Source organism: Methyloceanibacter sp. (assembly GCF_051306395.1).
GTDB lineage: Bacteria > Pseudomonadota > Alphaproteobacteria > Rhizobiales > Methyloligellaceae > Methyloceanibacter.
In genome coordinates this window covers 1-55,989 of record NZ_JBPPND010000017.1, presented here as the reverse complement: position 1 = coordinate 55,989, position 55,989 = coordinate 1, and the positions used below count along the sequence as shown (strand labels likewise).

Sequence of the window (55,989 nt, the reverse complement as noted above, 5' to 3'; positions counted from 1 at the left end):
GGCGGCAAGATATCGGACTCAAGGTCCGACTCGACGGCTTCGTCTTCCATGTCTTGAACCTGGATCACGAGCGGTCGTGTTTGATCCAGGGCAGGCGGCGAGAAGGCCTTCGCAGGCTGGTTGAGACCGACAAAACCGAGAGCGCACACGCTCGCCACACCAATCTTCAGTATGAGATGACGCATTTCCGTCTCCATCGCCGAGGCGCGAGGCCCGATGCCTTCACCCTGATTCGGCGTGACGCGAATTTTACACGCGCCTCGCCCCGGATGCGACGGAAAGCGCGACCAGCGGCGTCCTTGACCCCGATCCCGCAAGCCTCTAACCGGGCGTCATGACCGCAGCCTCTTCCGCCGTCCCCATCGTCGATTCCGTGCAAGACATCGGCAAAGGCTACCGCGCCTGGTTCGTCGATATCTGGGGCGTTATGCACAATGGGCGAACCGCCTTTCCGGAGGCCGCAGCCGCGACGCGCGCTTTTCGTCAGGCGGGCGGTATCGTCGTGCTGTTGTCCAACTCGCCGCGGCCGAGCCCCGCCGTACAAGAGCAGCTTCGCGAATTCGGCGTGCCGGATGGGGCCTACGATGCCACGGTGACCTCCGGCGATCTGACGCGCTACGAGCTCGGCAAGCATGCCGGCGCGCGGGTCTTCCATCTCGGGCCCGAGCGCGACGGGGCGATCTTCGACGGGCTCGACATCACGCTCACCGGGCCGGAGGAGGCGGAGCTTATCGTGTGCTCGGGCCCGTTCAACGACGACGTCGAGACGCCCGACGACTACACGGGTCTCTTGGGCGCGCTCGCCGCGCGCGGGCTCCTCATGATCTGCGCCAACCCAGATCACATGGTCGAGCGGGGGCATCGGCTCGTCTATTGTGCCGGTGCGCTGGCAGCGGTCTACGAAACGTTGGGCGGCAAGGTGATCTACGCCGGCAAGCCTCATGTGCCGGTCTATGAACTGGCGTTGGAGACCGCGGGGCGGCTCGCGGGCGAGACCCTCGACAGGGACCGGGTGCTGGCCATCGGCGACGGCCTCAAGACGGATATCGCCGGGGCCGGCAGTTTTGGCATCGATGCGGTCTTCGTGGCGAGCGGACTCCATGCGCCGGGGGAAGGCGGCGAGGCGCTCGACGCGGCGCATCTGGCCGAACTGTTCGGGCAGGAGGGCAGGCGGCCGATCGCGGCCACACGCGGGCTTCAATGGTGAGCGGCTAGCTTTTCTCGCTGAACAGCGCGTCGATATGCGCTTGATCCGCCTTGCCGGCGGGCAGCGCCGGACCTTCCAGGGCGATGTCGGAGTGCGGCGCTCGGCTTGGACCCGGCGTGTGATCGTCATTCAGGCGTCCGGCGATCACCTGGTCCAAGGTTTGAGTGATCTTGGTCACCCGCTGACCCACGAGATCGTGGAAGCCGCACGCCGTCATGATCGATAGGATCGCGTCCTCGGCCTTCTTGGCCTCTTCCTTGTCAGCGAGCGCGAGCAAGCCTTCCGCGGAATCGAGGATACGCGCCGCGGCGTCCTCGGCGGTGGCGCGGATGGCCGCGAGTTCACGCAGCGTGTTCACAAGAGCGGTAATCTCTGCCGCGACCGAATGCGACTCGCAACCGCAAGCCTTCTGGCGCGGCGGCGTCCGCTTCGCCTTGGTTCCCCCAACCTTGCTACCCATCGAAAAGGCCCTTTATCGAAAGATGTCTTTTTTGACTGAACGTTCTGATTGGCCTCTTAGGAAGCCGCGCCAAAGATGGCGTCGATCTTCGATTTCAGCGTGGCGGCGTTGAACGGCTTGACGATGTAGTTGTTCACGCCGGCCTTCTTCGCCGCGATCACGTTGTCGGTCTTGGACTCGGCGGTGACCATGATGAAAGGCGTGCGCGACAGGCGGTCGTCGGCGCGCACCTCGCGCAGCAGCTCGTAGCCGGTCATCGGCTCCATGTTCCAATCGGAGATGATGAGCCCGTAGTCTTTCTCGCGCATCATGTTGAGCGCCGAGGTCCCGTCGCTCGCCTCATCCACATTGGCGAAACCGAGCTGCTTCAAAAGATTCCGAATGATCCGGATCATCGTCTTGTAGTCGTCGACGACGAGCACCGGCGTGCTGGGATCGAGTGCCATAACCTTCCTCCGTCTGCCTCAGCCTTCGGCCCCGCTTGCTCTCTTGCGCAAGTCTTCAAAGCACCGAAGGATGCGTTCCCGTCCCGGCCAGCCCGAAACGGGGAGAATTCACCGCAGTAAATTTAAGTGTTAGGCCATGAACGGAGAGTTAAATCCCGGATTTATCGGGTTTTCTGCTCACAGAATTAGGGCCGCCAAGATTATTGCAGTGCAGCAATGGCTTCGCTATTTTGCCCAGCTCATCACACCGACAAACAAGCAGGGAAAACGCAATGACGAGCACCGCGAACGGTCAGACGAGCCTGGGCCACGGCTACTACTTGGAAGATTTGTCTCCCGGCATGGAGGCCAGCGTCTCCAAGACAATAACCGATGAGGACGTGAGGACCTTTGCCGCGCTGTCCGGCGACGTCAATCCGGTCCATCTCGACGATAACTTCGCGGCCAGCACCATCTTCAAGAAGCGCATCGCCCACGGCTTTCTCACGGGCGCGCTGTTCTCCACCGTGCTCGGCACCAAGTTGCCGGGCCCCGGGTGCATCTATCTGTCCCAGACCATGAAGTTCAAGGCGCCGGTCTATATCGGCGACGAAGTGGTGGCGACATGCACCATCAGCGCCGTCGACACGGAGAAGGGCCGGGTCACGCTCGCTTGCGATTGCTCCATCGCCGGCAAGACCGTGCTCGAGGGCGAGGCTCTGATGATGGTCGACCGCAAGCCCACGAGCCAATAGCCGAGGACGCGAAGGATCTCCGATGGACATCGTCCGCTCCTGGCGGGACACACCGCCCGCTCGCAAGGGCGCGGTCTTGGCCATCGGAAACTTCGACGGCATTCACCGCGGCCATCAGGCGGTGCTCAATGAGGTGAAGCGGATCGCTGCCGCGGAAGGCCGCGGCGCCGGCGCCGTCATTTTCGAGCCGCACCCGCGGGAGCTCTTCGCGCCCGACCAGCCGTTTTTCAGGCTGACGCCGTTGCCGGTGAAGCTCGAGCTGCTCGAGGCCCTCGGCCTCGACGTCACCTTCGTGCTCACCTTCGATCACGCGCTGTCCTCCTTGTCGGCGGACACCTTCGCCGGAGAGGTCGTGGGGGAGGGCTTCGGCGCGAGCCACGTGGTGGTCGGCTACGACTTCACCTACGGCAAGGGCCGAACCGGCTCCGTGGAGCATCTGGCGGCGATCGGCAAGACGGAAGGCTTCGGCGTCGACGTGGTCGCGCCGGTGACGCTTGCAGGCGGCGTGACATTTTCATCGAGCACGATCCGCGATCACTTGCGCCAAGGCGAGGTGAGGGAGGCGGCAGAACAGCTCGGCTATTGGTGGCGTGCGCGCGGTCGCGTCAGCCACGGTGCGGGGCGCGGCAAGGAACTCGGCTTCCCGACTCTGAACTTCAAGCTCGCGCCGGGCCAGGACGTGCGGCACGGCATCTACGCCATGCGCGTCCATCACGCCGGCGAGCGCTACGATGCCGCGGGTTATGTGGGCCTCCGCCCCACCTTCGGCGCCGACGAGCCGGTGCTGGAGGCGTTTCTGCTCGACTTCTCCGGCGACCTCTACGGCCACGAGGTCGAGGTCGAGTTCATCGATTTCCTGAGGCCGGACCACGCTTTCGACACACCGGAGGCGCTTGCTGCCCAGATGGCCAAGGACTGCGACACGGCCCGCACCGTGTTGGCGGCGGTCGATGCCGATGATCCCATGCGGCGTTTCACCCTGGGCGCAGTACTCGCCAACCGGGCACTGGATTGTGGTAAGGCCGGTTGCTAGAACGCCTCGCACATCGAATCGAGGCCTCGGGGCGGAAACAGGATCATGGTGAGAAAAACGAAGAGCGGCAAACCGGCCGCCAAGAGCGCGCGCAAAGCTGCCCGCAAGACAAAGCGCGCGGTCAAGCCAAAGACGCTCAAGACCAAGAAGGCTGTCTCCAAGACCAAGAAGGCTGTCTCCAAGAGGAAGACGGCCAAGCGTGAGGCCGCGAAGCGCAAGACGGCTGCCAAGCGGAAGCCCGCGGCCAGGAAGGCTGTCTCCAAGAAAAAGACGGCCAAGAAGGCTCCATCCAAAAAGGTCACGGCCAAAAAGCGTGCCGTGACCAAGAAGAAGGCTGTCAAAACATCTTCGAAGCGGAAGGCGGTCGCCAAACGCAAGACCGTCAAGACGAAAGCGAAGAGGCCTGCCAAAAAGGCCCCGGCCCAGTCGAAGGCCCGCAAGACCGCGAAACCGAAAAAAGCCGCCGCGCCGAAGAAGGGCGTCACGAACCCCAAAAAAGCGGCCGTGAAGAAGGTGGCGCCTGCCAAAAAGGCTGTCGCGCCCAAGACGACCGCGCCCAAGACGACCGTGCTCAAGACGACCGCGCCCAAGACGAGCGCCACGGCGAAGCCGAGAGCCATTCAGCCGCAAGCCGAGCGCGACTGGAGCGAGACGCTGTTCCTGCCCAAGACCGACTTCCCCATGAAGGCCGGTCTGCCGCAGCGCGAGCCGGAGTTGCTGGCGCGTTGGGCCGAGATGCGCCTCTACGATCGCATGCGCGAGGCCGCCATGGGCCGCGAGAAGTTCGTGCTCCATGACGGGCCGCCTTACGCCAACGGTCACCTCCATATCGGGCACGCCCTCAACAAGATCCTCAAGGACGTCATCACCCGGTCTCAGTCCATGATGGGCAAGGACGCCAACTACGTGCCGGGCTGGGACTGCCACGGACTTCCCATCGAGTGGAAGGTCGAGGAGGAGAACTACCGCGCCAAGGGCCGGCCCAAGCCGGACCTCTCCGACGCGGCCGCGCTGATCGCCTTCCGCCGCGAGTGCCGCGACGAGGCCGCGAAATGGCTCGACGTGCAGCGCGAGGAATTCAAGCGGCTCGGCGTCGAGGGCGACTGGGCGCATCCTTACACGACGATGAGTCACGAGGCGGAGGCGACCATCGCCCGCGAGCTCATGAAGTTCGCCATGAACGGCCTGCTCTATCGCGGCTCGAAGCCCGTGATGTGGTCCGTGGTGGAACGCACCGCGCTGGCCGAAGCCGAGGTCGAGTACCAGGAGATCGAGAGCCCGGCGATTTATGTGAAGTTTCCGGTGCTGTTCGCGAGCGAGGACAATCCGAACCCGCAAACCTTGCAGCATGCTTCCGTGGTCATCTGGACGACCACCCCCTGGACCATCCCCGGTAACCGCGCCATCTCCTATTCGCCGTCCATCGCCTATGGGCTCTACGAGGTCACCCAGGCGCCGGACGACAATTGGGCGAGGGTCGGCGAGCGGCTGATCCTGGCTGACTCCCTGGCCGAGACCGTCAAGCAAGCCGCGCGCATCGAAGGCTGGTCGCGGCTCGGTGAGGTCTCGCGCGAGATGTTGCGCCAGTCCATGAGCGCGCATCCTTTGCGCGGCGAGAGCGATTATCGCTTCATGGTGCCGTTGTTGTCCGGCGACCACGTCACGGAGGAGGCCGGCACGGGTTTCGTGCACACAGCCCCCGGCCACGGCGTGGACGACTTCGAAGTGTGGAGCGCCAACGAACGCCTTCTGGCCGAGCGCAATATCGACAAGGCGATCCCCTTCACGGTCGACGAGGCCGGCTTCTTCACCAAGGAGGCGCCGCGCTTCGAGGGTAAGCGCGTGGTCGACGACAAGGGTAAGTTCGGCGATGCCAACGAGGCGGTGATCCGGGCGCTACAGGAGGCGAAAGCACTAATCGCGCGCGCCCGCTACAAGCACGACTATCCACATTCCTGGCGCTCCAAGAAGCCGGTGATCTTCCGCGCCACGCCGCAATGGTTCATCGCCATGGACCGCGAGCTCGACGGTGGGCAGAGTTTGCGCGCCCGCGCGCTGGACGCCATCGACGACACGCGCTTCGTGCCGCCGCAAGGCGAGAAGCGCATCAAGGGGATGGTCGATACAAGGCCGGATTGGGTGGTGTCGCGCCAGCGCGCCTGGGGCGTGCCCATCACCGTGTTCGTGAACAAGGACACCGGAGAGGTCATTCCACGCCAGGATTTCAACGCATCGGCGGAGTTGATCGACAGGATCGTGATGGCCTTCGAGTCCGAGGGGGCCGATGTCTGGTTTAAGGATGGCGCGCAGCAGCGCTTTCTGGATGGGCTGGTCGACAACCCGGAGGCTTGGGAGAAGGTCGACGACATCCTCGATGTGTGGTTCGACTCCGGCTCCACCCATGCTTTCGTGCTGGAGCAGCGGCCGGACTTGAAGTGGCCCGCCTCGCTCTATCTCGAAGGGTCCGACCAGCATCGCGGCTGGTTTCAGTCCTCGCTGCTCGAGGCCTGCGGCACGCGCGGCCGCGCGCCCTTCGAGGAGGTGCTGACCCACGGCTTCGTCAACGACGAGGACGGCCGCAAGATGTCGAAATCGCTCGGTAACGTGGTGTCGCCCCACGACGTCATCCGCCAGTCCGGCGCCGAGATCCTGCGGCTATGGGCCATGAGCTCCGACTATGCCGAGGATTTGCGCATCGGCCCGGACATCATCAAGGCGAATGTCGACTCCTATCGCCGCTTGCGGAACACGCTGCGCTTCCTGCTCGGCAATCTCGCGCATTACCGCGACGATCTCACCGTGCCGTATGAGGACATGCCAGAGCTCGAGCGCTACATGCTGGCGCGGCTCGCCGAGCTCGATGAGCTCGTGCGCGAGGGTTACAGAGACTACGACTTCAAGCGCATCTTCCACGCGTTGCTGAATTTCTGCGTCAACGACATGTCCGCGTTCTATTTGGACATACGCAAGGATGCGCTTTATTGCGACGCCTATGACAGCGTGACGCGCCGCGCCGCGCTCACCGTCATGGACCGGCTGTTCGCCGCGCTCACCGGCTGGCTCGCGCCCATGCTCTGCTTCACCATGGAAGAGGCATGGCTGACCCGGTTCCCCGGCGACAAGGGCTCGGTGCACTTGAGCCGGTTCGCGGAGGTGCCGGGTGAATGGGCCGACGAGGCGCTCTCCAATAAGTGGCGGAAGGTGCGCCAGGTGCGCCGGGCCGTCACCGGCGCGCTCGAGATCGAGCGCAGAGAGGGCCGCATGGGCTCGAGCCTGGAAGCGGCGCCGAAAGTGTATGTCTCGGATCGAGACTTGCGCGAGGCCCTTGGCGGCGTCGATCTCGCCGAGATCGCCATCACCAGCGGCGCTACGCTTGTCCCGGAGGAGGGGCCGCAAGACGCCTTCCGGTTGGAGGACGTGCCGGACGTGGCCGTGGTCTTCGCGCGCGCCAAGGGCAAGAAATGCGCCCGCTCCTGGAAGGTTCTATCCGACGTGGGCGCCGATCCGGAGTTCCCCACGCTTTCGCCCCGCGATGCCGAGGCCGTACGCCAGTACGATCGGCGCGCCGGCCGGACCGGATAGCGCCATGCTCCGTCACTGGCTTTGGGGACCATGTTCGCCGCTCGGGCTCATTGTGGCTCTGCTCACGCTGCTGGCCGACCAGGCCAACAAGGCCTGGATGCTCTATGTCTATGATATCGGCGCCAAGCAGACGGTTACCCTGACACCGTTCTTCGACCTCGTCCTGGTTTGGAACAAGGGCATCAGCTATGGGCTCTTGCCCCAGGACAGCTCCGCGGGCCGCTTAGGGCTGATCGCCTTTGCCGTCCTCGCCAGTGTGGCGCTCATTGTTTGGCTCGCCCGCGTCACTGCGCCTCTGACGGCCATTGCCATCGGGCTGATCATCGGCGGGGCTTTGGGCAATGCGATCGACCGGGCGGTCTATGGCGCGGTGGCCGACTTCTACGCTTTTCACGCCTTCGGCTTCGAATGGTACGTCTTCAATATCGCCGACGTGGCCATAGTTGCCGGGGTTATCGGACTTCTGTATGACTCAATGTTCGGGGGTCACAAAAAGGCCGGAAACCTCTCCAAAATGTAAATAAATCCGGGCCTTGCCGGATTCTAGGGGGAATTTTGGGGCACGTCACCGCCAGAACCGCTGCAGACCGGGCCGTAAAGCTCGCCGCCATGCTTGGCTGCGTGGCGCTTCTTGGCGGCTGCGGCGGCGTCGAGTTCGAAGGCAAGGTCTTCGACTATATGGGCGTCTCCGGCGACCGCCAGGAAGGCGATGTGCGCATGAGCGAGCGTCCGCCGCTTTTGGTGCCGCCGAACCTCCAGAAACTGCCCCAGCCCATAGAGGGCGTCTCCGTGGCTGCGAACCGCCAAGATTGGCCGGACGATCCGGAGAAGGTGCGCAAGCGAATCCTCGAGGACAAGAAGGCCAAGCAGGCCGAGGTTGAGATTGAGGCCGACCCCATCAATCCTTATGCGGGCAAGGAAACGCTGCTCGATAAGTGGCTGGGCCGGGATAAGACGGTCGAAGAGCCCGTCCCGGATGTGCCGGAACCGGACGCCTCAGACCGGGTCCCCGGTACCAGCGTGGCCCAGTCGCGCCCGGCGCCGCATGTTCCCGAGGCGCCCTTGCCTGACCAGAACGACGACGCCTTCAGGCCTGCGGCACCTGACAGCTACAACAGCATCTCGGCCGGCGAGAATCGGAACACCGGATTCTAGGGAAGCCGTTAACCAAGCCTCCGGCACGGAGAGGCCGCTCCGGCGTTTGGCCGCGATCTTGCACCTCCATTTTTCTTGAAAAACTTGGCCCGAGGCCCGACATCTGGCGCATAGGGTAGCGGCTTGTTAAGCTTAGCGTCCCGCGCGCCCGATGCCCGCATCTCCAATCCTCTGGCCTCGCTGAATGGTGGTATGGATGCTAGATCAATGGACCGCTGTGCTCCGTTTCCGGACTGGCCTGGTCGTAGCCTTGATGAGCCTAATAATGTCGGTTGCTGCTGTTGCCGCTGAAAGAGCCCCCTCGGAGAAAGCCTTCGAGTTCACCCTGGCCAATGGCCTGGATGTCGTGGTCATCCCGGACCACCGCGCCCCTGTGGTGACTCAGATGGTCTGGTACAGGGTTGGCGCCGCGGACGAGCCGCCCGGCGTCTCCGGCATCGCCCATTTCCTCGAGCATTTGATGTTCAAGGGCACCGATCAGATTCCCACCGGACAGTTTTCCAAGCTAATCGCCCGGAACGGCGGCGACGATAACGCCTTCACCAATCACGACGTCACCGCCTATTTCCAGCGCGTGGCCAAGGACCGCCTGGCCACTGTGATGGAGATGGAGGCTGACCGCATGGCCAATCTGCGGCTCACCGAAGAGGACGTGCGCACCGAGCGGGATGTCATCCTTGAAGAGCGCCGCTCCCGTGTCGACAACGACCCGGGCAGCATTCTGCAAGAGCAGATGATGGCCGCGCTCTACCGCAACCATCCTTACGGCATCCCCATCATCGGCTGGGAGCACGAGATGAAGGAACTCGACCGCGCCGACGCGTTCGCCTTCTATCGCCGGTTCTATGCGCCCGAGAACGCAATCCTCATCGTCGCCGGCGACGTGCAGCCGGACGAGGTGAAGGCGCTCGCCGAGAAGACCTTCGGTAAGATTCCGCGCCATGGCGCGGCCATCAAGCGCGAGCGTCCGCAGGAACCCAAGCACGATGCGGCGGTCAAGGTGACCTTGGAAGACCCGCGCGCCGGACGCACCACCGTGCAGCGTTACTATGTGGTTCCGAGCTATGCCTCCGCTGAGCCCGGCGAAGCTGAGGCGCTCGATCTCATGACGCGGATCGCCGCCCACGGCGCGACCGGCCGCGTCTACAAGCGGCTCGTCATGGAGCAGAAGTCGGCGGCCTCGGCCGGCGGCTGGTACAGCGATTCCGGCCGCGATTCCGGCCGGGTCGGCTTCTACGCCATCGCCGGCGAGGCCCACACGGCCGAGGACATGGAGGCGGCGATCGAGGGCGTCGTGCAAGAGCTGCGCGAGAAGGGCGTCACCCAGGACGAGCTTGATCGCGCCCGCGCCTCGCAGATCGCCGAGTTCGTCTACAACTCGGACTCCATCTCCCGCATGGCCCGCCAATATGGCTGGCGTCTCGCGGTCGGGATGAGCGTCGAGGATGTGGAGGACTGGCCCGAGCGCCTCAAGGCCGTCACCGTGGACGATATTCGCGCCGTGGCGCGAAAATATCTGGTCGAGGAGAACTCGGTCACAGGCATTCTCAAGCCGGAACCCGAATATACGAGCAGCATCGGCGACAAGCCCGCGCAAGCGGCGGCCGGCGGCGGCAAACGCGGATGACGGTTCGCTCTTCGCTCTTTGCCGGCACCATGGGGCTGTGCGCGTTGCTGGCGGCGTTTGCGCTCGGGGCCACGCCCGCTGCGGCTCAAGGGAGTAAAATGAAGATCCAAGAAGTGACGAGCCCCGGCGGCATCAAGGCCTGGCTCGTGGAGAGCCACGTCAATCCGCTGATCGCTATCCGGTTCGCCTTCGTCGGAGGTGCCTCTCAGGACTCGTCCGGTAAGGACGGTCAAGCCTATTTCGTGACCTCTATGATGGACGAGGGCGCGGGCGAGCTCGATGCCTCCGCCTTCCAGGAGCGCGAGCAGGCGCTCGCCATGCGCATGGACTTCGATGCCGGCCGTGACGTCATGCTCGGCAACATCCAGACGCTCACCGAGAACAAGGACGAGGTCTTCGATCTCGTGCGGCTCGCCATGTCGAAGCCGCGCTTCGATGAGGACGCGCTCGAACGCGTGCGTGCGCAGATTCTGGCGGGGCTTAAGTTCGACGAGAACGACCCGGAGACCGTGGCCTCGCTCGCCTGGGACCGTCTCGCCTTCCACGATCACCCCTATGGCCGCCCCGTGAAGGGCACCATGGCCTCCATCGCCACCATCACCTCCGAGGATCTGCACGACTATGTCCGCCGCGTCTTCGCCCGGGACAAGCTGGTGGTCTCGGTGGTCGGCGACATCACCGCGGAAGAGCTCGGCAAGGCGCTCGACCAGCTGTTCGGTGATCTGCCGGAGCGCTCGGAGTTGGTGCAGGTGGCCGAGGCGCGCCCGCCGCTTGGCCCGACACGAGAGGTTATCGTCATGGACGTTCCCCAATCGGTGGCGCAGTTCGGCCATCGCGGCATCGCCCGGGACGACGATGATTTCATTGCGGCTTACGTGCTGAACTACATCATCGGCGGCGGCGGCTTCTCCTCGCGGCTGATGGAGGAGGTGCGCGAGAAGCGCGGTCTGGCCTATTCGGTCTATTCCAACCTTTATCCCTATCGGCATGGCGCGGTGTTCGTCGGCAACGTCGCCACCAAGAACGAGGCGGTCGGCCAGTCGCTCACCGTGATCCAGGACGAGCTTATGCGGCTTGCTGAGCAAGGGCCGAGCGATGAGGAGCTGGACAGCGCCAAGGCCTATCTCACCGGTGCTTATGCGCTGCGCTTCGAGTCCTCCTCGAGCATCGCCAGCCAGCTTCTGTGGATCCAGATCGAGGATCTCGGCATAGACTACATCACCAAGCGCAACGCGCTGGTGGAGGCGGTGACCATGGACGACATCAAGCACGTGGCTAAGCGCCTGCTGGCGGCCGACCAGCTCATCACCACCATTGTCGGCAAGCCCGTCGAGCCCGCCGAAATCATCCCCACCGGCGCCCCCGGCTAGGGCGCGTCTCTCGGCAGAATCGGCTAAAGTGGCGGTTCCGCCGGCGTTCAGGCCCGGCGGCGAACGGAGGCAGGGCATGGCCATACGTCAGCTGCCGCCGAACCTCATAAATCGCATTGCCGCGGGTGAGGTGGTGGAGCGGCCGGCCAGCGTCGTCAAGGAGCTGGTGGAGAACGCGATCGACGCGGGCGCGTCCCGGATCGACGTGACCGCCACGGCCGGCGGCTTGCAGCTCATCTGCGTAGCCGATGACGGCGCCGGCATGAGCGCCGGGGACCTCGAACTTGCGATCGAGCGCCACGCCACCTCAAAGCTCGCCGGCGACGACCTCTCGCACATTCTGACCTTGGGATTCCGTGGCGAGGCGCTGCCTTCGATCGGCGCCGTGGCCAGGCTCGTCATCACCAGCCGGGCGAAGGACGCCCACGAGGCCTTCCAAATCTCCGTCGACGGCGGCCGCAAGAGCCCGCGGAAACCCGCTGCGCGCGCGGCCGGCACCGAGGTCGAGGTGCGCGATCTCTTCTATGCCACGCCCGCGCGACTCAAATTCATGAAGTCCGAGCGCGCGGAAGCCGCCGCGATTTCCGATCAGGTCAAGCGTCTGGCGCTCGCCCATCCCGAGATCGCGTTTTCGCTCTCGACCGGAGACCGCACCACGCTGCGCCTTGAGGCGAGTCCGCCGGGTCTGCTCGACCATGGGCTGGCGCGGCTTGGGCGTATTCTCGGTGCGGACTTCGTGGAGGATGCGCTTCCCGTTTCGGCATCGCGCGGCGCGGTCACCGTCGAAGGCTTTGCCGGGCTGCCGACGCTGCACCGTCCGAACGGGCTCAACATCTATCTCGTCGTCAATGGGCGCCCGGTGCGCGACAAGCTCATCGCTGGCACGGTGCGCGCCGCCTATGGAGATTTGGTGCCGCGCGGCCGCTATCCCATGCTGGCGCTGTTCCTGGATGTGCCGCCGGACGAGGTGGACGTGAATGTCCATCCCGCTAAGACCGAGCTTCGTTTCCGCGACGCCAACGGCGTACGGTCCTTACTGATCGGCGCGCTCCGGGATGCTTTGGGCGCCGCAGGTCACCGCGCCACGGGAAGCCTCGCTCAAGATGCGCTGCACCGTATGGCGCCGCCTTCGTCTATGCCGTCGCCGCCCTCAGGCGCGCGGAGCTATCAGAGCTATGCGCGGCCCCCGCATGCAGGGCTGGCGGAACGGGCGCAAGCCCCGTTCGAAGGGGTCGCGGCGCCGTCGGCCGACATGCGCGGCGCAGCCACCGAGGACGAGACGCCGTCTGGCTACCCGCTGGGTGCGGCCCGGGCGCAAGTGCAGGACACCTTCATTATCGCCGAGACGGGCGATGCGCTGGTCATCGTGGATCAGCACGCGGCCCATGAGCGGCTCGTCTATGAGCGGCTCAAAAGCGCGCTCGCCAATGGCGGCATAAGCCGGCAGATGCTGCTCATCCCCGACGTCGTCGAGCTCGATGCGGATGCCGCCGGGGCGTTGCTTGCGGCCTCGGACGAACTTGAGCGCCTGGGCCTGGTCATCGAGGCGTTCGGCGCCCAGGCCATCGCCGTGCGCGAGGTGCCGGCGCTGCTCGGAACCTGCGACGTCAAGGGGCTCCTCAATGATCTCGCCGGCACGCTCATGGAAGCCGAGGACGGCGACGGCGCCCGGACCCTAAGCGAGCGCTTGGATCACGTGCTCTCCACCATGGCCTGCCACGGCAGCGTGCGCGCCGGACGGCGCCTCTCGCCGCAAGAGATGAACGCGTTACTCCGCGACATGGAGCAGACCCCGTTCTCCGGCCAGTGCAATCACGGCCGACCCACCTATGTTGAGTTGAAGCTCACCGACATCGAGAAACTGTTTCAGCGCCGCTGAGACGCTCAAAGCTCGACCCGTTTGGTCCCCTCGTGCTCGGTCACGCATTGGGCGAGCGCGGCGATGGCCTCGCTTGTGCCGGTCAGCTCGAAGCGGAACTCCGTCCCGTCCGTGGCGATGCGCAACGCCTTGCCCGCGCGCATGGCCTCGACGACCTCATCGGAATTCTCGAGTGGAATGAGAATGCCGTGCGCGTCCACCACCTTGGCTATGGCGGCGATCGGCTCGCGTCCGTCCACGAGCAGCAGCACGGCCTTGCGGGTGCCCACGTCGAAGCTTCGCGTCTCGTCGGCGATGACCAGGCCCCAGTCGAAATCCTTGCTGATGACGAAGCCGAGCAGGACGCCCGACTGAGCCTCCGCCGTCATAGTGCAGTCGGAAAAGTAGCCTTCGTCGTCGTAATTGGCGGCCCCCTGCCACACGCCCGAGCTGAAACGGCCCGGCGTGGGGTCAGCCGCGGCGACGGCCGCCAACACTAACGGCGTGAACAGCACTGCGCGCAACGACATGGCCGCATCTAAGCACAGATTTAGCGGGCCCCGCGGAAAAAGGCCTAGCCGGAAACCTTGGCGATGGCGATTTCGGTGTCGCCATAGCGGCGCCGGTCGATCTCCTCGAAAGGTGCGGGCCAGGCGGGCGCGGATCCGGCGCGCTCTTCCAGCACGGCGATAGCCTCTGGAGCAATCCATTGACCTTCAACGGCACTGGCGAGCGCCCGTTCCCCCAAACCCTTGCCGTAAGGGGGATCGCAGAAGATCAGATCGAAGGGCGCGAGGCTGCCGGCGGGGCCAAGCTTTGTGGCGTCCCGCCGCCAGATCTTGGTGATGCCCGTGAGCCCCAGGGCCTCCACGTTGCGGCGGATCGCGCCCCGCGCGCCCGCATCGTCCTCGATGAACAGGCTGTAGCGCGCGCCGCGTGACAAGGCTTCCAAGCCCAGCGCGCCGGATCCCGCGAACAGGTCGAGCACGCGCGCACCCTCGAAGTCTAGGGCCGGCGCGCCGTGCTCCAACACGTTGAACAGCGCCTCGCGCACCCGGTCCGAGGTCGGCCGCGTGTTCAAGCCTTTCGGCGCGTCGAGCGTCTTGCCCTTGAAGCGCCCGGCGATGATGCGCATCAGCGTTTCAGCCCGAGCTCGCGGGAAAGCGTCATGCCAAGCTGCTCGACCAGGACCTTGCGCTTCACTTCCTCGATCGCGCCCGCCGTGAGCTCGCCGAGCGCAAACGGCCCGAACGAAACGCGGATCAGCCGGTTCACGGTGAGCCCGAGATGCTCGGCGATGCGCTTCACCTCGCGGTTCTTGCCTTCGCGCAAGCCGATCATCAGCCACACATTGCTGGCTTGCTGCCGCTCGACGCGGGCCTCCACCGGGCCGTAGCGCACGCCCTCGATGGTGATTCCTTTCTTGAGCCGGTCGAGCGCCTCTTGGCTAACATGCCCGTGGGCGCGGACCCGGTAGCGCCGCACCCACCCGGTGCTCGGCAGTTCCAGATGCCGCGCCAGGGCGCCGTCCGTGGTGAGGAGCAGCAGCCCCTCGGTGTTGATGTCGAGCCGCCCCACCGAGACCACGCGTGGCAAGCCCTCCGGCAAATTCGCAAAGACGGTCGGCCGGCCTTCCGGGTCCTTGTGGCTTGTCACCAGGCCCTTGGGCTTGTTGTAGCGCCATAGCCGCGCGGTCTGCGCCTGTGGCAGCGGCTCTCCATCCACGGTGATGATATCGGCGGCGGAGACCACATGGGCTGGCGTCTTGAGCATCTCGCCGTTGACCGAGACGCGCCCCGCCTCGATCCATTTCTCGGCGTCGCGCCGCGAGCAGAGCCCGGCATGGGCCATGGCCTTGGCGATGCGCATGGGCTCCATTGGGGCAGGGGGCACATCGCGCCCCGTCCGGAATGCTTGACCCCGGCTCGTCTTCTCGCCCACCTTGCCGCCCATGACGGCGAAGCTTGCAGATGCGGACGGTTCCGGCAAGCGTCCAATGACGCGCCCCATGGACCTGGCGCTGGACGAGGCAAGAGCCGCAGCCGGCCGCGGCGAAGTGCCGGTGGGCGCGGTCGTGCTGGGTCCAGACGGCGCGGTGCTTGGCAAGGCCGGCAACCGGACGCTGGAACTCCGCGACCCCTCGGCGCACGCGGAACTGCTCGCCATCCGCGAGGCGTGCGCCACGCTTGCAAGCGAGCGGCTAGTGGACTGCGATCTCTACGTCACGCTGGAGCCCTGCGCCATGTGCGCAGCGGCCATCTCGTTCGCCCGCATCCGCAGGCTCTATTTCGGCGCGGCCGATGCTAAGGGGGGCGCGGTCGAGCACGGACCGCGCTTCTTCGCGCAAGCGACCTGTCACCACGCGCCAGAGGTCTATGGCGGTATCGGCGAGACCGCCGCCACTGCACTGCTCAAAGACTTCTTCGCCGCCCGCCGCTAGGGGGGGTCGGTTCGAAACGGCCCACAGCAGGAAATGAATTCTGCTCACATATTTTGATGAGAATCTTTCACTAATTGCATCGTTGCACTCCGGCTATCGTGACGCCCTCCGCGCAACCTGCGCGGGTTGGGGTGGGGGAGCAGTTTCGCGTTAGACGGAGCGCGCCCCCAGGTCTGTTTGGACTGACAGGGGGACTTTAATGGAGTTTCGTGTTCCGCACGCGGCGGCGACGCCGGCGCGCTCTTCCAGCTATTTTTCTACATATAGATCGAGCCTTTTGGCCCTTTCGGCTTCGGCCGCCTTCATGCTGTTGCCCGGCGAGATTGCCAGGGCACAAGAAGCGACGAATGGTGCGCCGGCAGAAGCGGCCGCAAGCTCGGAAGGAGAAGTTAGCGGCGATAGCAAGCCGGACTCTACGGCAAACGGTGAAGCCTCTTCCGCCGACGTTCCCCCTGTGATCGTCGAGCAGGAGGCGGATCTGGAACCTGCGCCTCCGGTCGCCACGGCCGAGCCTAAGCCTGCCCCCCAGCCAAGACCGCGCCCTGTGCCGCGGAGCATCGCCAGCGTTCCACCGGGTCCGTCGGCGTCCACCGCGGATGGCGGCTTTGCCTCGCAGGAAGCCATCGAAGAGGCGATCTTCGATTTGCCCGTAGACGGTAGCACGCTCAATCGCGGCTCATCTGGGGTCGATGGCTACTACGCGGCGGGCACGTCGTCTGCGACCAAGACGAACACGTTGATCATGAACATCCCGGGATCGGTGTCGATCATCCCCGAGGAGCTCGCCGAGGATCAAGGCGCCAATACGCTCGGCCAGGCGCTACTCTACGTTCCGGGCATCGCTGTCCAGCAGGGCGAGGGACATCGCGATCAGCTGACGTTTCGCGGCCAGGAGACGACGGCCGATTTCTTCGTCGACGGCGTGCGCGACGACATCGAGACCTTCCGCGACCTCTACAATGTTCAGACGATCGAGGTGCTCAAAGGGCCGAATGCAATGATCTTCGGTCGCGGTGGCGGCGGCGGCGTGATCAACCGCGTGACCAAGCGCGCCGACGGCATTCCCATCTATGAAGGCACGGTTCAGCTTGGAAGCTGGGGCCGCGCCCGCGGTACGGCGGATGTCGGTCAGGCAATATCGCCCAACGCCGCGTTCCGTCTCAATGCCATGTATGAAGACTCGGAGACCTTCCGGGACTTCTCCTGGCTCGAGCGTTACGGCATCAACCCCACCTTGGGCTTCAAGCTCGGCGAGAGGACGACGCTTCACTTCAGCTACGAGTACAAGACGCACGATCAAAACGTCGACCGCGGCGGCCCTTCGATCGGAGGCGCGCCATTCGAATATCCCATCGAGACGTTCTTTGGCCAGCCCTTCGCAAGCTTCACCACGTTCGACGGACACATCGCGACGGCGACATTCGAGCACGAGACCGTGGGCGGTCTACAAATCCGTAACCACACGTTCTTCGCGGACTACGACAAGCTCTATCAGAACATCTTCGCGGACTCCCCGGTCAATGGACCGGGGCCGGGCCTCGTGGAACTCGACGGCTATCAGAGCATTGGCGCGCGCCAGAACTTCGTCAACCAGACCGACTTTTCCTACTCTTTCGCGCAAGGACAGCACCTCCGCCATACTCTGGTCGGAGGCCTGGAGTTCGGCGTGCAGAGCAATGACGAGTTCCGCAATTTGCCGGTGTTCGGCGCGCCGGGCTCCGGTATCTTCACCATCGACGTGCCGGCGCTCAATCCGACGGTCTTTACGCCGACGATGTACAGCCGGCCCAACCGGCGCCGCTTCACCGATCTCGACACGGCCAGCGCCTTCATTCAGGACCAGTTCGAGATCACGCAATACTTCGAGCTGATCGGCGGCATCCGCTTTGACCGCTTCGATGTCAACTTCGAGGACAGGCTCAACGGCTTCCAGACATCGCGGGTTGACGACGTTTGGTCGCCGCGTGTCGGCGGCGTCCTCAAGCCTTGGGAGCAGTTCCACGTCTATGCGAGCTATGCCAAATCCTTCCTGCCGGCGAATGGCGACAATTTCGGTGCGCTGTCCGTCACTGCGGAGGAGCTCGAGCCCGAGACTTTCGAGAACTACGAGACCGGCTTCAAGTGGACGCTTCGGCCTCGCCTGCTCCTACAGGGGGCGATCTACCGGCTCGATCGCGACAATCAGCCGGTTACCATTGGTCCCGACACGTTCGCGCGTGGCCTGACCAGGACACGGGGTCTGGAGCTTGAGGCGAGCGGCTACCTCACCGACAAATGGCAGGTCTTCGGCGGCTATGCCCACACGGATTCGGAGATTCTGTTCGCGGGGGACGATACGGCGCTCGTGGGCAACTCCGTGGAATCGGTGCCGGTCGACACCTTCTCCCTTTGGAACAAGTACCAGCTCACCAAGAAATGGGGCGTTGGTCTCGGCATCATCCACCAGGCGGGCTGGTTTGCCGAGGCGAACAACGCCGTCAAGGTGCCTGACTACACGCGGGTAGACAGCGCCGTTTTCTATGACTTCAACGAGCACTGGTCTGCCCAGGTCAACATCGAGAACATGTTCGACACGGAGTATTGGATCTCGTCCCACAACAACAACAACATCTCATACGGCGCTCCCACCCAGGCCTTCGCGACCTTGAAGGCACGGTGGTAGAAACCAGGCGGCGCGCCTCCGAGCCAGGCGCGCCGTCAGCCTAGAAATCGCGCAAGTACAGGTCCCACTTGCCGGGCGTGTAATAGAGGCAGCCATTGAGCTGCGCCGACCACAGGCATTTTTGGCCGGAGCGGGGCCCTGCCAGCGTGCCGTTGCGTTTGTGAGTCAGCAGCGAGTTTTCCCAGCGCTGGCCGGCGCTCGGTTCCGTGGCGAGCGCGAAGCCGGTCGAGACGAAGATCAGGCATAGGGCAATTAAAGACGATTTCATGTGAGCCTCCCAAGGGTAGAGGCAAAGTATTCCCTGGGCGGCCTAACAGCAGGTTGAGTATAGCGGTGAATAATCAGTGACTTAAAAATTGACGCGCATGAAATACAGGCGAAGTATTTCTACGAGAATTTTAGACAACAGCAATGGATGCCACGTACACCTAAGATAACAGGCGAACGGGAATGCCCGACACCTACAGGCGTGGTCAACCAAAAGAAACGGATGTGGAAAGAGCTACTCGCCCAAGCCGTAGGGCTGGGGGACCGGTGCGTTCGGATCGTGCGGCCAGCTGTCCATTGGGTAGAAATTCCGCTGGATGGCCTGGTTCTCGATCTCGCCCTTGGTGTAGGGCACGAAACCGAAATAAGAGCTCCAGCCGCGTGGGCCGGGGCCCTTGGCCACATAGGGGTAAACGGGGGTCCGGCCGCGCTGATAGATCTTGGCCTGCTGGACTTGGCCGTCCGGGTTCGGCGGGGCGGCGATGACGCCCGTCATGGCCTTTGCGGGGCCGGCCCAGATGAGCAGCCAGAGATAGAAAAGAATCGCAGCAACCCCTACCACACCGGACACGGTCCTTTTGGAAACGGGGAGGTCGTAAGTCATGCGAATCTCGATTTCTCTATGCGTGCGTCAGATGACTTGCAAATAGTGACGCCATCGTGAAAAGGCAACGCCTAATGGAGACAAAACCACGGCAAAACCGTGTTCGTCATCATTTCTAGGGTTCCGGGGTGAATTTCTCACTAATACGCAGTGACTCGGCGCCGGTCAGTCCTTGCGCCCAACCGCCCGCCAGCCGATGTCGCGCCGGCAGAAGCCGCCAGGCCAGGCGATCTTGTCTACCGCCGCGTAGGCGCGGTCTTTTGCTTGGCCGATGTCCGGCCCTCGCGCCGTGACCCCGAGCACGCGGCCGCCTGTGGCGAGGATGCGATTCCCTTCGCGCGTTGTGCCCGCATGGAAGATCTCTACCTCCGGGTCGGCGCCCGCCGCGTCGAGCCCTTTGATCTCGGTGCCCTTCTTGTAGCTGCCGGGATAGCCCTTCGCCGCCATCACCACGCAAAGCACCGCGTCGTCGTGCCAATCGAGGCTGAGGCCGCCGAGCCGCCCTTCCGCGACGGCCAGCAGCGCCGGCAGCAAGTCCGACTTGAGCCGCAGCATCAAGGCCTGAGCCTCCGGATCGCCGAAGCGCGCATTGTATTCGATGAGCTTCGGCGCCCCGTCCTTGATCATCAGCCCCGCGTAGAGCACGCCTTTGAAGGGCATGCCGCGCGCCTTCATGGCGGCGACCGTGGGCAGGATGATCTCGTCCATCACGCGGGCGCATAGTGCGTCCGTCATGACCGGGGCCGGCGAATAGGCCCCCATGCCGCCGGTGTTAGGGCCGGTGTCCCGGTCATAGGCCCGTTTGTGATCTTGCGCTGTCGCAAGCGGCAGGACGGTCTCCCCGTCCACCAGGGCGAAGAAGCTCGCCTCTTCGCCGGTGAGATGCTCCTCGATCACGACCTCGGCGCCGGCCTCCCCGAAGGCGCCCGAGAAGCAAGCGTCGATCGCGCTATGGGCCTCGAAATGGGTGTTGGCGATGATCACGCCCTTGCCGGCCGCGAGCCCGTCCGCCTTGATGACGATGGGGAGCCCTTGGCCTTCCACGTGGGCCTTGGCGGGCGGGGCTTCGGTGAAGCGCCCGTAGGCCGCGGTCGGAATGTTGGATTCCGCGCAGAGATCCTTGGTGAAACCCTTGGAGCCTTCGAGCGCGGCCGCCGCCTTCGAAGGCCCGAAGACTTTGATGCCTTGCGCTTCGAGATCGTCGGCGAGACCCGCGACGAGCGGTGCCTCGGGCCCCACAGCCACGAGGCCGATAGCCTTATCCTTGCAGAAGGCCGCGACGGCCGTGTGGTCGTCCACCTCAAGGCTCACACACTCGGCCACTTCGGCGATACCCGCATTGCCGGGCGCACAATAGAGCGTATCGAGCAGGGGGCTTTGGGCGAGCTTCCAGGCGAGCGCATGCTCGCGTCCGCCACCACCGATCAGAAGCACATTCACCGCGCCTGTTCCCTGCGTCCTCGCCGAGCTTGTTCGCCGCTTCTAGGGCCTGTATGCCCTTTTGACGACCAGGCGCGCTCTTAGCACGAGAACGCGCCTCCACGAAAACAGATGACATGAGAATGGCAAGCCGTAGTCCACAGGCCACGCAGACAAATCTCGTCGAGTACACCGTCTCCGAGCTCGCTTTCGCGCTGAAGCAGACGGTGGAGGACGCGTATGGACTGGTGCGGCTGCGCGGCGAGGTCTCCGGATATCGCGGCCCGCATGCCTCCGGCCATTGCTACTTCACGCTGAAGGACGAGAAGGCCTGCATCGAGGCAGTGGTCTGGCGCAGCACGTTCGCCCGCCTCAAGTTCAAGCCCGAGGAAGGGCTCGAGGTCGTCGCCAAGGGCAAGATCACCACCTATCCCGACCGCTCCAAGTACCAGATCGTTATCGATTCCATCGAGCCGGCCGGCGTCGGCGCCCTCATGGCGCTCTTGGAACAGCGCAAGAAGAAGCTGGCGGAAGAAGGCCTGTTCGACGAGGCGCGAAAAAAGCCGCTGCCCTTCCTGCCGCGCATCATCGGCGTGGTGACCTCGCCCACGGGCGCGGTCATCCGCGACATTCTTCATCGCTTGGAGGACCGCTTCCCCTCCCATGTTCTGCTCTGGCCGGTGCGCGTGCAAGGCGAGACCTGCGCGGCCGAGGTCGCCGCCGCCATCTCGGGCTTCAACGCGGCGTCTTCCATTCTCAGCCGCCCCGATCTGATCATCGTGGCGCGGGGCGGCGGCAGTCTCGAAGACTTGTGGGGCTTCAACGAAGAGCTTGTGGTGCGCGCGGCCTCCGCGAGCGCGATCCCGCTGATCTCCGCGGTGGGGCACGAGACCGACTGGACGCTGATCGATCTTGTCGCCGATCATCGCGCGCCGACGCCGACGGCGGCGGCCGAGCGCGCCGTGCCGGTGCGTTCGGAACTCTTGATCGCCGTGAGCACCTTCGGCGTGCGTGGCGCCGGCACCCTGCGCCGCGCCCTGGAAAACTGGCGCAGCCGCTTTCTGGCGTCGGCCCGTGGGCTGCCGCGACGCGACAATCTCTTGGGCCTGCCGCGCCAGCGTCTCGATGCGGCGAGCCACAAGCTACCCCGCGCCTTGCTGGCAAACGCGGCGGCGCATCGCTCGGGCCTGGAACGCGCCGGCTCACGCTTACGTCCGCATATTCTCACCCGGGCCGCTTGCGAGGGCCGCGAGAAGCTCATCCGCCTTGACCGCGCCAAGGCGCGCGCGCTTCACGCGGGTCTCGATCGCGCCCGGCGCCGTCTCGACAACCAAGCGAAGCTGCTCTCCACGCTCGGCTATCACAACGTGCTGGCGCGCGGCTTCGCGCTGATCCGCAATGAAGCGGGCGCCATGGTGCGCAGCGCGTCGGCCGTCCAACCGGGCGCGGCGCTGGAGATCGAGTTTGCCGATGGCCATATCGGTGCCCATGCCGATCCGCGCGGTGCGAAGGAGAGGGAGAGGCTGGAGAAGCCGGTCAAGGAGACACCCGCCAAGGATCCGCGCCGCAAGCCGGACGAAAAGCAGGGGAGTCTTCTTTAGTGCGCTGGCCACGCCACGGCCATGACGCTAAGCTAGCGACGAACGAGAGAGTGCCACCGATTTGATGAACCGCTTCGAACGCAATCTTGGCTTCAAGGGCGAGGCCAAGCTCAAATATCTCGACGGCGAGGTCCAGGTGATGACGCCCGGCGACTTCGTGCGCTGCGCCGTCACCGGCAAGACCATCCCGCTCGATGAGCTGCGCTATTGGAGCGTCGAGCTGCAAGAGGCCTATGTCGACGCGGCGACGTCCCTCGAGCGCTACCGGGAGATGCATCCTATGCCCGAGGCCGGCTAACGGCTCGCCGCGCCTTCGAGCAGCGCCTTCGCGCTCTCTTCGTCCTCGAATGTCACGACGATCGGGAACGGCCGTGAGCGGTGCTTCAGCTCCGTGACCGCGCTGTCTTCCTCGCCGTCGGTGAGCCGCGCCCAATCCTTCTCCGTCGTCACTAGCATCGCCGACTTGTCGTCCGCTTCCTGCAAGAGACGCTTCGCCTCTTTCTCGGTGAAGCGATGATGATCGCCGAAGGCGTGGCTTGCCAGGAGCCGTGCGCCATTTGCTTTCAGCGTGGCGAAGAACTTGCTGGGTCGCGCGATGCCGGCAAAGCCGATCGCCGGCAGCACCGAGAGCCAGCGCGAATCGCAATTGGGCGCGATCTTGGCGCGGAGCAGCGGCTTGCCCGCGGCGTTGAACGCCGCCACGAGGCTATCGGCCTTCTTGCCTTTGCCGATGACCAGCAGCGCATCGGCGAAGGTCAATTGAACGTCGAGCGGCGCCCTTAGCGGGCCTGCGGGCATCACATGTCCGTTGCCGAGACCGGACGCGGCATCCACCACGATCAGGGAGAGGTCCTTGGCCAGCGACGGATTCTGAAATCCGTCATCCATGACGATGATGTCGGCGCCGGTCTCTTCGATGGCCTTTGCGCCCGCGACCCGGTCCGCCGACACGAAGGTTGGTGCCGCCGCCGCCAACAGCAGCGCCTCATCTCCTACCTCGGTCGCGTCCTGCCCGTCGACGCGCACCACGCCTTTGGCGCTGCCGCCATAACCGCGCGTGAGGAAGGCAGGGTGCTTGCCCATTCCCCTCAAAAGCGAAGCCACCGCGAGCGCCGTGGGTGTCTTGCCGCCGCCGCCCGCCGTGAAATTGCCGATGCAGATCACCGGCAGCGACGAACGGTACGTGGGCTTAGCGCCCAGGCGCGAGGCGGCGGCCCGCCCGTAAAGTGTGGCGAGCGGAGACAGCATGGAGGCGATGGCCCCCGTCTTCCGGTACCACCAAGAAGGCGTCTCAAGAGGCATGCTGTAACGTCGCCTTCGCCGGAAGATAAGGCTCGATGGCTTGGAGCGTGCGCGGCAGCGCGCCGCCCATGGCCGCCACGGTTTCTTCCGCGCGCGTTTGCATCTGCTTCCGCGCCGTCTCGTCTTGCAGGAGGCCAAGTACGGCGACCGCGAGGCTATCGGCGTCGGAGACGTCCTTGGCGCCGCCCGCCTTGAGCAGTTCGCCGTAAGAGTCGCGGAAGTTCTGAAAGTTGGGACCGGTGAGCACCGCGGCGCCGAGCTTGATCGCCTCCACCGGGTTCTGCCCGCCATGGGTCACGAGCGAGCCGCCGATGAAGGCGACAGGCGCCAGCGCATAGAGCAGGCCGAGCTCGCCGATCGTGTCGGCCACATAAACATCCGTCGTAGCGTCAGGCAGTCCACCGCCGGAGCGCAGCGTCACGCTCAAGCCTTTGGCGCGCAGCGTCTCGCCGATCGGCGCGCCGCGCTCCGGATGCCGCGGCACGATGATGGTCACGAGGTCGGGCAGGGCCTTCTTCATCAGGCTGTGGGCCGTGCCGATCACCTCGTCCTCGCCGGGATGGGTGCTCGCCGCGAGCCAAACCGGGCGCCCCGAAAGGGCTTTGGCCAGCTCCGATTTGCCGGCTTCGTCCACGGGCGGCGGCGGTGCGTCGGCTTTGAGGTTGCCGGCGTCGCGCGCGTCGCGCGCGCCAAGCTGGGCAAAACGCTCGGCCAGCGCATCGTTCTGGGCAAGCACGAGGTCGAAGGCGGAGAAGATGGGCCGGCTCATGCCCGGGCGGCGCCGCCAGGCCTTGAACGAGGAGGCCGACATGCGGCCGTTGATGATGAGAAGCGGGATCTTCCGTGCTTTCGTTTCAAGCACCAGGTTGGGCCAGATCTCCGACTCCACGAGCAGGGCGAGGTCGGGGCGCCAATGGTCGAGAAAGCGCTGCACATAGCCTCGCCGGTCGAGCGGCACATATTGATGCATGGCTGTCTTGGGCAGGCGCACGCGGGCAAGTTGCGCCGAGGTCACCGTCGCCGTGGTGAGCAGGATGCGGATGTCGGGCCGCGTCTTGGCCATGGCATCGATCACGGGCAGCGCCGCGTTGACCTCGCCGACGCTCGCCGCGTGGAACCAGGCGAGAAAGCCGGACGGTCGCGCTCTATCCGCGAGCCCGTAGCGTTCCGGGTGCCGGTCGGGCTCCTCTTTGCCGCGTCGCGCGCGCCAAGCCAGCAGGAGCGGCGCCACTGGCGCCGCGAGCCACGTCGCCAGATGATAGGCTTTGAGTGAAAGCCCCGGCTTCGAGGTCTCCGCCTTGCTCAAAGGATCGGCCGCGCCCACAAGCGCATAGGCACGCGCCGTCGTCTCGGAAAGTGCGCGCTCGATGGCCGCCCGTCCCGCCTCGATCGTACCGGCGTCGTCGGTCGCAGGCACTTGCACCGGACTGCCGACAACGATGGCCATTGTCGAGAACGGCAAGTTGATGGTGAAGGCGCTCCAGGTCGGCAGCTTGAAGAACCATCTCGTGGCGATCGCGAGAGGGACCACCGGTCGCCCCGACCGCGCCGAGATGGTGGCGATGCCTTCGCCCGCGCGCCGCGCCGGGCCCGGCGGCACGTCTGCCGTCATAACCACGGACGCGCCGGCTTCAAGCGCGCGCAACGTCTCCCGCATTGCGGTTGCCCCGCCACGATCGCGGCGTCGTTTGCCTGCGCCTGCGCCTCTGATCAGCGTTGTGCCAAAGCGTTCGAGCACGGCGCCCAGAATTGCCGCATCGCCATGACGCGAAACCATGGCTCTGACATCCGCCCCCCGCTTGGGAGGCATTTTCGGCGACAGCAGAAACTGCCCGTGCCACATGGCGACGGTCTGCGGGTGCTGCTCGAACAGTGCTGCGTCGGTGTCGGCCGGCTCGCGCTTGATGGTGCTCGTGGCGAAAACGAGGCGGATGTAACCGGAGGCGAGCGCGCTGATAAAAGCGACGGCGGGCTCCGATCCTAGCAGCCGTTTCAACATTCCCGTGGCCGCCGCTATTCGCCGGGCACGGCCAAGGCGGCGCCCTCGTCGGCAGCCTCCGCCGCATACCCTCCGGCGATGCCGAATTGCGAGCGATGCAGTCTGGTGTAGAGCCCGCCCTTGGCGACAAGCTCGTCGTGGCGGCCGATCTCGACGATGCGGCCCTGGGCGAGCACGCAGATGAGATCGGCCTTTTTCACCGTCGACAGGCGATGGGCGATCATCAGCACCGAGCGTCCTTGCATCAGCTTTTCGAGTGCCGTCTGGACCTTGGCCTCGGCCTCGGAATCGAGCGAGCTGGTCGGCTCGTCGAGCAGGAGAATCGGCGCATTCTTGTAAATGGCGCGGGCGATGGCGATGCGTTGGCGCTCGCCGCCGGAGAGCAGGCCGCCGGCCTCGCCGACACGCGTTTCGTAGCCTTTCGGCAGACTCATGATGAAGTCGTGTGCCGCCGCCGCCTTGGCTGCCGCGACGACCTCCTCCTCGACGAGGGGCTTGGCGCCATAGGCGATATTGGCGCGGATCGTATCGTCGAACAGCACCGGGTCTTGGGTCACGAGCCCAAGGGCGTCGCGCAAGGAACCGATAGTGATTTGCTTGATGTCCTGATTGTCGATCAGAACCTGGCCCTGTTCCGGATCGAAGAAGCGCAACGCCAGATTGATCAACGTGCTCTTGCCGGAGCCAGATGGGCCCACCAGCGCCACGGTCTTGCCCGGCGGCACCGTCAGGCTCACGCCTTTCAGCACCACGGTGTCCGGATTGTAGGCGAAGGTCACGTCGCGGAATTCGATTTCGCCCTTTGTGAGCGCGAGCGGCTTGGCGTCCTGCGCCTCCACCAGATTGGTCTCGCGGTCGACGATGCCGAACACGCGGCTTGCCGCCGCCACGCCTTCCTGCAGTTGGGTCTGCAACGTGGCGACGCTCTTCAGCGGGCTGTAGATGAGCAGCGCCGCCGTCATGAACCCCATGAAGTGGCCGAGCGTGAGGTCGCCTCGCACACCTTGGGTGCCGGCGAAATAGATGGCGATCGCGAATCCGAGGCCGACCAGAAGCTCCATGGCCGGGCTCGATGCGGCCCGCGCCCGCGTGCCGCGCATGGTGAATTCGAGCGCGCGATTAGTGGCTTGTGCCGCGCGCTCCCGTTCCTGCCCTTCTTGCCGGTAGGCCCGCACCACGCGCATGCCGCGCAAAGTCTGCGTCACCAGTGCGGAGAGGTCTCCCGTCTCCTGCAGCGATTTGGTTGTGGATTTTCGCATCTTGCGCCGCTGCCGCGACAGCATGAACCAAGCGAACGGCATGAAGATGAGGACCAGCACCGAGAAGCGCGGATCCATGTAGATCATCGAGCCCACGAGGATGATGACCTTCAAGAGGTTCTCGCCCAGCGTGACGATGGTGCGGCTGGCCGTGGCGCGGATCAGATTGGCGTCGTTGAGGAAGCCCGAGAGAATGCGGCCCGAATGCACCGTTTGGATCCAGCCGAGATCGGCCTTGGCCAGCTTGTCGAACATCTGCAGTCTGAGATCGGCGATGAAGCGATGGCCCAAATAAGCCACGGTGACATTGGCCACATATTCGGAGATCGCCTTGAGCACCGTCACGATGACGATGGCCCCGGTGATCCAGTAGACCATGTCCGCGTTCTTGGCGACGAACACGTCGTCGGCGGTGCGCTGAATCAGAAAGGGAATGGCGCCCGTTGTGGCCGCGGTGACCAGCATGGCAATCGTGGCGCAAACCAGCAGATACACATGGGGGCGCAGATGCTCCCGCCAGATGCGTTGGATGATCTCCTTCGTCGTGTAACGGTGGGTCGAAAGCTCGTCGGCGCCCCGGGAGATCACGCGCGCATCTATGAACACATTGTCTTTCAAAGACTTCCCCGATTCAGCCGGGGCCGGCGGCGCGGCCCTCCCTTATCGGTCCCCTTCTAGCACGGGCTTCCCGTCCCCTTTAAGGCGAAATGCTTGGGCCCGCGCGCGCCTAGCCGGCGCTGCCTTCCGCGCCGTGCTCGGGATCGAGAAGCCGGTGCAGATGGACGATGAAATAGCGCATATGGGCATCGTCCACGGTACGCTGAGCGGCATCCTTCCAGGCGTCGTACGCCTGGGCATAATTGGGGTAGATGCCGACGATATCGAGCTTCTTGAGGTCGCTGAACTCGATCTTGTCGAGATCCATCAGTTCGCCCCCGAACACGAGATGCAGCAATTGCTTGCCGCCCGTTTTCTTCGATTTGTCCTTTGACGCCATGCGCCCGCCCCCTCTCTCCCCTGAACGCCGGGCACCTTGCCGAATTGCGCCCTAAAGGTCTATGCGGCTTGTGCGCTCGATGAGAAGGGGATGCAGCGGCTTGCCGCTCGCGACCAGGCTCGGAAATTTGGGGCTCTCGCGATTGTAAGTGTGCGCGTTACCGCGATGATCGGTGGTGACGCCGCCGGCCTCGTCCATGATCACGGCCGCGGCGGCCAGGTCCCACTCGGCCTTGGCTGTCAGCGAGATTGTGGCGTCGCCCCGGCCGCAGGCGACCAGCGCCAGCCGGTAGGCCACGGAATTCACCCACTCCGCCGTCACTTCGGGCCAGGGCTCCTGCCAGATCTTCTTCCGGAACAGCCCACCGCTGGCGATCATCTTTGCGCCCTCGAGGATCGCCTTGTCGGTGGCGTGGATCGGCTCATCGTTGAGGAAGGCGCCGTGCCCGCGCATGGCGTGGAAAAACTCGTCCTTAGCCGGATTGTAGACGACGCCCAACACCGGCACGCCGTCCTCGACCAGCGCCGCCGACACGGTCCATTCGGGAATGTGACGCAGATAGGCGTTGGTGCCGTCGATGGGATCGATCATCCACACCCGCGAATATTTGAGCCGCGAGCGATCGTCCGGGCTCTCCTCCGACAGCCAGCCGTAATCCTTGCGGCGCGTCGTGAGATCGAGCTTCATGGCCGCGTCTACGGCGAGGTCAGCGTCGCTCACCTCCGAGCCGTCCGGTTTCTTGAAGACTTGGACGTCCTGTTTGAAATAGCTGTTGGCCAGCGCGCCTGCATCGCGCACCGCGCGCTTCAGAAGTTCGTAATCTTCTTCCAGCGAAGGCAGGATCTCAGGCTTCTTTGTCGGTGTAATTGCGGTCATAAGTCGGAAGGAACACTCTTTAAACCATGGTGGAAGCTACTGGTCGTTAATTACGTCCATTAAGCGTCCGGGAAAGCTTCCGTGGCACCATCGTCTCAATCAAGGCCGCCTCAAGGCAGCCAATAAGGAAGCTAACAGCAAGGCGTCACCGGGCCTCGAGAGCGAATGCTCCGAGGCCCTCTTGCTTTCCGGACCCTTGGTCACTGGGTCTTTGGCCTCCGGCTCTCTTGCATGTCTCGGACCACTTCTCCAGGACCGTCAAATCGGCCTTCTAGCCGCCAGATGCAAGCGCCATATCGGCCACGACTGCGACAAAAATAAGCAATCCGAAATCGCGATTGGAGCGGAAGCGTTTGAGGCAGTTGTCGGCGTCGTCGATATCGAGCGTTGCCACCTGCCAGCCGAGCTGCGCACCGGCGATTCCCATGCCGATCAAAAAGACGGGGCCAGCACCGGCGAGCACCCCCGCCACCAGCATCGCGCTCCATGCAAAAGCATAGAAAGCGCTGAGCCACCTCTTGGTGGCGCGGCCGAACTTGAGCGCGGTCGATTTCATGCCGATCAGCGCGTCGTCCTCGCGGTCCTGATGCGCGTAAATCGTGTCGTAGCCGATGGTCCAGGCGATTGCCCCCGCGTAGAGCAGAACCGGGGCCGCGTCGAGCCGGCCGAGCACTGCCGCCCAGCCCATCAGCGCGCCCCAATTGAAGGCGAGCCCCAACACTGCCTGAGGCCAATGGCTGATGCGCTTCATGAAAGGATAGAGCGCCACGATGGGGATCACGCAGAGCCCGAGCAGAATAGAGAAGCTGTTGAGGCTCAGCAGCACTGCGAGCCCGACGAGACAAAGCGCCAGCATGAACAGAACCGCCGCCGTCACGCTCACCTGTCCGCTCGGCAGAGGCCGCGATTGGGTGCGCGCCACTTGGGCGTCAATCTCGCGATCGACGATGTCGTTATAGGTGCAGCCGGCGGCACGCATGGCGATAGCGCCCACGGCAAACAGGAACAGCAGCCACGGGTCCGGGTAGGGGGCCTCGATGCTGAGCCCTGCCAGCGCCACCGACCAGAAGCAGGGCAGTGCAAGCAGGAAGAAGCCGATAGGCCGGTCCGCGCGCGCCAGCCGCAAGAATGGCAGGAGCCAGGCGGGCGCATAGCGGTCCACCCAGTTAGCCGTGCTCGCATCGGCGACATTGCCTGCTTTGCCTTGGGATACCGGACGTGGCATGTCTCGTGTCGCTCGCCTCTGCTCGCTTCGCCTTGTGTCGCCCATGCCCTCTAAACTTCCGCGACTCTTCGTCAGGTCTCCGTTGCGCACCGGCGCCGAGATCGTGCTCGCGCCCGACCAGGCGCATTATCTGGCCAACGTGCTCCGTCTGAAGCCGCAGGAGCAAGTCCTCGTTTTCAACGGCGTGGACGGCGAATGGTGCGCGCGCGCCGTCGCCGTCGGCAAGAGGAAGGTGACGCTCGCCGCGGAACACCAGACGCGCGCGCAAGAAGACGGTCCCGACCTGCATTATCTGTTCGCGCCGATCAAGCGCGCGCGCCTCGACTACATGGCACAGAAAGCCACCGAGATGGGCGCGAGCCTGCTTCAGCCTGTCATCACCCGCCGCACGGTCGCCGAGCGGGTCAAGATCGAACGTCTCGAATCAAACGCGATCGAGGCGGCGGAGCAATGCGGGATGTTGTGCGTGCCCGAGGTGCGGGCGCCCGCGAAGCTCGAAGCCCTGATCGAAGGCTGGGATGAGAATCGGCTTCTCATCTTCGCCGACGAGGCCGCGCCGACGGCCTCGCCGCTCGAAACCCTGGCGGCTCAGACCCCGCGTCCGCTTGCCGTGCTGATCGGACCCGAAGGCGGCTTCGAGCCGGAGGAGCGCGCGCTGCTGTTGCGTCAGCGTTTCGTTGTTCCGGTATCGCTCGGCCCGCGCATCATGCGCGCCGATACGGCAGCCGTTGCCTGTCTTGCATTGGTCAATGCCGTGCTCGGGGACTGGCACTGACAAATGCCTGAGACAAGTTTGACGCATTTTTCACAATAGGCCTGCTTTCGGGCCTTTGAGGTCGCCGAATCGCCCGGAAACGACTAGGTTTTGATTCGGCTTTTGGATGTCCGACTGCAAATCGAACCGCAAGGCGTGATCGTGAGACCGGCTCTTGCTTATCGATCATTGGCGCTGGCCCTCGGCGCGGCCTTGCTGTGTGCCGGCTGCAGCGTCATCGACGGTCCGGTGCTCGATCCGAAAGGCCCCATCACGCTCGCGGAGCGGGATCTCCTGTTCAAAGCCATCGGCATCATGATGATCGTGATCGTCCCGGTCTTCGTGATGGCCGCGCTGTTCATGTGGCGCTATCGCGGCACCAACAAGAGCGCCCGCTATACGCCCAACCTCGCCTATTACTGGCCGGCGGAGGTTCTCGTCTGGGGCGTGCCTGCCGTCATTATCGTCTGGCTTGGCCTGCATCTGTGGCACAACACCTACAAATACGATCCCTATAACGAGATCGACCCGAGCGTGAAGCCGCTCGAGGTTCAGGCGATCGCGCAAGACTGGAAGTGGCTGTTCGTCTATCCGGAGCACGACGTCGCCGTGGTCAACGAGCTGGCCATTCCAGTCGATACGCCGATCAGCATCACCATTACCTCCGACACGGTGATGAACTCGCTCATCATCCCCGCGCTCGGCGGCCAGATCTATGCCATGGCCGGCATGCAGACGCGGCTCAATCTTCTGGCCGACAAGCCGGGCACGTTCTGGGGCCGTAACGTCCAATATAGCGGCACGGGCTTCGCCAATCAGCAGTTCCAGACTCTGGCCACCTCGAAGGAAGACTTCGACGCCTGGATGGAAAAGGCGAAGCAATCCTCGCAACCTCTGGACGCCGCCACCTACGAGAAGCTCGCCAAGCCGAGTGAGAAAGTGCCGGTGACCTACTACTCGGGCGTCGAGCCCGGCCTGTTCGACAAGATCACCGCCAAATACAGCCACGGTGACGTGGATCGAGAGCCGCACGCCGCGCACGCGGATAACGCGGCCGAACCAGCGGAATAGGACCCGTGGAACTTTTCGGACGACTGACCCTCGACTCGCTGCCGTTCTACAGCGCCATCGCCGCCTCGGGCGCGGGCGTGACCGTGCTCGGCGCGCTGTCGGTCGCGGGCGTCATCACGTATTTCGGCGCTTGGCGCCTGGTGCTGTTCGACTGGGTCTCGAGCATCGACCACAAGAAGATCGGCATCATGTATGTGATGGTCGCGCTCGTCATGCTGATGCGCGGCTTCATCGACGCCGCCATGATGCGCTCTCAGCAGGCCATCGCCTACAACAACGAAGGCTATCTGCCACCGGACCATTTCGATCAGATATTCTCGTCGCACGGCACGATCATGATCTTCGTCATGGCCAGGCCGTTCCTGTCCGGGTTGATCAATCTGATCATGCCGCAGCAGATCGGCTCGCGCGACGTCGCCTTCCCCTTCATGAATTCGATCAGCCTGTGGCTGACCACCGCGGGCGCGGGGCTCGTGCTGATCTCGCTCGTGATCGGCAAGTTCTCGACAGCCGGCTGGACCGGCTATCCGCCTTATTCGGGCTCGCAGTTCACGCCCGGCGTCGGTGTCGATTACTGGCTCTGGGCGGTGCTGATCTCCGGCATCGGCTCGACCATGAGCGGCGTCAATTTCCTGGTCACGATTGTCAAACGCCGCGCGCCCGGCATGACCATGTTCCGGCTGCCGCTGTTCACCTGGACCGTGTTCGTCACCAGCATATTGATGATCTTCGCGTTTCCCGCGCTCACCGTCGCCTGCGGCGCGCTGATGCTCGACCGCACGCTCGGCTTCCACTTCTTCACCAACGAGGCCGGCGGCAACATGATGAACTACATCAACCTGTTCTGGTTGTGGGGTCATCCGGAGGTCTACATCCTCATTCTGCCCGCCTTCGGTGTGTTCTCCGAAGTCGTCGCGGTGTTCAGCCAAAAGCGGCTGTTCGGCTATATCTCGCTGGTGCTCGCCACTATGGCCATCGGCATCCTGTCCTTCACCGTGTGGCTGCACCACTTCTTCACCATGGGCTCGAGCGCGCGGGTCAACTCGTTCTTCGGCACCATGACCACGATCATCGCCGTGCCCACCGGCGTGAAGGTGTTCGACTGGCTGCTCACCATGTATCGCGGCCGCATCATCTTCAAACCGCCGATGCTCTACACGCTCGGCTTCCTCGTGACTTTTGTCATCGGCGGCCTGTCCGGCGTGCTGCTGGCGCTGCCTCCGATCGACTATCTGATGCACAACACGACCTTCCTGATCGCCCACTTCCACAACATGATCATTCCCGGCGTGCTGTTCGGCTATCTCGCCGGCTACATGTTCTGGTTCCCCAAGGCGTTCGGCTTCAAGCTGAACGAATGGTGGGGGGCGGCATCGTTCTGGTGCTGGATCGTCGGCTTCTATCTCGCCTTCATGCCGCTCTATGTGCTCGGGCTCCTCGGCATGCCGCGCCGCATGGAGCACTACGAGATCGCCGCCTGGCAGCCGCATCTCATCGTCGCGGCCATCGGCGCCTTCATCATCTTCCTGGGCATCGTCTGCCTGGGCGTGCAGCTCGTCGTCAGCATCCGCGACCGCAAATCCGCGCTTGATCTCACCGGCGATCCTTGGAACGGCCGCTCGCTCGAATGGGCGACGTCCTCGCCGGCGGCGCCGTACAATTTCGCCGTGGTGCCGCAGGTGCAGAGCATCGATGCGTGGTGGGACATGAAGGCACGCGGCGTGGCCTATCAGCGGCCCGAGGAATACGAGGACATCGCTATTCCGAAGAACACCTTCATCGGCGCGGTGATCGGCGGCGCCGGCTTCGTCTTCGGCTTCGCCATGGTCTGGTACATCTGGTGGCTCGCCATTTTCTCTCTCGCCGTGATCTTCGTCGCCATCGTCATCCGCGCCTCCGATGACGACACCGACTATGTGATGCCCGCGAGCGAGGTGAAGAAGATCGAAGACGCGCGCTTCACCCAGCTGGCCAAGGCGCCGAAGAACGAAATGGCGGACGATCCGGGCTTTGCCGGTCAGCCCATGCCGGAGCCCTCCACATGACCGCCGCCGCCGACACCATGACCGTCACGCCGCAAGACGCGGAGAAATACGAGGAGAAAGAGTTCGGCTTCTGGCTCTATCTGATGAGCGACGCGATCATCTTCGCCTGCCTGTTCGCCACCTACCTTGTGATGGTCGGCAACGCGGCCGGCGGTCCTACCGGCAAAGAGCTGTTCAGCCTGGAGCGCGCGGCCGCGGAGACGGCCTTGCTGCTGTTCAGCAGCACCACGTTCGGCGTTGCCGCCGTGGCCCTGTCACAGGGCGACCGCTCCAAGGTGCTGTTGTGGCTCGCCATCACGTTCGCACTGGGCGCAGGCTTTATTTTCCTCGAGTTCGGCGAGTTCGCCGGCATGATCGCCGAAGGGGCTGGCCCCGACCGCAGCGGCTTCCTGTCGGCCTTCTTCACGCTGGTCGGCACCCATGGGCTGCATGTGAGCGTGGGGCTTCTCTGGATCTTGGTGATGATCGGTCAGGTTGTGTTCAAGGGCCTCACCGCGCCGGTTGCCTCCAGGCTGATGCGGCTCGGCCTATTTTGGCACTTCCTCGACATCATCTGGGTCGTGATCTTCTCCGTCGTCTATCTGCCGGGATTATTGTGATGGATGTCACTTCTGGAATTCCGGTCGAACGGACCCTCAAGCCGTATCTGATTGGCATCGTGTTCGCCCTGATCTTGACGGCGATCCCCTTCGGCATCGTCGCCTTTGGAGCCATGGAGCGTCAGACCGCGCTGATCGTCATCGCCGTCTTCGCGGTGATCCAGATCCTGGTGCATTTGCGCTTCTTCCTGCATATCGACTTCCGGTCCATGCCGCGCGAGAACCTGATCGCGCTCGCCTTCGCCTGCGTGCTCATTTTCATCATGGTCGGCGGCAGTCTGTGGATCATGTTCGACCTCTACCACCGCATGATGGTCTGAGGACGGGGCGGGGTCAGGCTTTCGTGATTGTGCGGAACTGCCCCTTGCCGCGCCTTACGCCCGGCGCAATATAGAGTTCCCCTGTATCCCCGGGACGCCAGCCCCCTCAAGCCACGTCCTCCAAGCGGAGTTCCCCTCGAATGTCGACACGTGTGAATGGGCCGAAGAGCCCCGTCATCGAGTCGCGGGATGAGCTCGTTGCCTATCTGGAGGCCGGGTCGAAGCCGGAAAGCGAATGGCGCATCGGCACCGAGCACGAGAAGTTCGGCTTCAACGTCAAGGACAACTCGCCCGTGCCTTATGGGGGCGAGCACGGCATCCAGGCGCTGCTCGAGATGCACCACAATTGCTATTGCTGGGACGCGGTGCGCGAGGACGGCAACATCATCGCCCTGTCCTGCACCGATTGCCCCATCGGCGGGTCCATCAGCCTCGAGCCGGGGGGGCAGCTCGAGCTCTCCGGCGCGCCGCTCAAGACCATCCATGAGACTGAGAAAGAACTCCGCCAGCATCTGTCCCAAGTGGGCGGCGTGGCGCGGCAACTCGGTATCGGCTTCATCGGGCTCGGCTTCTCGCCGAAATGGACGCTTCAGGAACTGCCGCTCATGCCGAAGGAGCGCTACCGCATCATGAAGCGCTACATGCCGACACGAGGCACGCGCGGCCTCGACATGATGTTCCGTACCGCGACCGTGCAGGTGAACATGGATTTCGGCAGCGAAGCGGACATGATCAAGAAGCTTAGGGTGGGGCTTGCGCTTCAGCCCGTGGTCACGGCGCTGTTCGCCAACTCGCCTTTCACCGAAGGCAAGCCTAACGGCTTCCAGTCCTACCGCGCCGAAGTGTGGCGCGACACCGATCCGGACCGCACCGGCATGCTGCCCTTCGCCTTCGAGGACGGCATGGGGTTCGAGCGCTATGTGGATTACGCGCTCGATGTGCCCATGTATTTCGTCTACCGCGACGGCCGCTATATCGACGTGGCCGGCGCCTCCTTCCGCGACTTTCTCACAGGCTCGCTCGAAGCGTTGCCGGGCATGAAGCCCACCATGGAGGATTGGGCGGATCACCTCACCACGCTCTTCCCCGAGGTGCGTCTCAAGAAGTTCCTGGAGATGCGCGGCGCCGACGCCGGCCCCTTCGATTTCCTGATGGCCCTGCCGGCGCTCTGGGCCGGGCTCCTTTACGACAAGACCTCGCTCGATGCCGCCGCCGGCCTCATCGCCGGCTGGACGGTCGAGGAGCGACAGACCATGCGCGACCAGGTTCCGCGGCTCGGACTCAAGACGCCGTTCCGCGGACGCACCTTGCGCGAGATCGCCCGCGAGATGCTGGCGCTGGCCGAAGGCGGCTTGCTGCGCCGCGCCCGCCTCAACGCGGACGGCGAAGACGAGACGGGGGCGCTCAAAGCCTTGATGGAGGTGGTCGAGACCGGACGCACGCAGTCCGACCGCCTGCTCGCCGCCTATGAGGGGCCGTGGGGGGGCGATATCGATCGACTGTTCGAGGCCGAAGCGCTGTAGCGCCTAGATCGGAGACGGTATGGGTCTTCTCTTCCCAGTTATTCTCGGCTCCGTGCGCCGCGACCGCCAGGGCATCAAGGCGGCGCGCTACATTATCGACAAGCTCGCAGCCCGCGGACACGAGCCCGTGCAAGGCGGCCGCCCGGTTCATCGATGAGTTCATGTGGTACGCGAAGGCCCTCAAGGCTCAACGAGACGCCGAAGGCACGCCCTATTGAGCGGCTTAAACGCTCTCAAGGTGCCGCGGCGCGTTGGGACGCGCCAACAGCCACTTTCATGCCCGTGAGCGTCACCGTGCCGGTGCCCCAGGCGGTCGGCACCAGGACCTTGTAGGGGACGTAGAATTCCGTTCCCGGGACGGACACAAGCCAGGCTTCGACCGCGTCCGTTTTCTTCATGAACTGTACGCCGGGATGATCGGGCCGGTAGCCGCCGATCGGCTCGTAGCGCACCCGGCACACGGCGACGCGCTCGGAAAGTCCCTTCGGGGCACTTCGGCCAAGCGTCTCGGTCCGCTTCGGCGTGAGCGCGATATCGAAACGCTGCCTGCCGTCGAACACCTTGATCGTCTGCCCGCAGACCTTCAGGTCGCCGGGCGGGGCGTCGGAGCGCACCGAGAGGAAGGCTGCGGTCAGCGGATCGAGGACACCCTTCAACTGTTCCGCGGTGACGGGAAGGTCGCGCGGGTTCGGCTTCTTGCTCGGAACGATCTTGACGTCGCTCACGGACCCGCGGGCGAAGCTCATGCGGAGCTGCTGGCTCTTCTTGCTGTCTTCGTATGACAGGGTGTAGCGCGCCGGTTGCGGGCTTTCTTCCGTGAACCTGCCGTTGCTCGTGGTCTTGCCGGTCGCCTTGTAGAGCAGGCCGGCGAGCAATGAGAAGCGCCCGTCGGCCGCCATCTTGTAGGCGCTCGCCGAAAATGCCGCCGTCACCGTGAATTCGCCGAGATTGATACCGGCGAGACCGGCGTCATAGGTCGCGACGATCCGGCCGGGAGCCGGCACCGCCTCGCCGGCGCTTGGGGAGGGCGCCAGGCCCGCAGCAAGCACCAGGCAGGCGATTATGGCGCCGGTGCGCCTCGCTCCCATCGCTCATCCCTCCGATCGCAGCCTCAGAGTGTACCCCACAGGAAGTCCAAATTGGGGCCTCAAGCGGCGACTTCCTCCAGGCGGGGATAGTCGGTGTAGCCGTGCGCGTCGCCGCCATAGAACGTGTCTTGGTCTGGCTCGTTGAGCGGCGTGTCCTTCTCCAGCCGCTCCACGAGGTCCGGGTTGGCGAGGAACAATCTCCCGAACGCCACCAGATCCACCTCGCCGGAGTCGACGGCTTCGATCGCCCGTTCGCGGTCATAGCCGTTATTCGCCATATAGGCGCCCGAGAAGCCCGCCCGCAGCTTCGCGATGTCCGCGCCCGGAGGCAGGTCGCGCGACTGCCCCATCTCGCCCTCGACGAGATGGACATAGCCCAGTCCGGCGTCGTTGGCGCGGGCGATGGCCGCTGTGAACGTCTCCATCGGGTCGCTATCCGACATGTCATTGAACTTGGAGAACGGGCTGAAGCGCACGCCAACCCGCTTCGCTGGGTAGACCTTCGTGACGGTCTCCAAAACTTCGGCGAGAAGGCGCGTACGGTTCTCCGCGCTGCCGCCATAGGCGTCGGTCCGCTTATTGGTGCCGTCGCGAAGGAACTGGTCGATCAGATAGCCGTTGGCCGCGTGAACTTCGACACCGTCGAAGCCGGCCGTGCGCGCATTCTCGGCCGCCTTGCGGTAGTCCTCGATTAACCCCGGAATTTCCTCAAGCTCGAGCGCACGCGGTTCGGAGACTTCGGCAAAGCCCGTTGCGATGAAGGTCTGAGCCTCGGCTGCGACCGGTGAGGGCGCGACCGGCTGCTTCCCGTCCGGCTGAAGCGACACGTGGGAGATGCGCCCCACATGCCAGAGCTGGAGGAAGATACGTCCACCCTTGGCGTGAACCGCATCGGTGACCTTGCGCCAGCCCGCGACCTGCTCGGTGCTGTAGATGCCCGGCGTCTGGATATAGCCCTTGCCTTCCGGCGTGATCTGCGTGGCCTCGGTGATGATCAGGCCGGCCGACGCGCGCTGCTCGTAATAGGTGGCGTTCAGCGCATGCGGAACGTCGCCGTCGGGCTTCGCACGGTTGCGCGTCAGCGGCGCCATGACGACCCTGTTGGGCAGGGTCAGGTCACCGAGGCTGAGGGGCGTGAAAAGCTTGGCTTGCATACTGCGGGTCTCCATCTGTGTGCTGGCAAGAGGGTCCAAAGATCGGAGCCCCGGGTCGCCGCTTGACGTGGCGATGCCGTTCTCGGCAATCAACCGGAGTGCGTCACTTATCCTTGTATGTCGTTTTGGGCCGGCCCGGTCGTCGCTTCAGTTTACGGTACCGGAGCGGCAAACTTGAAAGCCTGGTCCGGCAAGCCATATACTTACCAAGTCACGTCCTTTCCGACCCTGCACGGAAGGGCGTTGTCCGTCCCCCAAGACGGATGAATCGGCGGCAGATCTCTCCTTTTCTGCCGCCGATTTTTTTGTGTCTGAGGTCGGGAGAAAGGCCGCTATTTCAGGCTGGCGAAGGCGTCGGTAAAGCCCTGGAGCGAGACAGGAATGCCGATGCCGGCTTCGGGCGTATCGAAAATGATGAACATCGCATTCGTGCCCTTCTTCAGCTTGGCGATCACCTCGTCCTGAAGCACCACCTCGGCCACGCAGCCGCGCTTGCCGCATTTGAGGAAAGGGGCGTTGCCCACGTCCTGATCGTCGATCTTGAGGCCGAGCCCGGTAGGCAGCAGCACGCCGAGCGGCACGACAACCCGCAACAGCTTCTTCTTCTCGCCAATTGCCTCATAGAAAACGACCGTCAGCCCCACATTAGGCCGGTCTTCGGCGGTCACGCTTTGCACCAGCGCGCACTTTTCTTCCTTGGCGCCCGGCGGCGTGCGGCAGCTCACCTGCCACGCCCCGTGGGTCTCCCGCACGACGCTGCCTGGTCCGGTGGCGCCGGGGGAGGCGTCCGGCGCCGCGCCTTGCGCACTCACTTGGCTGCCGAGCCCGAGCAGAAACGCCAGCATCAGGCCGAGCATCGCGAGCGTGCGGCGCTTTGGGCCTAGTGAATCGAATCTGGGCGTGAGGGCCATGGGCATCAGAAGGACCGGCAACTTTCGCGTTTGCAAGTGCGGATACGAGTCCGCAGTACTAGATCGCGGCCCGGGTCCTTGTGAAGCGGCGATGTGCGGCATGGAAAACGGCCATCGCCGAGTAATGGGGCCAAATTTCGGCGGTATCTTCTGACGGAAATCTGCCACGGTCTGGAAGCGCCGTGGTAAGGGCTTGAAACTCAACGTCAAGCGTGCATTTGCCGCACGGGCAAACTGAATCATGAGTGTTGCCAATCTATATCCTTTATGATTTTAAAAACACAAAAGAACCTCCGGCTACAACGCTGATGCGGGCTGGAAGAAAGAATGGACCAGCGGGGGCGACGCCTAAATTCTGCGCCTATAGTATTTGCGCCGCCCTTGCGAGAAGCGGTGTGGGCGAGGTTGCCCATACCCAATTATAATCGCGCCGCCCCTCACGTCTGGAGGGACGGCCGGGAGCAGGCTTAGGAGTGAAGGGATGGCGATCTTCCATCGTGGATTGACGGTTCTTGCTGCGCTTGTCGGCCTCACCGCAAGCGGTTCTGCCTTCGCCGGCATGGGGCAGCCATCCCCATGGCAGTTGGGCTTCCAAGGCGCGGCGACGCCCGTCATGGAGCAGATCAACGACTTCCACACCTACGTCACCATCATCATCACCATCATCGCGCTCTTCGTTCTGGCGCTGATGATCTACGTGATGGTGCGCTTCAACGAGCGCCGCAATCCCGATCCGTCCCGGACCTCGCACAACACCCCGCTTGAGGTCGCCTGGACGGTGATCCCGATTCTCATTCTCGTCGCCATCGCCATTCCGTCGTTCCGGCTGCTGTTCGCCCAGTACGACTTTCCGAAGCCCGACGTGACCATCACCGCGACCGGCAGCCAGTGGTACTGGAGCTACGAGTACCCGGATGAGGGCATCCGCTTCGATTCGATCATGGTGCCCGAGGCCAATCTAAAGCCCGGCCAGCCCCGTCTCCTCAGCGTGGACCGTGAAGTGGTCGTGCCCGTCGGCGCCAACGTTGTCGTCGGCCTGAAATCCAACGATGTGATTCACGACTGGGCCGTACCGTCCTTTGGCGTCAAGCTCGACGCCGTGCCGGGGCGCCTTCAGCAGACATGGTTCCGCGCCGAGAAGGAAGGCTGGTACTACGGCCAGTGCTCGGAGTTGTGCGGCCGCAATCACGCCTTCATGCCGATTGCCGTTCGCGTCGTCTCGCAAGACGAGTACGATGCCTGGATCGCCGAGAATAAGACGGCCGCAATCGATACGGAAGGCAAGGTGGCAGCCGCGCAAGACTAAGCGGCGGCCCATTAACCGACACGCGGTCTAAGACGACCGAGAGCGCAAGAAGACAAGGACGATAAGGGAAGACAGTCATGGCTCACAACGCCCAGGCAGAAGCCGCTCATCACGATCACGACGATCATCCATATGGCGTGGGTCGTTGGCTGTTCTCCACCAACCACAAGGACATCGGCACGATGTACCTTGTCTTGGCGATCATCGGGGGCATCGTCGGCGGTCTGCTGTCGATGGGCATGCGTGCCGAGCTCATGGAGCCGGGCATGCAGATCTTCGGCAATCCCGAGCTGTTCAACGTTTTCGTCACTGCGCACGGCCTCATCATGGTGTTTTTCATGGTGATGCCGGCAACCATGGGCGGCTTCGGCAACTGGATGATGCCGCTGATGATCGGCGCGCCCGACATGGCCTTCCCGCGCATGAACAACATCTCGTTCTGGCTGCTGGCGATGGCATTCGTGCTGCTTGTCCTTTCGCTGTTCATGCCCGGTGCTCCGGGGTCGACCGGTGTCGGCGGCGGGTGGACGATCTACGCGCCTCTAAGCACTTCGGGGACACCCGGCATCGCCATGGACTTCGCCATTCTGGCGGTCCATCTGGCCGGTGCCTCCTCGATCCTCGGCGCCATCAACTTCATTACGACCATCTTCAATATGCGTGCGCCGGGGATGACCCTGCACAAGATGCCGCTCTTCGTGTGGTCGGTCCTGGTGACCGCCTTCCTGCTGCTGCTGTCGCTGCCGGTGCTGGCCGGCGCCATCACCATGCTGCTGACCGACCGCAACTTCGGCACGGCGTTCTTCGACTCCGCTCATGGCGGCGATCCGCTGCTGTGGCAGCATCTGTTCTGGTTCTTCGGCCACCCGGAAGTGTACATCCTCATTCTCCCGGGCTTCGGCATCGTCAGCCAGATCGTCGCGACCTTCTCCCGCAAGCCGGTATTCGGCTATCTCGGCATGGCGTACGCCATGGTCGCCATCGGCGTGATCGGCTTCGTCGTTTGGGCACACCATATGTACGCGGCGGGCATCGACGTGAACACGCAAGCCTATTTCGTGTTTGCCACAATGGTCATTGCCGTGCCCACGGGCGTGAAGATCTTCTCGTGGATCGCGACCATGTGGGGCGGCTCGTTGTCGTTCAAGGCGCCGATGCTCTGGGCGCTCGGCTTCATCTTCCTGTTCACCATCGGCGGCGTCACCGGCGTGGTGCTGTCGAATGCCGGCGTCGACCGCTCGTTTCACGACACCTATTACGTGGTGGCGCATTTCCACTACGTGTTGTCGCTCGGTGCGGTCTTCTCGCTCTTCGCCGGCTGGTATTACTGGTCGCCGAAGATGACCGGATACATGTACTCCGAGACGATTGGGAAGCTCCACTTCTGGCTGATGTTCGTCGGTGCGAATCTCGCCTTCTTCCCGCAGCACTTCCTTGGTGCCGCCGGCATGCCGCGCCGTTACGCGGACTATCCGGATGCCTATGCGGGCTGGAACTTTGTCTCCTCGATTGGCGCCTGTATCGCCTTCGCGGGCTTCCTGGTGTTCCTCTACGGAATTTTCGCTCAGTTCGCGCGCAAGCAGAAGGCCGCGGACAATCCTTGGGGGCCGGGCGCCACGACGCTCGAATGGACGCTGCCTTCGCCGCCGCCGTTCCACACCTTCAATACGCTGCCGCGCATCAAGTGAGCGTGGTGCCGAATCGAGAGGCGCTTGAGTGAGTAGTTCGATGTCCGACGCCACTATCCAATCGATTCTAGGCAAGCTCGACGTCGCCCCCGGGGGCGACGTCGCCGATTATGCCGCGCTTCTCAAGCCGCGGGTCATGTTTCTCGTGGTGTTCACGGCGCTGGTCGGTCTGGTCGTGGCACCCGGCACCATGCATCCGGTGCTGGCCATTGCCGCGCTCGCCTGCATCGCGGTGGGCGCGGGCGCGGCTGGTGCCCTCAACATGTGGTACGACGCCGATATCGATGCGCGCATGGCCCGCACGGCGTCCCGGCCGCTGCCCAAAGGCGCGGTCGCGCCCGACGAGGCGCTCGCTTTCGGCACTGTGCTCGCCATTGGTTCGGTTCTTTGCCTCGGCTTGATGGCGAACTGGGTCGCCGCCGGGCTCCTGGCGCTCACCATCGGCTTCTATGTGTTCGTCTACACCATGTGGCTCAAGCGCTGGACGCCGCAGAACATCGTTATCGGTGGCGCCGCAGGCGCCGTTCCACCCATGATCGGCTGGGCCGCGGCCACCGGGACGGTGAGCCTCGAGTCCTTCGTGATGTTTTTGATCATCTTCATCTGGACGCCGCCGCATTTCTGGGCCCTGGCCCTGGTCCGCAGCAAGGACTACGAGCGCGCGGGCGTACCGATGCTGCCCGTGACCCACGGCCCGGACGAGACCAGGCGTCAAATTCTGATCTACAGCCTCATCCTGGCGCCGCTCGGCATGGTGCCGGCGGTGATGGGCTTCGGCGGCATGCTCTACACGGTCATCGCCTCGATCCTCGGCGCCTTCTTTGTCGTCTTCGCCGTCGATTGTTATCGCATCCGGGAAGGCGAGGAGGCCGATCGAGCGGCGAAGCACCTGTTCGCCTATTCGGTGCTTTACCTGTTTGTGCTCTTCGCCGCGCTTCTCGTGGAGCAAGGCTTCGGGCTCGAAGGCGGCGCGCTGCCGCTTACTTGGACATTGTGATGGAAGATGCGGATGACGAACGCAAACGCCGCCAACGCAAGCGATCTTTGGCCATCGCCTGGATCCTCGCAGGCCTCGTCGTGCTGTTCTTCATTGTCACCATTGTCAGGCTGGGCGGCAACGTCGCCGTGCGGCCGATCTGATTGAAGCGGATGAACGAGCAAGACACACAGACCCGCACACGCGACAAGAAGGGCCTCGTCGCTCTGTCGCTTGCCGCCCTCGTGGCGGGCATGGTCGGCTTGTCCTTTGCCGCCGTGCCGCTCTACCGCATGTTCTGCCAAGCCACGGGTTATGGCGGCGCGACCCAAAGAGCCGACGTTGAGTCGAAGGATATCCTCGACCGCATGGTGACTGTCCGGTTTGACGCCAACGTCAATCCGAACTTGCCGTGGAGCTTCGCTCCGGAACAGCGCACCATGCAGGTGCATATCGGCGAGAACGCGCTCGCCTTTTTCAAGGCGACCAACAATTCCGACAAGCCCGTGACCGGCACCGCCGGCTTCAACGTCGCCCCGCAGGCGGCCGGGCGTTACTTCACCAAGGTGCAGTGCTTCTGCTTCACCCAGCAGACGCTCGCCCCCGGACAAAGCATCGAGATGCCGGTGAGCTTCTTCGTCGATACCAAGTTCGTCGAGGACGAGAGCACCGAGAATATTCCTGAGATCACGCTGTCCTATACCTTCTACCGGAGCGACGATCCGTCGGACGTTGCTGCGGCGCCGGTGGACGGAGCCTCGGGATCGTAAGCTAAGTGGCGCGGAAGAGGCGCCGATGAGACAGATTGGGGAGGAAGGGGAACACCAAGATGGCCCAAGCCCACGCTAAACCGGAACACGACTACCATCTCGTCAATCCGAGCCCATGGCCGATCATCGGTTCGCTCGGCGCCTTCACGCTGGCCATTGGCGTCCTCATGTACTTCATGTCGAAGAAGGCTGGCGATCCCCAGCTTTGGTACATGCTGCCGGGTCTCGCGCTCGTCATCATCACCATGTTCGGCTGGTGGCGCGACGTCATCAACGAAGCTCATAGCGGTGATGAAACGCCGGTCGTGCAGCTCCATCTTCGCTACGGCATGATCCTGTTCATCGCCTCGGAGGTGATGTTCTTCGTGGCGTGGTTCTGGGCCTATTTCGACGTGGCCCTGTTCCCCGACGACGCGGTCACCTATGCACGCACACAGGTGCTTGGCGGCGAGTGGCCGCCGATCCCGAGTGATGAGACCGGCGTCGCGGGCCTCGGCTATTTCGGCAGCACCTTCAATCCGTGGGGCCTGCCGTGGGTGAACACGCTGATCCTGCTCACCTCGGGCACGACGGCGACCTGGGCGCACCACGCCATGCTGCACAACGACCGCAAGGGGCTCGCCTGGGCGCTTGCTATCACCGTCGTGCTCGGCATGATCTTCACCGCTTTGCAGGCCTACGAGTACATGCACGCGGGCTTCGGTTTCGCCAACCACATCTACGGCTCGACCTTCTTCATGGCCACCGGCTTCCACGGCTTCCATGTGATCGTCGGCACGATCTTCTTGCTCGTGTGTCTGTTCCGCGCACTGCAAGGCCACTTCACGCCGAAGCAGCATTTCGGCTTCGAGGCCGCGGCCTGGTACTGGCATTTCGTCGACGTGGTGTGGCTGTTCCTGTTCACCTGCATCTATGTGTGGGGCGCAGGGGCTAACCCGGGACACTAACAACGGCGGCGCCGTCGTTGATGGGGGCGGTCAGTCGGCCGCCCCTTTTCATTTCAGCTGCTAGGATCGACGGATGAACGAGGAGAACACAGGGCAAGCACCCCACGTCCCGCTCGGCACGACCATCTGGGCCGGCCTCATAGGGCGCTGTCCCGCTTGCCACCAGGGCAAGCTGTATGACGGCTACCTTACGCTCGCGCCCCGTTGCGAGATCTGCGGCCTCGACTACGAGTTCGCCGATTCCGGCGACGGGCCCGCGGTCTTCGTCATCCTCATCACCGGCTTTATCGTCGTTGGCGCGGCGCTGCTGGTCGAAGTCTTCTACCAGCCGCCGTATTGGCTGCACGCCCTTGTCTGGGGCGCCCTGGCGCTCATTCTTCCGCTCCTCCTGCTTCGGTCCTTCAAGGGCGTGCTCATCGCCCTCCAGTTCAGGCACAAGGCCGAAGAGGGCAAGCTGGCCTCCGGCGAGTAGGCGCCCGATGCCGGCCAGCGCACTCATCAAGCTCACCGTCGCCACGCTCGTTGGCCTAGCCCTTCTGGTCGGTCTTGGGGCCTGGCAGCTCCAGCGCCTCGAATGGAAGGAGGGGCTGATCGCCCGGATCGAGGCGCGGACCGAGCGCAAGCCGGTAACTCTGGAGCGTGCGATCGAGCTGACCAAGGAACTCGGCAACCCGAGCTATCTTCCCGTGCGCGCCGAAGGCCGCTTTCACCACAAGCGCGAGCGCTATCTCTATTCCATCTCCCTCGAAGGCGAGCCGGGCTGGCACGTCATCACCCCGTTGCAGACCGTGGATGGGCATTTCGTCCTGGTCGACCGCGGCTTCGTGCCGGACAAGCTGCGCGATCCGAATACCCGCCCTAAAGGACAGGTCCAGGAGGTGGTGGCCGTGACCGGGCTGATCCGCACCCCGGAGGAGCCCGCTCTGTTCGTTCCCGACAACGATCCGCAAGCCAATCAATGGTTCAGCCGTGACCTTGCCGCCATGACGCGCTCCATGTTCCCCGGCGGCACGGTCCAGGTGGCCCCCTTTTTCTTGGAGGCGGCCGAGAGCGACGTTCCGGGCGGTTGGCCGAAAGGGGGGCAGACGAGGCTCAAACTCACCAACAGCCATCTGCAATACGCGCTCACCTGGTTCGGCCTGGCGCTCTGCCTGGCGGGCGTCTATGGCGTCTATGTCTGGGGTGCCTACCGCGGAAAGCAGCCTTAACGAGCCCGGCGAGCCTCTGTTGCGAGGCCGCTCTCTGGCGGCTAGGGTCAACCGAAAAGCCCCCTTTTTCCGGCGAGAGGCCCAATCTTGAAGTTCATTTCCACGCGCGGTGAGGCGCCGGCGCTCTCCTTCGAGGGTGCGCTTCTGGCGGCACTTGCCCCGGACGGCGGCCTGTTCATGCCAGAGGCCTGGCCGCGGCTCGCGCCGGATGAGATCGCCGCGCTCGCTGGCCTCGACTATGCCGATGCGGCGGATCGGATCATGCGCCCGTTTTTGGCGGGCGATCCCTGCCAGGACGATCTGGAGGCGGTGCTCTCGGACGCCTATGACGGCTTCCACCACCCCGCGGTCGCCCCGCTGCGCCAGCTCGGTCCCAACAGCTTCGTCCTCGAGCTGTTCCATGGGCCGACGCTCGCCTTCAAGGATCTCGCCATGCAGGTCGTGTCGCGGTTCATGGAGCGCGCGCTGCTGCGGAGGGGAGGCCACGCCACCGTGGTCGGCGCCACCTCCGGCGATACGGGCGCCGCGGCCATCGAGGCCTTCCGCGGCCTCAGTGCCATCGACGTGTTCATCCTCCACCCCAAGGGCCGTATCAGCGACGTGCAGCGCCGCCAGATGACCACCGCCACGGAGGCCAATGTCCACAACATCGCCGTGGAGGGGACCTTCGACGATTGCCAGGCCATGGTGAAGGCGCTGTTCGGCGACCGCGTGTTGAGCGGCCGGCTGGGCCTGACCGGCATCAACTCGATCAACTTCGCCCGCATCCTGGCTCAGATCGCCTACTACTTCACCTCCGCGGTGACCCTCGGCGCGCCCCACCGGCCGGTGGGGTTTACCGTGCCCACCGGAAATTTCGGTGATATTTTCGCAGGTTACGCGGCCCGGGCCATGGGCCTGCCGGTCCGGCGCCTCGTTATCGCCACGAACCTCAACGACAGTTTGCCTCGCGCTTTCGCGTCGGGGACGTATCAGCCGCAAGGCGTCATCGCTACCTCAAGCCCGAGCATGGATATCCAGCTTGCGAGCAATTTCGAGCGCCTGTTGTTCGAGCTTGCCGGCCGGGACGCGGCCCGCATCAGGGCCTTGATGGACGAGCTGCGGGCGACCGGCGCGTTCCAATTGAGCCAAGGGGAGCTCGGCCAGTTGCGCGATCTGTTCAGCGCCCATTCGGTCGGCGAGGACGAGACGGAGATGACCATTCGGGGGGTTTTCGAAGAGACGGGCATGCTGGTCGACCCGCACACCGCCGTCGGCATCGCCGCTTCTCAGCACGAGGAACTCGGCGCGACGCCCATGGTCGTTCTGTCCACGGCGCACCCGGCCAAGTTCCCCGACGCGGTGAAACGCGCTTGCGGCCGCCTGCCGGAGCAGCCGGAGCGGCTCAAGATGAAGCTCGGTCAGGACGAACGCTGCACCGTGCTGCCCGCCGAGTTCGCCGCCATCGCGGATTTCATCGTTAGCCACGGCCGCGCGGCACCCGCCGCCACGGAGGTCCAGGCGTGAGCGCGGAACGCTCGACCCTCAAGAATGGGCTCACCGTGGTCAGCCACACCATGCCCGAGGTCGAGACCGTGTCGCTTGGTATTTGGGTCGGCGCCGGCAGCCGCTCCGAAGGACAAGCCGAGCATGGGGTCGCGCATTTCCTGGAGCACATGGCCTTTAAGGGGACTGCGCGGCGCAGCGCCCGTGACATCGTCGAGGAGATCGAGGCGGTCGGCGGCGATATCAACGCCGCCACCTCCGTCGACTCCACCGGCTATTACGCACGCGTCATGCCCAAGGACGTGCCGCTCGCGCTCGACATTCTGAGCGACATCATCCTCGAGCCGCGCTTCGACAGCGACGAGCTCCATCGCGAGCGCGACGTCATTCTCCAAGAGATCGCCGCCAGCTTGGATTCGCCGGAGGACATCGTCTACGACTTCATCTCCGAGGCGGCCTTCCCCGACCAGCCCGTGGGCCGGCCCATTCTCGGCACCGCCGAGAGCGTGAGCCGGTTCGACCGCGCCCATCTCGGCGCCTATCTCGCCGCCCAATATCACGCACCCAACATGGTCCTGGCCGCGGCCGGCGCCGTGGATCACGCAGAGCTCCTTGCCGAGGCGGAGCGCTGGTTGTCGGCGCTGCCCGAGCAGGCATCCCCGCAGCCCCAAAGGGCGATCTATCTCGGCGGCACCAAGCAGTCCGACAAGCCTTTCGAACAGACCCAACTCATGCTCGCCCTCGAGGCGCCGCCTTATCATCACGCGGACTATTTCGCCGCCCAGACCCTAGCCGGCGCGCTCGGCGGCGGCATGTCCTCCAGGCTGTTCCAGGAGGTGCGCGAGCGGCGCGGCCTTTGTTATTCCGTCTATGCATTTTCGATGGGTCTCACAGACAGCGGGATGTTCATCATCCACGCCGCGGGCGCGCCCGAGAAGGCGGACGAGCTGTTCGCGGTGATCCGGAGCGAGCTGGAACAGGCGGCCGAGCGCGGCTTTGCGCAGGCCGAGGTCGACCGGGTGAAGGCGCAGCTCAAGATGGGGCTTCTGGCGGGACTCGAGAGTTCGAGCGGCCGCGCCGAGCAACTCGCCCGGCACGTTCTGTTTCATGGCCGCATCTTGTCCCCCCGCGAGCTGATCGAGCGGATCGAAAGGGTCGAGGTCGCCGACCTGCAAGCGATGCTTCAGAGGGTGCTTGTCTCGCCGCTTAGCCTTGCCACGGTGGGGCCCATCCTTAATGTTGCAAGATTCGAAGCCGTGGCCGGGAAATTTACCATTCCGGCGAGCAAAGCTGCCTGAAGAGGGTGCTGATCGATGGCCTTGCTGCGAGCTGCCTCCCCAAGTGATTTTGGGCCGGTCATCGAGTCCGGACGGGTCGTGTTGCGCACGCCGCAAATGTCGGACTATCCGGCGTGGGCCGAGCTCAGGGCATCGAGCCGCGACTTCCTCATGCCGTGGGAGCCGCTCTGGGCCCCGGACGAGCTGTCCCGTGCCTCGTTCCGCCGCCGCGTGCGCCATTACCTGCGCGACCTGCGCGAGGACGTGGGCTACGCGCTGTTTATCCACGACCTGGACAGCGATGCGCTGGTCGGCGGGCTTACCCTCTGCAACGTCCGCCGCGGCGTGACCCAGTCCTGTACGCTCGGCTATTGGGTGGGCACCGAATACGCCAATCAAGGTTACATGACGGCGGCCGTTCGGGCCGTCGTGCCGTTTGTGTTCGACTCGCTCGAGCTGCACCGGCTCGAGGCGGCGTGCCTACCGACGAACGCCGCGTCGATGCGGCTGTTGGAGAGAACAGGGTTCAAGCGCGAAGGTCTCGCGAGACGGTATTTGCGAATCAACGGCGCCTGGCAGGATCATCTGCTCTACGCGCTGCTTGATTCCGATCCGCGCGGTTAGGGCGGATCGGGACGGGGGAGAGATGGTGGCGAGAAACGCCTCAGCTTGCGCCAAGGGCGCTGCGTCCTGGCTGAAACGCCAGGGCGGGGCGTGCGCGGTTGCCTGGGCGCTGCTCCTTGTGGCGGTCACGCTATTGCCGGGGCTTGCCCATGCCATCGAGGCCATCCCCGTAGACCCGGCCGCGCCTGTGACCGACATCACTGTCAAGGGCGAGCTCTACGAGGGCCGCGGCGACCGGCTCCAAATCGAGACGGCGCCTGGCCCCGACGGCTATATCGGCCGCATGGCCGTGCAGGCCTCCACGCCCGGCACCAATCCGAACTGGCTGGTCTTCGCCCTATCGAACCCGACGGACGAGCGCATCGTGCGCTGGCTTGTGGCGCCGCGCTATACGCTCGCCAATTCCGGCGTGTTCCGTCCCGAGCTCGACGCACCGCGCATCACCGCGGTCACGCCGTCGCTCGGCTTCCGGCCTGAGCCGCTAAAAAGCGACCGCGCCGATATGTTCCGGCTCAATATCGAGCCTGGCCAGACCGTGACCTACGCGGCCGAGCTCGCCTCCACGAGGGTGCCGCGGCTCACGCTATGGAACTCCAACGCTTATCAAGCCAAGCAACAAGATCGCATGCTGTTCAACGGCGTGTTGCTCGGCATCACCGGCCTGCTCGCCATCTTCCTCACCGCGATCTTCGCCGCGAACCACCGGGCCATCTTCCCGGCCACCGCGCTCGTCGCCTGGGCGGCGCTCGTCTATTTTTGCGTGGACTTCGGATTCTGGAACAAGCTGTTCCCCGTCGGTCCCGACCGCACGGCCGTTTATCGCGCCGCCGCCGAAGCCGGCCTCGCCGCGAGCCTCGTGCTGTTCCTCTACACGTTCTTGCGCATCGGCCTGTGGCATGTGTGGATCAAGACCATGTTCTGGGGCTGGATCGCCGCCCAGTTCGCGCTGATTGTCGTCGCCATCATCGATCCGCAGACCGCCTCCGGCCTCGCGCGCGCCTCGACGCTGCTGCTCGCCGGCGTGGGCACCGTGCTCATCGCCTATTTCGCCTTGCGCGGTCAGGACCGCGCCATGTCGCTGATCCCGAGCTGGATGCTGCTGATCGTCTGGCTCTTGGGCGCATCGATGATCGTGCTCGGCAAGCTTTCCGGCGAAGTGGTCGTCTCCGGCCTGGTCGCGGGCCTCGTGCTGATTTTGGTGCTGCTCGGCTTCACCGTGACCCAGTTCGCCTTCCGCACCGGCGGCGGCGCCGTGAGCCTCGGCCCCCCCAGCCTCGTGCAGATGAAATCGCTCGCCGTCGACGGCTCGGGCACTCACGTCTTCCAGTGGCACGCGGGCCGCGATGTCATCACCGTCGGCAGCGACATCGAGAATGAGCTGGGGCTCGACCCGGGCGCGCTCAACGTCACGGTCGATGAATTCCTCCAGCATATGCACGCCTCGGATCGCGAGCGCTTCCGGCTCATGCTCTGGTCGCTTCAAGAGAGGCAGGGCGGAGACCTTCAGACCGACTTCCGCCTGCGCCGTCATGACGGCACCTATCTTTGGTACGACCTGCGGGCCCATGCGGCGCCAAACGAGAATGTGCGGTTGCTGCGCTGCGTCGGCCTGCTGCGCGATGTGACCGGACTTAAGCGCTCCCATGAGCGGCTGATGCACGATGCGGTGCATGACAGCCTCACCGGTCTCCCCAATCGCGAGCTGTTCATGGATCGCCTGCAAGGCGCCATCACCCGGGCGGCCGAAGGCCAATCCAACCGGCCCACGGTTCTGTTCATCGACATCGATCGCTTCAAGAACGTCAACAAGAGCTTCGGACTCGTCATCGGCGACTCGATGCTGCTGACGCTCGGCCGCCGCCTCGGTCGTCATCTCAATCCGCAAGACACGCTCGCGCGTCTTGGTGGCGATCAATTCGCCATTTTGCTGATCTCAGACAGCGATCCCCATCACGTCGCGACCTTGGCCGAGCGCGTGCGCCGGGCCTTGCGCACGCCGATGAAGATCAGCGCCAAGGAGATCATCCTCACCGCCTCGATCGGCATCGTCGTCCATGACGGGACGCATATGACGTCGCAGGACATGCTCCGTGACGGCGAGATCGCCATGTTGCGCGCCAAGCGCGGCGGGGCGGACCGCATCGAGATCTTCAATGCGGCCATGCGGACCGAGGACGAGAGCCATTTGCCGCTCGAGAGCGAGCTGCGTATGGCGCTCGACCGGCAGCAGATTACCGTCCTCTACCAGCCGATCACGCGGCTCGCTTCCAATCAGCTTGCAGGCTTCGAGGCGCTATTGCGCTGGGACCACCCGACCCGGGGGCGCCTTGCGGCGGACGACTTCATCCCGCTAGCCGAGGAGTCCGGGCTCATCGTCGATCTCGGTAGCTACGTGCTGAACCAGGCTCTGGAACAAGCCGCGAGCTGGCATCGGGTATTGCCGCGCGACCGCGACCCGCTCTTCGTCAGCGTGAACGTCTCGAGTCGCCAGCTCTTCCGCCAGGACATGGTGCAGGAGATCAGGCTCGTGCTCGCCCGGGAGTCCGTGCCCAAGGGCACGCTGAAGCTCGAGATCACAGAGTCGCTTGTGATGGAGAACCCGGAGCGCGCGGTCGAGATTCTCACTTGGCTCAAGACCTACGGTGCGAGTCTGGCCCTCGACGATTTCGGCACAGGCTATAGCTCGTTGAGCTATCTGCACCGCTTTCCCTTCGACGTTATCAAGGTGGACCGCTCGCTCGTGCGCGATAGCTCGCTCAACGGCCAGACGCCGCTCATCCTCCGCTCCGTCATTGCGCTTGCCCATGAGCTCGGCAAGGAGGTGGTCGCCGAAGGCGTCGAGACCCAAGCCGACGCGAGCTATTTGCGCTCGATCGGCTGCGAGTTCGGCCAGGGCTATTATTACGGTGAGCCCATGTCGGCAAAGGACGTCGCTGCGCTTCTCGCGGCGCTTGCCAGCCACCGCAAGCGGCGGCAGCGCGAACGCGCCCGTGCCGAACCGGATGCGCCGTCAGGTCTTGAGATCGAGTCGCAAAGCCAAGAGCCGCTGCCGGCGTTGCCGGGACCGAGCACCGCTTAAGCGTGGCCCGAATCGTTGACGAGACGGATCGGGTCGATTCCGATACTGCCGAGCGCTTTGTTGTATTTCCGGTCGACCTCCGGATCGAAGATCAGCTCCGGATCGGCGGGGCAGTTGAGCCAGCCATTGGACTGGATCTCGTCCTCCAGCTGTCCCGGCGCCCAGCCCGCATAGCCGAGCGCAAGCAGCGCCTTGTTCGGGCCACTGCCCTTGGCGATGTCCCTCAGGATGTCGATCGTCGCGGTGAGACAGACGCTCTCGTCGATGGGCAGCGTGCTCTCCGACTTGAAGTAGTCGGCGCTGTGCAGCACGAAGCCGCGGCCCGTCTCCACCGGCCCGCCGAGATGCACCGCCATGGCGCTCAAACCTGAAGAGATGGAGATACGGTCTTCCGTCGGCGCGATGTTCAGCTGCTCGAGGAGTTCGGTGAAGCTGATATTCGGCGCCCGCTGATTGATGATGATGCCCATGGCGCCCTCCGAGGAGTGCGCGCACAGATAAATCACCGAGCGGGAAAAGCGCGGATCGCCCATCGCCGGCATGGCGACCAGAAGCTGGCCATCCAGATAGCCTTCGTCCTCGGAATGGGATCCTGTTTGCATGCATCCATGCTACAGCAGTTCCAATGCGAGGGAAGAGGCAACGGCCAATTAAGGCAGGCCGTGCCATTCTCGCCGCAGGGCCTCACAAAACCGTGACGCTTGTTGACCCTGCACAGGCTCGCGCCGTGCCCTCGGCGCGGCTAGATTTGCGTCCAATGCTCAACCAATTCATGAACCAGCACGCCAAGGCCGAAAGACTCTTCGCTGCACGCCGCGCGGGTACGCTGCTCGCCGCGTTGGCATTTGGCGTGATTTGCGGCATTGGCTTCGGGTCCGCTGGCCTTGCCGCCTCCAAGGGGCAATCGGCTTGGTCCGACCAGACAAGCTCCAAGGCGCGTCTTGTCAGCGGCACGGTCGCCCGCAACGGCGGACCTGCGCTCTATGCCGGCGTTCAGCTTCGCATGGACCCGGGTTGGAAGACCTATTGGCGCAACCCGGGGGACTCCGGCGTGCCGCCCACCTTCGATTGGTCCGGCTCCACGAACGTCAAGAGCGCCGAGGTCCTCTATCCCGCGCCCCATCGCTTCGCCGACGCGAACGGCACGGCGATCGGCTACGACGGCGAGGTGGTGTTTCCGGTCAAGATCACGCCGGAGCAGGAAGGCGAGCCCGTCACATTGTCGCTGACCTTCGACTACGGCCTGTGCAAGGACCTTTGCATCCCGAATACGGCAGCGCTTCGGGCGGTGCTGCCGCCCGATCTCGGCAAGGCCGATGGGCGGCTCCTTGAGACGGCGCTGTCCCGCGTGCCGCGGGAGGCCAGTGCGGAGACGTTGCCCCGGATCGCGAATATCGCGGCCAAGTTCGACGGCGAGGCCCCGGGGCTGGAGATCGAGGCGCTGTTCCCCGAAGATGCCAAGGGTACCGATGTGTTCTTCGATAACCCGCACGTGCTTTTGCCCGTCCCGAAGGCGCTTGGACCGCTCAAAGACGGCAAGCAACGCTTCGCCGTTTCCTTCATGACCCCCGCGGAGGCCGAAGCCATCAAGGGCAAGCCTCTGACCCTCACGATTGTCTCGGACAAGGGCTCTGCCGAGACCACCTGGACGGCGGAGTAAATCTTCCTTCTCCAAAGGAGGAGGGGTCAACAGGCTCGCCGCCTTGGCCCGGTGCGTCCGAGCCGGTATGGTGCCCGCTAAATCCGCCATTCCCCATTCTAGGAGTAACCGCATGACCATCGCCAAAGGAGATAGCCTCCCCGACGCCACGTTCCGGGCCGTCGGGCCGGACGGCGTCGACAACATGAGCACCAAGGACGTGTTCGGCGGCAAGAAGGTCGTGCTGTTCGCCGTCCCAGGCGCGTTCACGCCGACCTGTCATTTGAAGCATCTGCCCGGCTTCATCGAGAATGCCGCCAAGTTCAAGGAGAAGGGCGTGGACGAGGTGATATGCGTCGCCGTCAACGATCCCTTCGTGCTGGACGCTTGGGGCGAGACATCCGGCGCCAAGGGCAAGGTCACGATCCTGTCCGACGGCAATGCCGAGTTCACCAAGAAGATCGGCATGGATTTCGACGGCGGCGGCATCGGCCTCGGCACGCGCTCCAAGCGCTACGCGATGGTCGTGGACGATGGGGTGGTCCAGGTGCTGCATACCGAAGAGTCGCCCGGCGTTGCCGAGGTCTCGACCGCTGAGGAGATCCTCAAAGAGCTCTAGGCCTTCCGGCGTCCACCGAGAAACGGCGCCATGCCTTCACGGGCGAGCTCGTCGGCGCGCTCGTTGTCGTCGTGGCCCACATGGCCCTTGATCCAGTGCCAGCGCACCGTGTGGCGCGCTTCGGCCTGCTCCAGCCGCTGCCACAGCTCCAAATTCTTCACCGGCTTCTTGTCGGCGGTGCGCCAGCCATTGCGCTTCCAGCCTTTGATCCAGCGGGTGATGCCGCCGCGCAGATAGTTCGAGTCCGTATAGAGATCGACGTCCGAGGCACCCTTGAGCGCCTCCAGCGCTTCGATTGCCGCGGTCAGCTCCATGCGGTTGTTGGTGGTGAGCGCCTCGCCGCCTTTGATCTCCTTGCGGTGCGCCCCCGACTCCAAAATCGCGCCCCAGCCGCCGGGGCCCGGATTGCCCGAGCACGCGCCGTCCGTATGAATCACCACCTTGGGACGCTCGGCCATGCTCAATGCGCCCCGAGGCCGTAATCGCGATAGGAGGTCACGCGTTGGTGGAACCGCAGCTTCCGCAAATACTCGCTCGGGTCTTTGGTCTTCACCAGCGCGCCCGCGTCCGTATTCAGAAGATCATAGGTGCGCGTGAGCAGAAAACGCAGCGCCGCGCCGCGCGCCAGCAAAGGCAGCGCATCGAGCTCCGACTCGGTCAGCGGCCGCTCGCGCTCATATGCCTGCAACATGGCCCGCGCCTTGGTGATGTTGAACGAGGTGTCCGGCTCGAAGCACCAGGCGTTGAGGCACACGGCCACGTCATAGGCCAGCATGTCGTTGC

The 55,989-nt window shown here is 64.3% G+C and carries 54 protein-coding genes and 1 pseudogene (1 of these 55 only partly in view); 34 read left to right on the top strand and 21 right to left on the bottom strand.

Translation table 11 applies throughout. From position 1 onward, the window contains the following. Nucleotides 1-185: the 5' portion of a hypothetical protein gene (locus ACSLE4_RS01495; protein ID WP_435902722.1), read on the bottom strand. It extends 100 nt beyond the left edge of the window; the window shows 185 of its 285 coding nt (coding positions 1-185); the start codon lies at nt 183-185; its stop codon lies beyond the left edge, outside the window. Between the two features lie 149 nt (nt 186-334). Between ACSLE4_RS01495 and ACSLE4_RS01490 the strand changes: the two genes are divergently transcribed. After that, on the top strand, nt 335-1,207 hold the full coding sequence (locus tag ACSLE4_RS01490; RefSeq protein ID WP_435902721.1) for a TIGR01459 family HAD-type hydrolase: 873 nt from the start codon (nt 335-337) through the stop codon (nt 1,205-1,207). Nucleotides 1,208-1,211: 4 nt separating this feature from the next. On the opposite strand, the gene ACSLE4_RS01485 is transcribed toward ACSLE4_RS01490, so the two are convergent. Both ACSLE4_RS01485 and ACSLE4_RS01480 read right to left on the bottom strand, forming a co-directional pair. Next, nucleotides 1,212-1,667 carry a hypothetical protein gene (locus ACSLE4_RS01485; protein ID WP_435902720.1) on the bottom strand — a complete coding sequence of 152 codons (456 nt, stop codon included), beginning with the start codon at nt 1,665-1,667 and terminating at the stop codon, nt 1,212-1,214. 56 nt (nt 1,668-1,723) lie between these two features. Continuing rightward, entirely contained in the window at nt 1,724-2,113 is a 390-nt protein-coding gene (locus ACSLE4_RS01480) for a response regulator (RefSeq protein WP_435902719.1), read from the bottom strand. A gap of 272 nt (nt 2,114-2,385) precedes the next feature. On the opposite strand from ACSLE4_RS01480, the gene ACSLE4_RS01475 reads away from it, so the two are divergent. The 8 genes from ACSLE4_RS01475 (at nt 2,386) to mutL (ending at nt 13,493) form a co-directional block, all read left to right on the top strand. Then, on the top strand, nt 2,386-2,847 hold the full coding sequence (locus ACSLE4_RS01475; protein WP_435902718.1) for a MaoC family dehydratase: 462 nt from the start codon (nt 2,386-2,388) through the stop codon (nt 2,845-2,847). Between the two features lie 22 nt (nt 2,848-2,869). Continuing rightward, a complete protein-coding gene (locus tag ACSLE4_RS01470; RefSeq protein WP_435902717.1) occupies nt 2,870-3,880 on the top strand; it encodes a bifunctional riboflavin kinase/FAD synthetase in 1,011 nt (336 codons plus the stop codon). A gap of 45 nt (nt 3,881-3,925) precedes the next feature. After that, nucleotides 3,926-7,462: an isoleucine--tRNA ligase gene (gene ileS / locus ACSLE4_RS01465; protein ID WP_435902716.1), complete on the top strand. Its 3,537-nt coding sequence runs from the start codon at nt 3,926-3,928 to the stop codon at nt 7,460-7,462. Nucleotides 7,463-7,466: 4 nt separating this feature from the next. Next, the gene (lspA, locus tag ACSLE4_RS01460) at nt 7,467-7,982 is read left to right on the top strand and encodes a signal peptidase II (protein ID WP_435902715.1); all 516 of its coding nucleotides are present in this window, start codon (nt 7,467-7,469) and stop codon (nt 7,980-7,982) included. A gap of 35 nt (nt 7,983-8,017) precedes the next feature. Then, the gene (locus tag ACSLE4_RS01455; RefSeq protein ID WP_435902714.1) at nt 8,018-8,617 is read left to right on the top strand and encodes a hypothetical protein; all 600 of its coding nucleotides are present in this window, start codon (nt 8,018-8,020) and stop codon (nt 8,615-8,617) included. A 265-nt stretch (nt 8,618-8,882) separates the two neighbouring features. Continuing rightward, complete coding sequence (locus ACSLE4_RS01450) at nt 8,883-10,244, top strand: M16 family metallopeptidase (RefSeq protein WP_435902713.1); 1,362 nt, start codon at nt 8,883-8,885, stop codon at nt 10,242-10,244. Nucleotides 10,245-10,342: 98 nt separating this feature from the next. After that, nucleotides 10,343-11,614 carry a M16 family metallopeptidase gene (locus tag ACSLE4_RS01445; protein WP_435902712.1) on the top strand — a complete coding sequence of 424 codons (1,272 nt, stop codon included), beginning with the start codon at nt 10,343-10,345 and terminating at the stop codon, nt 11,612-11,614. Nucleotides 11,615-11,690: 76 nt separating this feature from the next. After that, entirely contained in the window at nt 11,691-13,493 is a 1,803-nt protein-coding gene (gene mutL, locus ACSLE4_RS01440; RefSeq protein ID WP_435902711.1) for a DNA mismatch repair endonuclease MutL, read from the top strand. Nucleotides 13,494-13,498: 5 nt separating this feature from the next. Here mutL and ACSLE4_RS01435 read toward each other — a convergent pair whose 3' ends face one another. From ACSLE4_RS01435 to ACSLE4_RS01425, 3 genes are read right to left on the bottom strand one after another with little or no spacing between them, the layout of a single operon-like run. Next, nucleotides 13,499-14,002, bottom strand: coding sequence for a hypothetical protein (locus ACSLE4_RS01435; RefSeq protein WP_435902710.1), 504 nt, complete (start codon nt 14,000-14,002; stop codon nt 13,499-13,501). Between the two features lie 44 nt (nt 14,003-14,046). Further along, complete coding sequence (rsmD, locus tag ACSLE4_RS01430; RefSeq protein WP_435902709.1) at nt 14,047-14,607, bottom strand: 16S rRNA (guanine(966)-N(2))-methyltransferase RsmD; 561 nt, start codon at nt 14,605-14,607, stop codon at nt 14,047-14,049. Beyond that, the gene (locus ACSLE4_RS01425; RefSeq protein ID WP_435902708.1) at nt 14,607-15,482 is read right to left on the bottom strand and encodes a pseudouridine synthase; all 876 of its coding nucleotides are present in this window, start codon (nt 15,480-15,482) and stop codon (nt 14,607-14,609) included. Before ACSLE4_RS01425 ends, rsmD begins: the two co-directional genes overlap by 1 nt. Here ACSLE4_RS01425 and ACSLE4_RS01420 point away from each other — a divergent pair. Beyond that, on the top strand, nt 15,481-15,912 hold the full coding sequence (locus ACSLE4_RS01420; protein ID WP_435902707.1) for a nucleoside deaminase: 432 nt from the start codon (nt 15,481-15,483) through the stop codon (nt 15,910-15,912). The two genes, ACSLE4_RS01425 and ACSLE4_RS01420, sit on opposite strands and share 2 nt — an antisense overlap. Before the next feature lie 544 nt (nt 15,913-16,456). Continuing rightward, nucleotides 16,457-18,574: a TonB-dependent receptor gene (locus tag ACSLE4_RS01415; protein ID WP_435902706.1), complete on the top strand. Its 2,118-nt coding sequence runs from the start codon at nt 16,457-16,459 to the stop codon at nt 18,572-18,574. Between the two features lie 40 nt (nt 18,575-18,614). Here the strand turns inward: ACSLE4_RS01415 and ACSLE4_RS01410 are convergent, their stop codons facing one another. The 3 genes from ACSLE4_RS01410 to purD all read right to left on the bottom strand — a co-directional run bounded on the left by ACSLE4_RS01410 (nt 18,615) and on the right by purD (nt 20,885). Then, nucleotides 18,615-18,842, bottom strand: a complete 228-nt coding sequence (locus ACSLE4_RS01410) for a hypothetical protein (protein ID WP_435902705.1) — start codon at nt 18,840-18,842, stop codon at nt 18,615-18,617. A gap of 234 nt (nt 18,843-19,076) precedes the next feature. Then, on the bottom strand, nt 19,077-19,445 hold the full coding sequence (locus ACSLE4_RS01405) for a hypothetical protein (RefSeq protein WP_435902704.1): 369 nt from the start codon (nt 19,443-19,445) through the stop codon (nt 19,077-19,079). Nucleotides 19,446-19,610: 165 nt separating this feature from the next. Further along, nucleotides 19,611-20,885 carry a phosphoribosylamine--glycine ligase gene (gene purD / locus ACSLE4_RS01400; protein ID WP_435902703.1) on the bottom strand — a complete coding sequence of 425 codons (1,275 nt, stop codon included), beginning with the start codon at nt 20,883-20,885 and terminating at the stop codon, nt 19,611-19,613. 122 nt (nt 20,886-21,007) lie between these two features. Here purD and xseA point away from each other — a divergent pair, with 122 nt between their 5' ends. Together xseA and ACSLE4_RS01390 are read left to right on the top strand one after the other, a co-directional pair. Then, on the top strand, nt 21,008-22,465 hold the full coding sequence (xseA, locus tag ACSLE4_RS01395) for an exodeoxyribonuclease VII large subunit (protein WP_435902702.1): 1,458 nt from the start codon (nt 21,008-21,010) through the stop codon (nt 22,463-22,465). A 64-nt stretch (nt 22,466-22,529) separates the two neighbouring features. After that, nucleotides 22,530-22,763, top strand: coding sequence for a DUF2093 domain-containing protein (locus ACSLE4_RS01390; protein ID WP_435902701.1), 234 nt, complete (start codon nt 22,530-22,532; stop codon nt 22,761-22,763). On the opposite strand, the gene lpxK is transcribed toward ACSLE4_RS01390, so the two are convergent. The 6 genes from lpxK to ubiA form a co-directional block, all read right to left on the bottom strand. Beyond that, nucleotides 22,760-23,767, bottom strand: coding sequence for a tetraacyldisaccharide 4'-kinase (gene lpxK / locus ACSLE4_RS01385; protein ID WP_435902700.1), 1,008 nt, complete (start codon nt 23,765-23,767; stop codon nt 22,760-22,762). The two genes, ACSLE4_RS01390 and lpxK, sit on opposite strands and share 4 nt — an antisense overlap. Continuing rightward, entirely contained in the window at nt 23,757-25,766 is a 2,010-nt protein-coding gene (locus ACSLE4_RS01380) for a glycosyltransferase N-terminal domain-containing protein (protein WP_435902699.1), read from the bottom strand. The genes lpxK and ACSLE4_RS01380 overlap by 11 nt, the downstream gene beginning before the upstream one ends. A 14-nt stretch (nt 25,767-25,780) precedes the next feature. After that, complete coding sequence (locus ACSLE4_RS01375) at nt 25,781-27,631, bottom strand: ABC transporter ATP-binding protein (protein WP_435902698.1); 1,851 nt, start codon at nt 27,629-27,631, stop codon at nt 25,781-25,783. A 121-nt stretch (nt 27,632-27,752) separates the two neighbouring features. Further along, on the bottom strand, nt 27,753-28,022 hold the full coding sequence (locus ACSLE4_RS01370) for a DUF4170 domain-containing protein (protein WP_435902697.1): 270 nt from the start codon (nt 28,020-28,022) through the stop codon (nt 27,753-27,755). A gap of 51 nt (nt 28,023-28,073) precedes the next feature. Further along, nucleotides 28,074-28,898: an inositol monophosphatase family protein gene (locus ACSLE4_RS01365; RefSeq protein WP_435902696.1), complete on the bottom strand. Its 825-nt coding sequence runs from the start codon at nt 28,896-28,898 to the stop codon at nt 28,074-28,076. 271 nt (nt 28,899-29,169) lie between these two features. Next, on the bottom strand, nt 29,170-30,123 hold the full coding sequence (gene ubiA / locus ACSLE4_RS01360) for a 4-hydroxybenzoate octaprenyltransferase (RefSeq protein ID WP_435902695.1): 954 nt from the start codon (nt 30,121-30,123) through the stop codon (nt 29,170-29,172). On the opposite strand from ubiA, the gene ACSLE4_RS01355 reads away from it, so the two are divergent. The 7 genes from ACSLE4_RS01355 to ACSLE4_RS01325 all read left to right on the top strand — a co-directional run bounded on the left by ACSLE4_RS01355 (nt 30,122) and on the right by ACSLE4_RS01325 (nt 36,592). Continuing rightward, nucleotides 30,122-30,898: a 16S rRNA (uracil(1498)-N(3))-methyltransferase gene (locus ACSLE4_RS01355; RefSeq protein ID WP_435902694.1), complete on the top strand. Its 777-nt coding sequence runs from the start codon at nt 30,122-30,124 to the stop codon at nt 30,896-30,898. The two genes, ubiA and ACSLE4_RS01355, sit on opposite strands and share 2 nt — an antisense overlap. Nucleotides 30,899-31,039: 141 nt before the next feature. Further along, the gene (gene cyoA / locus ACSLE4_RS01350; RefSeq protein WP_435902693.1) at nt 31,040-31,948 is read left to right on the top strand and encodes a ubiquinol oxidase subunit II; all 909 of its coding nucleotides are present in this window, start codon (nt 31,040-31,042) and stop codon (nt 31,946-31,948) included. 5 nt (nt 31,949-31,953) lie between these two features. Further along, nucleotides 31,954-33,993 carry a cbb3-type cytochrome c oxidase subunit I gene (locus ACSLE4_RS01345; RefSeq protein ID WP_435902692.1) on the top strand — a complete coding sequence of 680 codons (2,040 nt, stop codon included), beginning with the start codon at nt 31,954-31,956 and terminating at the stop codon, nt 33,991-33,993. Then, nucleotides 33,990-34,592 (top strand): cytochrome o ubiquinol oxidase subunit III, encoded by a 603-nt coding sequence (gene cyoC, locus ACSLE4_RS01340; protein ID WP_435902691.1) that lies wholly within the window; start codon nt 33,990-33,992, stop codon nt 34,590-34,592. Before ACSLE4_RS01345 ends, cyoC begins: the two co-directional genes overlap by 4 nt. After that, entirely contained in the window at nt 34,592-34,912 is a 321-nt protein-coding gene (gene cyoD / locus ACSLE4_RS01335) for a cytochrome o ubiquinol oxidase subunit IV (RefSeq protein WP_435902690.1), read from the top strand. The genes cyoC and cyoD overlap by 1 nt, the downstream gene beginning before the upstream one ends. A gap of 140 nt (nt 34,913-35,052) precedes the next feature. Next, nucleotides 35,053-36,435, top strand: coding sequence for a glutamate--cysteine ligase (locus tag ACSLE4_RS01330; protein ID WP_435902689.1), 1,383 nt, complete (start codon nt 35,053-35,055; stop codon nt 36,433-36,435). Nucleotides 36,436-36,454: 19 nt separating this feature from the next. After that, a complete protein-coding gene (locus ACSLE4_RS01325) occupies nt 36,455-36,592 on the top strand; it encodes a hypothetical protein (RefSeq protein WP_435902688.1) in 138 nt (45 codons plus the stop codon). Between the two features lie 76 nt (nt 36,593-36,668). Here the strand turns inward: ACSLE4_RS01325 and ACSLE4_RS01320 are convergent, their stop codons facing one another. The 3 genes from ACSLE4_RS01320 to ACSLE4_RS01310 form a co-directional block, all read right to left on the bottom strand. Next, on the bottom strand, nt 36,669-37,523 hold the full coding sequence (locus ACSLE4_RS01320) for a DUF3108 domain-containing protein (RefSeq protein ID WP_435902687.1): 855 nt from the start codon (nt 37,521-37,523) through the stop codon (nt 36,669-36,671). A 59-nt stretch (nt 37,524-37,582) separates the two neighbouring features. Continuing rightward, the gene (locus tag ACSLE4_RS01315) at nt 37,583-38,677 is read right to left on the bottom strand and encodes an alkene reductase (RefSeq protein ID WP_435902686.1); all 1,095 of its coding nucleotides are present in this window, start codon (nt 38,675-38,677) and stop codon (nt 37,583-37,585) included. 332 nt (nt 38,678-39,009) lie between these two features. Continuing rightward, complete coding sequence (locus tag ACSLE4_RS01310) at nt 39,010-39,594, bottom strand: invasion associated locus B family protein (RefSeq protein ID WP_435902685.1); 585 nt, start codon at nt 39,592-39,594, stop codon at nt 39,010-39,012. Nucleotides 39,595-40,069: 475 nt separating this feature from the next. Here ACSLE4_RS01310 and coxB point away from each other — a divergent pair, with 475 nt between their 5' ends. The 12 genes from coxB (at nt 40,070) to ACSLE4_RS01250 (ending at nt 52,948) form a co-directional block, all read left to right on the top strand. Then, the gene (coxB, locus tag ACSLE4_RS01305; protein ID WP_435902684.1) at nt 40,070-40,894 is read left to right on the top strand and encodes a cytochrome c oxidase subunit II; all 825 of its coding nucleotides are present in this window, start codon (nt 40,070-40,072) and stop codon (nt 40,892-40,894) included. Nucleotides 40,895-40,971: 77 nt separating this feature from the next. Then, complete coding sequence (gene ctaD, locus ACSLE4_RS01300; protein ID WP_435902683.1) at nt 40,972-42,582, top strand: cytochrome c oxidase subunit I; 1,611 nt, start codon at nt 40,972-40,974, stop codon at nt 42,580-42,582. Between the two features lie 40 nt (nt 42,583-42,622). Next, nucleotides 42,623-43,579 (top strand): heme o synthase, encoded by a 957-nt coding sequence (locus ACSLE4_RS01295; RefSeq protein ID WP_435902682.1) that lies wholly within the window; start codon nt 42,623-42,625, stop codon nt 43,577-43,579. Beyond that, nucleotides 43,579-43,722: a hypothetical protein gene (locus tag ACSLE4_RS01290; protein ID WP_193427057.1), complete on the top strand. Its 144-nt coding sequence runs from the start codon at nt 43,579-43,581 to the stop codon at nt 43,720-43,722. The genes ACSLE4_RS01295 and ACSLE4_RS01290 overlap by 1 nt, the downstream gene beginning before the upstream one ends. A gap of 9 nt (nt 43,723-43,731) precedes the next feature. Further along, complete coding sequence (locus tag ACSLE4_RS01285; RefSeq protein WP_435902681.1) at nt 43,732-44,328, top strand: cytochrome c oxidase assembly protein; 597 nt, start codon at nt 43,732-43,734, stop codon at nt 44,326-44,328. 59 nt (nt 44,329-44,387) lie between these two features. Further along, nucleotides 44,388-45,275, top strand: coding sequence for a cytochrome c oxidase subunit 3 (locus ACSLE4_RS01280; RefSeq protein ID WP_435902680.1), 888 nt, complete (start codon nt 44,388-44,390; stop codon nt 45,273-45,275). Between the two features lie 73 nt (nt 45,276-45,348). Then, nucleotides 45,349-45,747 carry a DUF983 domain-containing protein gene (locus ACSLE4_RS01275; protein WP_435902679.1) on the top strand — a complete coding sequence of 133 codons (399 nt, stop codon included), beginning with the start codon at nt 45,349-45,351 and terminating at the stop codon, nt 45,745-45,747. Nucleotides 45,748-45,754: 7 nt separating this feature from the next. Continuing rightward, nucleotides 45,755-46,483, top strand: a complete 729-nt coding sequence (locus tag ACSLE4_RS01270) for an SURF1 family protein (protein WP_435902678.1) — start codon at nt 45,755-45,757, stop codon at nt 46,481-46,483. Nucleotides 46,484-46,570: 87 nt separating this feature from the next. Beyond that, nucleotides 46,571-47,989, top strand: coding sequence for a threonine synthase (thrC, locus tag ACSLE4_RS01265; protein WP_435902677.1), 1,419 nt, complete (start codon nt 46,571-46,573; stop codon nt 47,987-47,989). Continuing rightward, entirely contained in the window at nt 47,986-49,266 is a 1,281-nt protein-coding gene (locus ACSLE4_RS01260; RefSeq protein WP_435902676.1) for a M16 family metallopeptidase, read from the top strand. Before thrC ends, ACSLE4_RS01260 begins: the two co-directional genes overlap by 4 nt. A 15-nt stretch (nt 49,267-49,281) precedes the next feature. Beyond that, on the top strand, nt 49,282-49,869 hold the full coding sequence (locus ACSLE4_RS01255) for a GNAT family N-acetyltransferase (RefSeq protein WP_435902675.1): 588 nt from the start codon (nt 49,282-49,284) through the stop codon (nt 49,867-49,869). A gap of 22 nt (nt 49,870-49,891) precedes the next feature. Beyond that, complete coding sequence (locus tag ACSLE4_RS01250) at nt 49,892-52,948, top strand: EAL domain-containing protein (protein ID WP_435902674.1); 3,057 nt, start codon at nt 49,892-49,894, stop codon at nt 52,946-52,948. Here the strand turns inward: ACSLE4_RS01250 and ACSLE4_RS01245 are convergent. After that, nucleotides 52,945-53,550 carry a YqgE/AlgH family protein gene (locus ACSLE4_RS01245; protein WP_435902673.1) on the bottom strand — a complete coding sequence of 202 codons (606 nt, stop codon included), beginning with the start codon at nt 53,548-53,550 and terminating at the stop codon, nt 52,945-52,947. The genes ACSLE4_RS01250 and ACSLE4_RS01245 overlap by 4 nt on opposite strands. A 155-nt stretch (nt 53,551-53,705) precedes the next feature. Between ACSLE4_RS01245 and ACSLE4_RS01240 the strand changes: the two genes are divergently transcribed. Both ACSLE4_RS01240 and ACSLE4_RS01235 read left to right on the top strand, forming a co-directional pair. Beyond that, complete coding sequence (locus tag ACSLE4_RS01240) at nt 53,706-54,608, top strand: protein-disulfide reductase DsbD domain-containing protein (protein ID WP_435902672.1); 903 nt, start codon at nt 53,706-53,708, stop codon at nt 54,606-54,608. 112 nt (nt 54,609-54,720) lie between these two features. Then, a complete protein-coding gene (locus ACSLE4_RS01235) occupies nt 54,721-55,206 on the top strand; it encodes a peroxiredoxin (protein WP_435902671.1) in 486 nt (161 codons plus the stop codon). Here ACSLE4_RS01235 and rnhA read toward each other — a convergent pair. Beyond that, nucleotides 55,203-55,664: a ribonuclease HI gene (gene rnhA, locus ACSLE4_RS01230; protein ID WP_435902670.1), complete on the bottom strand. Its 462-nt coding sequence runs from the start codon at nt 55,662-55,664 to the stop codon at nt 55,203-55,205. The genes ACSLE4_RS01235 and rnhA overlap by 4 nt on opposite strands. A gap of 2 nt (nt 55,665-55,666) precedes the next feature. Continuing rightward, nucleotides 55,667-55,989 (bottom strand): annotated as a pseudogene (locus ACSLE4_RS01225) (homoserine kinase); the annotation flags it as partial.

Excerpts from the sequence above, each read along its gene's own strand:
- ACSLE4_RS01250 (WP_435902674.1), top strand. The coding sequence starts at position 49,892 with ATGGTGGCGAGAAACGCCTCAGCTTGCGCCAAGGGCGCTGCGTCCTGG.
- ACSLE4_RS01245 (WP_435902673.1), bottom strand. The coding sequence starts at position 53,550 with ATGCAAACAGGATCCCATTCCGAGGACGAAGGCTATCTGGATGGCCAG.
- ctaD (WP_435902683.1), top strand. The coding sequence starts at position 40,972 with ATGGCTCACAACGCCCAGGCAGAAGCCGCTCATCACGATCACGACGAT.
- ACSLE4_RS01355 (WP_435902694.1), top strand. The coding sequence starts at position 30,122 with ATGTCTCGTGTCGCTCGCCTCTGCTCGCTTCGCCTTGTGTCGCCCATG.
- ACSLE4_RS01410 (WP_435902705.1), bottom strand. The coding sequence starts at position 18,842 with ATGAAATCGTCTTTAATTGCCCTATGCCTGATCTTCGTCTCGACCGGC.
- ACSLE4_RS01270 (WP_435902678.1), top strand. The coding sequence starts at position 45,755 with ATGCCGGCCAGCGCACTCATCAAGCTCACCGTCGCCACGCTCGTTGGC.
- ACSLE4_RS01480 (WP_435902719.1), bottom strand. The coding sequence starts at position 2,113 with ATGGCACTCGATCCCAGCACGCCGGTGCTCGTCGTCGACGACTACAAG.
- ACSLE4_RS01330 (WP_435902689.1), top strand. The coding sequence starts at position 35,053 with ATGTCGACACGTGTGAATGGGCCGAAGAGCCCCGTCATCGAGTCGCGG.
- ACSLE4_RS01490 (WP_435902721.1), top strand. The coding sequence starts at position 335 with ATGACCGCAGCCTCTTCCGCCGTCCCCATCGTCGATTCCGTGCAAGAC.
- cyoD (WP_435902690.1), top strand. The coding sequence starts at position 34,592 with ATGGATGTCACTTCTGGAATTCCGGTCGAACGGACCCTCAAGCCGTAT.
- ileS (WP_435902716.1), top strand. The coding sequence starts at position 3,926 with ATGGTGAGAAAAACGAAGAGCGGCAAACCGGCCGCCAAGAGCGCGCGC.
- ACSLE4_RS01425 (WP_435902708.1), bottom strand. The coding sequence starts at position 15,482 with ATGGGGCGCGTCATTGGACGCTTGCCGGAACCGTCCGCATCTGCAAGC.
- ACSLE4_RS01470 (WP_435902717.1), top strand. The coding sequence starts at position 2,870 with ATGGACATCGTCCGCTCCTGGCGGGACACACCGCCCGCTCGCAAGGGC.
- ACSLE4_RS01290 (WP_193427057.1), top strand. The coding sequence starts at position 43,579 with ATGGAAGATGCGGATGACGAACGCAAACGCCGCCAACGCAAGCGATCT.
- coxB (WP_435902684.1), top strand. The coding sequence starts at position 40,070 with ATGGCGATCTTCCATCGTGGATTGACGGTTCTTGCTGCGCTTGTCGGC.
- ubiA (WP_435902695.1), bottom strand. The coding sequence starts at position 30,123 with ATGCCACGTCCGGTATCCCAAGGCAAAGCAGGCAATGTCGCCGATGCG.
- ACSLE4_RS01280 (WP_435902680.1), top strand. The coding sequence starts at position 44,388 with ATGGCCCAAGCCCACGCTAAACCGGAACACGACTACCATCTCGTCAAT.
- ACSLE4_RS01310 (WP_435902685.1), bottom strand. The coding sequence starts at position 39,594 with ATGCCCATGGCCCTCACGCCCAGATTCGATTCACTAGGCCCAAAGCGC.
- ACSLE4_RS01405 (WP_435902704.1), bottom strand. The coding sequence starts at position 19,445 with ATGACTTACGACCTCCCCGTTTCCAAAAGGACCGTGTCCGGTGTGGTA.
- ACSLE4_RS01380 (WP_435902699.1), bottom strand. The coding sequence starts at position 25,766 with ATGTTGAAACGGCTGCTAGGATCGGAGCCCGCCGTCGCTTTTATCAGC.
- ACSLE4_RS01320 (WP_435902687.1), bottom strand. The coding sequence starts at position 37,523 with ATGGGAGCGAGGCGCACCGGCGCCATAATCGCCTGCCTGGTGCTTGCT.
- mutL (WP_435902711.1), top strand. The coding sequence starts at position 11,691 with ATGGCCATACGTCAGCTGCCGCCGAACCTCATAAATCGCATTGCCGCG.
- ACSLE4_RS01420 (WP_435902707.1), top strand. The coding sequence starts at position 15,481 with ATGGACCTGGCGCTGGACGAGGCAAGAGCCGCAGCCGGCCGCGGCGAA.
- lspA (WP_435902715.1), top strand. The coding sequence starts at position 7,467 with ATGCTCCGTCACTGGCTTTGGGGACCATGTTCGCCGCTCGGGCTCATT.
- ACSLE4_RS01325 (WP_435902688.1), top strand. The coding sequence starts at position 36,455 with ATGGGTCTTCTCTTCCCAGTTATTCTCGGCTCCGTGCGCCGCGACCGC.
- ACSLE4_RS01275 (WP_435902679.1), top strand. The coding sequence starts at position 45,349 with ATGAACGAGGAGAACACAGGGCAAGCACCCCACGTCCCGCTCGGCACG.
- lpxK (WP_435902700.1), bottom strand. The coding sequence starts at position 23,767 with ATGCCTCTTGAGACGCCTTCTTGGTGGTACCGGAAGACGGGGGCCATC.
- ACSLE4_RS01475 (WP_435902718.1), top strand. The coding sequence starts at position 2,386 with ATGACGAGCACCGCGAACGGTCAGACGAGCCTGGGCCACGGCTACTAC.
- ACSLE4_RS01240 (WP_435902672.1), top strand. The coding sequence starts at position 53,706 with ATGCTCAACCAATTCATGAACCAGCACGCCAAGGCCGAAAGACTCTTC.
- ACSLE4_RS01315 (WP_435902686.1), bottom strand. The coding sequence starts at position 38,677 with ATGCAAGCCAAGCTTTTCACGCCCCTCAGCCTCGGTGACCTGACCCTG.
- ACSLE4_RS01370 (WP_435902697.1), bottom strand. The coding sequence starts at position 28,022 with ATGGCGTCAAAGGACAAATCGAAGAAAACGGGCGGCAAGCAATTGCTG.
- ACSLE4_RS01255 (WP_435902675.1), top strand. The coding sequence starts at position 49,282 with ATGGCCTTGCTGCGAGCTGCCTCCCCAAGTGATTTTGGGCCGGTCATC.
- ACSLE4_RS01365 (WP_435902696.1), bottom strand. The coding sequence starts at position 28,898 with ATGACCGCAATTACACCGACAAAGAAGCCTGAGATCCTGCCTTCGCTG.
- ACSLE4_RS01285 (WP_435902681.1), top strand. The coding sequence starts at position 43,732 with ATGAACGAGCAAGACACACAGACCCGCACACGCGACAAGAAGGGCCTC.
- ACSLE4_RS01435 (WP_435902710.1), bottom strand. The coding sequence starts at position 14,002 with ATGTCGTTGCGCGCAGTGCTGTTCACGCCGTTAGTGTTGGCGGCCGTC.
- ACSLE4_RS01450 (WP_435902713.1), top strand. The coding sequence starts at position 8,883 with ATGTCGGTTGCTGCTGTTGCCGCTGAAAGAGCCCCCTCGGAGAAAGCC.
- ACSLE4_RS01295 (WP_435902682.1), top strand. The coding sequence starts at position 42,623 with ATGTCCGACGCCACTATCCAATCGATTCTAGGCAAGCTCGACGTCGCC.
- rnhA (WP_435902670.1), bottom strand. The coding sequence starts at position 55,664 with ATGGCCGAGCGTCCCAAGGTGGTGATTCATACGGACGGCGCGTGCTCG.
- ACSLE4_RS01485 (WP_435902720.1), bottom strand. The coding sequence starts at position 1,667 with ATGGGTAGCAAGGTTGGGGGAACCAAGGCGAAGCGGACGCCGCCGCGC.
- xseA (WP_435902702.1), top strand. The coding sequence starts at position 21,008 with ATGGCAAGCCGTAGTCCACAGGCCACGCAGACAAATCTCGTCGAGTAC.
- ACSLE4_RS01390 (WP_435902701.1), top strand. The coding sequence starts at position 22,530 with ATGAACCGCTTCGAACGCAATCTTGGCTTCAAGGGCGAGGCCAAGCTC.
- rsmD (WP_435902709.1), bottom strand. The coding sequence starts at position 14,607 with ATGCGCATCATCGCCGGGCGCTTCAAGGGCAAGACGCTCGACGCGCCG.
- cyoC (WP_435902691.1), top strand. The coding sequence starts at position 33,990 with ATGACCGCCGCCGCCGACACCATGACCGTCACGCCGCAAGACGCGGAG.
- ACSLE4_RS01445 (WP_435902712.1), top strand. The coding sequence starts at position 10,343 with ATGAAGATCCAAGAAGTGACGAGCCCCGGCGGCATCAAGGCCTGGCTC.
- ACSLE4_RS01235 (WP_435902671.1), top strand. The coding sequence starts at position 54,721 with ATGACCATCGCCAAAGGAGATAGCCTCCCCGACGCCACGTTCCGGGCC.